At 64.2% G+C, this 57,671-nt stretch carries 51 protein-coding genes (2 of these 51 cut by a window edge); 24 read left to right on the top strand and 27 right to left on the bottom strand.

The genetic code is table 11. The features are described from left to right. Positions 1–297 carry the 3' portion of a DUF302 domain-containing protein gene (locus BM438_RS28875; RefSeq protein ID WP_093641408.1) on the top strand. The gene continues 105 nt to the left of window position 1, outside the view, so the window shows 297 of its 402 coding nt (coding positions 106–402); its start codon lies beyond the left edge, outside the window; its stop codon occupies positions 295–297. Positions 298–319: 22 nt separating this feature from the next. Here the strand turns inward: BM438_RS28875 and BM438_RS28870 are convergent, their stop codons facing one another. The 4 genes from BM438_RS28870 to BM438_RS28855 form a co-directional block, all read right to left on the bottom strand. Next, on the bottom strand, positions 320–613 hold the full coding sequence (locus tag BM438_RS28870) for a DUF1330 domain-containing protein (protein WP_054039434.1): 294 nt from the start codon (positions 611–613) through the stop codon (positions 320–322). Positions 614–799: 186 nt separating this feature from the next. Further along, positions 800–2,110: an MFS transporter gene (locus BM438_RS28865; protein WP_093641405.1), complete on the bottom strand. Its 1,311-nt coding sequence runs from the start codon at positions 2,108–2,110 to the stop codon at positions 800–802. A gap of 122 nt (positions 2,111–2,232) precedes the next feature. After that, positions 2,233–3,135 carry an HpcH/HpaI aldolase/citrate lyase family protein gene (locus BM438_RS28860; RefSeq protein ID WP_093641402.1) on the bottom strand — a complete coding sequence of 301 codons (903 nt, stop codon included), beginning with the start codon at positions 3,133–3,135 and terminating at the stop codon, positions 2,233–2,235. Next, complete coding sequence (locus tag BM438_RS28855; protein WP_093641399.1) at positions 3,132–4,364, bottom strand: Zn-dependent hydrolase; 1,233 nt, start codon at positions 4,362–4,364, stop codon at positions 3,132–3,134. The genes BM438_RS28860 and BM438_RS28855 overlap by 4 nt, the downstream gene beginning before the upstream one ends. A gap of 141 nt (positions 4,365–4,505) precedes the next feature. On the opposite strand from BM438_RS28855, the gene BM438_RS28850 reads away from it, so the two are divergent. Next, on the top strand, positions 4,506–5,471 hold the full coding sequence (locus BM438_RS28850; RefSeq protein WP_244179470.1) for a LysR family transcriptional regulator: 966 nt from the start codon (positions 4,506–4,508) through the stop codon (positions 5,469–5,471). Here BM438_RS28850 and BM438_RS28845 read toward each other — a convergent pair. The 4 genes from BM438_RS28845 to BM438_RS28830 all read right to left on the bottom strand — a co-directional run bounded on the left by BM438_RS28845 (position 5,468) and on the right by BM438_RS28830 (position 9,352). Then, entirely contained in the window at positions 5,468–6,394 is a 927-nt protein-coding gene (locus BM438_RS28845; protein ID WP_167378474.1) for a 2-hydroxyacid dehydrogenase, read from the bottom strand. The two genes, BM438_RS28850 and BM438_RS28845, sit on opposite strands and share 4 nt — an antisense overlap. Before the next feature lie 22 nt (positions 6,395–6,416). Then, the gene (locus BM438_RS28840; RefSeq protein WP_093641393.1) at positions 6,417–7,193 is read right to left on the bottom strand and encodes a class II aldolase/adducin family protein; all 777 of its coding nucleotides are present in this window, start codon (positions 7,191–7,193) and stop codon (positions 6,417–6,419) included. Positions 7,194–7,330: 137 nt separating this feature from the next. Further along, positions 7,331–7,888, bottom strand: coding sequence for an RraA family protein (locus BM438_RS28835; protein ID WP_244179469.1), 558 nt, complete (start codon positions 7,886–7,888; stop codon positions 7,331–7,333). A 105-nt stretch (positions 7,889–7,993) separates the two neighbouring features. Next, positions 7,994–9,352, bottom strand: coding sequence for an MFS transporter (locus BM438_RS28830; RefSeq protein WP_093641390.1), 1,359 nt, complete (start codon positions 9,350–9,352; stop codon positions 7,994–7,996). Positions 9,353–9,650: 298 nt separating this feature from the next. On the opposite strand from BM438_RS28830, the gene BM438_RS28825 reads away from it, so the two are divergent. The 8 genes from BM438_RS28825 (at position 9,651) to BM438_RS28790 (ending at position 17,668) form a co-directional block, all read left to right on the top strand. After that, the gene (locus tag BM438_RS28825) at positions 9,651–9,992 is read left to right on the top strand and encodes a PadR family transcriptional regulator (RefSeq protein WP_054039365.1); all 342 of its coding nucleotides are present in this window, start codon (positions 9,651–9,653) and stop codon (positions 9,990–9,992) included. Further along, a complete protein-coding gene (locus tag BM438_RS28820) occupies positions 9,989–11,149 on the top strand; it encodes an HAAS signaling domain-containing protein (RefSeq protein WP_093641388.1) in 1,161 nt (386 codons plus the stop codon). Before BM438_RS28825 ends, BM438_RS28820 begins: the two co-directional genes overlap by 4 nt. A 56-nt stretch (positions 11,150–11,205) precedes the next feature. Next, positions 11,206–12,003, top strand: coding sequence for a BPSS1780 family membrane protein (locus BM438_RS28815; RefSeq protein WP_093641385.1), 798 nt, complete (start codon positions 11,206–11,208; stop codon positions 12,001–12,003). Between the two features lie 123 nt (positions 12,004–12,126). Then, positions 12,127–13,122, top strand: coding sequence for an ABC transporter substrate-binding protein (locus BM438_RS28810; RefSeq protein WP_093641382.1), 996 nt, complete (start codon positions 12,127–12,129; stop codon positions 13,120–13,122). 232 nt (positions 13,123–13,354) lie between these two features. Next, positions 13,355–14,074: a FadR/GntR family transcriptional regulator gene (locus BM438_RS28805; RefSeq protein WP_093641380.1), complete on the top strand. Its 720-nt coding sequence runs from the start codon at positions 13,355–13,357 to the stop codon at positions 14,072–14,074. 90 nt (positions 14,075–14,164) lie between these two features. Beyond that, positions 14,165–14,932 (top strand): SDR family oxidoreductase, encoded by a 768-nt coding sequence (locus tag BM438_RS28800; RefSeq protein ID WP_093641377.1) that lies wholly within the window; start codon positions 14,165–14,167, stop codon positions 14,930–14,932. 80 nt (positions 14,933–15,012) lie between these two features. Beyond that, positions 15,013–16,305, top strand: a complete 1,293-nt coding sequence (locus BM438_RS28795) for an MFS transporter (protein WP_093641374.1) — start codon at positions 15,013–15,015, stop codon at positions 16,303–16,305. A 115-nt stretch (positions 16,306–16,420) separates the two neighbouring features. Further along, on the top strand, positions 16,421–17,668 hold the full coding sequence (locus tag BM438_RS28790; RefSeq protein ID WP_093641372.1) for an enolase C-terminal domain-like protein: 1,248 nt from the start codon (positions 16,421–16,423) through the stop codon (positions 17,666–17,668). Positions 17,669–17,678: 10 nt separating this feature from the next. Here the strand turns inward: BM438_RS28790 and BM438_RS28785 are convergent, their stop codons facing one another. The 5 genes from BM438_RS28785 to BM438_RS28765 form a co-directional block, all read right to left on the bottom strand. Beyond that, positions 17,679–18,251 (bottom strand): chromate transporter, encoded by a 573-nt coding sequence (locus BM438_RS28785; protein ID WP_093641369.1) that lies wholly within the window; start codon positions 18,249–18,251, stop codon positions 17,679–17,681. A gap of 2 nt (positions 18,252–18,253) precedes the next feature. Beyond that, positions 18,254–18,820, bottom strand: a complete 567-nt coding sequence (locus BM438_RS28780) for a chromate transporter (RefSeq protein ID WP_093641366.1) — start codon at positions 18,818–18,820, stop codon at positions 18,254–18,256. Between the two features lie 171 nt (positions 18,821–18,991). Then, the gene (locus BM438_RS28775; RefSeq protein WP_093641363.1) at positions 18,992–22,279 is read right to left on the bottom strand and encodes a hypothetical protein; all 3,288 of its coding nucleotides are present in this window, start codon (positions 22,277–22,279) and stop codon (positions 18,992–18,994) included. Between the two features lie 81 nt (positions 22,280–22,360). Continuing rightward, positions 22,361–25,492, bottom strand: a complete 3,132-nt coding sequence (locus tag BM438_RS28770) for an ATP-binding protein (RefSeq protein ID WP_143131764.1) — start codon at positions 25,490–25,492, stop codon at positions 22,361–22,363. Between the two features lie 194 nt (positions 25,493–25,686). Continuing rightward, positions 25,687–26,310 (bottom strand): GNAT family N-acetyltransferase, encoded by a 624-nt coding sequence (locus tag BM438_RS28765; RefSeq protein ID WP_093641357.1) that lies wholly within the window; start codon positions 26,308–26,310, stop codon positions 25,687–25,689. Between the two features lie 322 nt (positions 26,311–26,632). Here BM438_RS28765 and BM438_RS28760 point away from each other — a divergent pair, with 322 nt between their 5' ends. Continuing rightward, complete coding sequence (locus tag BM438_RS28760; protein ID WP_093641354.1) at positions 26,633–27,097, top strand: hypothetical protein; 465 nt, start codon at positions 26,633–26,635, stop codon at positions 27,095–27,097. A gap of 21 nt (positions 27,098–27,118) precedes the next feature. On the opposite strand, the gene BM438_RS28755 is transcribed toward BM438_RS28760, so the two are convergent. The 11 genes from BM438_RS28755 to sctU all read right to left on the bottom strand — a co-directional run bounded on the left by BM438_RS28755 (position 27,119) and on the right by sctU (position 37,308). After that, positions 27,119–27,574, bottom strand: coding sequence for a CesT family type III secretion system chaperone (locus BM438_RS28755; RefSeq protein WP_093641351.1), 456 nt, complete (start codon positions 27,572–27,574; stop codon positions 27,119–27,121). Positions 27,575–27,748: 174 nt separating this feature from the next. Next, on the bottom strand, positions 27,749–27,916 hold the full coding sequence (locus tag BM438_RS45635; protein WP_167378473.1) for a hypothetical protein: 168 nt from the start codon (positions 27,914–27,916) through the stop codon (positions 27,749–27,751). A 160-nt stretch (positions 27,917–28,076) separates the two neighbouring features. Further along, positions 28,077–28,325, bottom strand: coding sequence for a type III secretion protein (locus BM438_RS28750; protein WP_093641347.1), 249 nt, complete (start codon positions 28,323–28,325; stop codon positions 28,077–28,079). A 41-nt stretch (positions 28,326–28,366) separates the two neighbouring features. Further along, positions 28,367–29,674: a hypothetical protein gene (locus BM438_RS28745; protein ID WP_093641344.1), complete on the bottom strand. Its 1,308-nt coding sequence runs from the start codon at positions 29,672–29,674 to the stop codon at positions 28,367–28,369. Between the two features lie 153 nt (positions 29,675–29,827). Next, complete coding sequence (locus tag BM438_RS28740) at positions 29,828–30,865, bottom strand: hypothetical protein (protein ID WP_093641341.1); 1,038 nt, start codon at positions 30,863–30,865, stop codon at positions 29,828–29,830. A 38-nt stretch (positions 30,866–30,903) separates the two neighbouring features. Further along, entirely contained in the window at positions 30,904–31,167 is a 264-nt protein-coding gene (sctS, locus tag BM438_RS28735; protein ID WP_035546645.1) for a type III secretion system export apparatus subunit SctS, read from the bottom strand. Between the two features lie 36 nt (positions 31,168–31,203). Further along, positions 31,204–31,854: a type III secretion system export apparatus subunit SctR gene (gene sctR, locus BM438_RS28730; RefSeq protein WP_093641338.1), complete on the bottom strand. Its 651-nt coding sequence runs from the start codon at positions 31,852–31,854 to the stop codon at positions 31,204–31,206. Beyond that, a complete protein-coding gene (gene sctQ, locus BM438_RS28725; protein ID WP_234486557.1) occupies positions 31,838–33,301 on the bottom strand; it encodes a type III secretion system cytoplasmic ring protein SctQ in 1,464 nt (487 codons plus the stop codon). Before sctQ ends, sctR begins: the two co-directional genes overlap by 17 nt. A 14-nt stretch (positions 33,302–33,315) precedes the next feature. Further along, the gene (sctP, locus tag BM438_RS28720) at positions 33,316–34,050 is read right to left on the bottom strand and encodes a type III secretion system protein SctP (RefSeq protein WP_093641335.1); all 735 of its coding nucleotides are present in this window, start codon (positions 34,048–34,050) and stop codon (positions 33,316–33,318) included. Between the two features lie 10 nt (positions 34,051–34,060). Continuing rightward, the gene (sctV, locus tag BM438_RS28715) at positions 34,061–36,091 is read right to left on the bottom strand and encodes a type III secretion system export apparatus subunit SctV (RefSeq protein WP_372449993.1); all 2,031 of its coding nucleotides are present in this window, start codon (positions 36,089–36,091) and stop codon (positions 34,061–34,063) included. 86 nt (positions 36,092–36,177) lie between these two features. Then, complete coding sequence (sctU, locus tag BM438_RS28710) at positions 36,178–37,308, bottom strand: type III secretion system export apparatus subunit SctU (RefSeq protein WP_093641329.1); 1,131 nt, start codon at positions 37,306–37,308, stop codon at positions 36,178–36,180. Between the two features lie 303 nt (positions 37,309–37,611). On the opposite strand from sctU, the gene BM438_RS28705 reads away from it, so the two are divergent. The 10 genes from BM438_RS28705 (at position 37,612) to sctC (ending at position 47,407) form a co-directional block, all read left to right on the top strand. Further along, positions 37,612–38,220 carry an HrpB1 family type III secretion system apparatus protein gene (locus tag BM438_RS28705; RefSeq protein ID WP_093641326.1) on the top strand — a complete coding sequence of 203 codons (609 nt, stop codon included), beginning with the start codon at positions 37,612–37,614 and terminating at the stop codon, positions 38,218–38,220. A gap of 25 nt (positions 38,221–38,245) precedes the next feature. Further along, the gene (locus BM438_RS28700) at positions 38,246–38,644 is read left to right on the top strand and encodes a type III secretion protein HrpB2 (protein WP_093641324.1); all 399 of its coding nucleotides are present in this window, start codon (positions 38,246–38,248) and stop codon (positions 38,642–38,644) included. A 77-nt stretch (positions 38,645–38,721) separates the two neighbouring features. Then, entirely contained in the window at positions 38,722–39,549 is an 828-nt protein-coding gene (gene sctJ / locus BM438_RS28695) for a type III secretion system inner membrane ring lipoprotein SctJ (protein WP_093641321.1), read from the top strand. An 18-nt stretch (positions 39,550–39,567) separates the two neighbouring features. Beyond that, positions 39,568–40,353, top strand: coding sequence for a type III secretion protein HrpB4 (locus tag BM438_RS28690; RefSeq protein ID WP_093641318.1), 786 nt, complete (start codon positions 39,568–39,570; stop codon positions 40,351–40,353). Further along, positions 40,338–41,159 (top strand): type III secretion system stator protein SctL, encoded by an 822-nt coding sequence (gene sctL / locus BM438_RS28685; protein WP_093641315.1) that lies wholly within the window; start codon positions 40,338–40,340, stop codon positions 41,157–41,159. The genes BM438_RS28690 and sctL overlap by 16 nt, the downstream gene beginning before the upstream one ends. Next, complete coding sequence (gene sctN / locus BM438_RS28680; RefSeq protein ID WP_093641312.1) at positions 41,156–42,505, top strand: type III secretion system ATPase SctN; 1,350 nt, start codon at positions 41,156–41,158, stop codon at positions 42,503–42,505. Before sctL ends, sctN begins: the two co-directional genes overlap by 4 nt. Before the next feature lie 20 nt (positions 42,506–42,525). Then, positions 42,526–43,032: a type III secretion protein HrpB7 gene (locus BM438_RS28675; protein WP_167378472.1), complete on the top strand. Its 507-nt coding sequence runs from the start codon at positions 42,526–42,528 to the stop codon at positions 43,030–43,032. Next, positions 43,029–43,883 (top strand): type III secretion system export apparatus subunit SctT, encoded by an 855-nt coding sequence (gene sctT, locus BM438_RS28670; RefSeq protein ID WP_093641306.1) that lies wholly within the window; start codon positions 43,029–43,031, stop codon positions 43,881–43,883. Before BM438_RS28675 ends, sctT begins: the two co-directional genes overlap by 4 nt. Before the next feature lie 188 nt (positions 43,884–44,071). After that, positions 44,072–45,547: a helix-turn-helix transcriptional regulator gene (locus tag BM438_RS28665; protein ID WP_093641303.1), complete on the top strand. Its 1,476-nt coding sequence runs from the start codon at positions 44,072–44,074 to the stop codon at positions 45,545–45,547. A 75-nt stretch (positions 45,548–45,622) separates the two neighbouring features. Beyond that, positions 45,623–47,407 carry a type III secretion system outer membrane ring subunit SctC gene (sctC, locus tag BM438_RS28660; protein WP_093641300.1) on the top strand — a complete coding sequence of 595 codons (1,785 nt, stop codon included), beginning with the start codon at positions 45,623–45,625 and terminating at the stop codon, positions 47,405–47,407. Positions 47,408–47,465: 58 nt separating this feature from the next. On the opposite strand, the gene BM438_RS28655 is transcribed toward sctC, so the two are convergent. Next, a complete protein-coding gene (locus BM438_RS28655; protein WP_244179468.1) occupies positions 47,466–48,524 on the bottom strand; it encodes a response regulator transcription factor in 1,059 nt (352 codons plus the stop codon). 493 nt (positions 48,525–49,017) lie between these two features. On the opposite strand from BM438_RS28655, the gene BM438_RS28650 reads away from it, so the two are divergent. The 3 genes from BM438_RS28650 to BM438_RS28640 are packed head-to-tail and all read left to right on the top strand — an operon-like array spanning position 49,018 to position 53,557. Continuing rightward, entirely contained in the window at positions 49,018–50,115 is a 1,098-nt protein-coding gene (locus BM438_RS28650; RefSeq protein WP_093641564.1) for an aromatic ring-hydroxylating dioxygenase subunit alpha, read from the top strand. Then, entirely contained in the window at positions 50,115–52,196 is a 2,082-nt protein-coding gene (menD, locus tag BM438_RS28645; RefSeq protein WP_093641297.1) for a 2-succinyl-5-enolpyruvyl-6-hydroxy-3-cyclohexene-1-carboxylic-acid synthase, read from the top strand. The genes BM438_RS28650 and menD overlap by 1 nt, the downstream gene beginning before the upstream one ends. Beyond that, positions 52,196–53,557 (top strand): polysaccharide pyruvyl transferase family protein, encoded by a 1,362-nt coding sequence (locus BM438_RS28640; RefSeq protein ID WP_093641294.1) that lies wholly within the window; start codon positions 52,196–52,198, stop codon positions 53,555–53,557. Before menD ends, BM438_RS28640 begins: the two co-directional genes overlap by 1 nt. 17 nt (positions 53,558–53,574) lie before the next feature. Here the strand turns inward: BM438_RS28640 and BM438_RS28635 are convergent, their stop codons facing one another. Both BM438_RS28635 and BM438_RS28630 read right to left on the bottom strand, forming a co-directional pair. After that, positions 53,575–56,790, bottom strand: coding sequence for a hypothetical protein (locus BM438_RS28635; RefSeq protein WP_093641291.1), 3,216 nt, complete (start codon positions 56,788–56,790; stop codon positions 53,575–53,577). A 169-nt stretch (positions 56,791–56,959) separates the two neighbouring features. After that, positions 56,960–57,671 carry the 3' portion of an LLM class flavin-dependent oxidoreductase gene (locus BM438_RS28630; protein WP_093641288.1) on the bottom strand. Its footprint extends 377 nt past the window's final position, so only the last 712 of its 1,089 coding nucleotides appear in the window; the start codon falls outside the window, past its right edge; it ends in the stop codon at positions 56,960–56,962.

The following is a 57,671-nucleotide window of genomic DNA, read 5'->3' as shown; positions in this document are numbered from 1 at the left end:
ATCCTGTTCGCGCGCATCGATTTCGCGGCGGATGCACAGCGCGCGGGGCTTGCGATGCCGCCGTCACAGTTGCTTGTGTTCGGTAATCCGCGGGCGGGGACGCCGCTGATGCAGGCCGTGCCGAGCGTGGCGCTCGATCTGCCTCTCAAGGTGCTGGTGTGGCAGGACGGCGATGGCAGGGTGTGGCTCTCGTATAACGCAACGAGCTATCTGCAGGCGCGGCATGGTGCGCCTGCAGAGTTGATGAAAGCTATCGACGGCATCGGCGCGCTCGTGCAGGCCGCCGCGGCCGGCTGAGCGCACGCATCGTTTCGCGTCGTTACTCGGCGCCGCGAACGATACGCAGATCGCGTTCGACACCGTCGCCCAGTGCTTCAAGCGCTTTCTTGTAGGCGTCGCTCTCATAGGCGGCAACGGCCTGCTCGTAGGTCGGAAACTCGATCACGACGGTCCGCTCTTTCAAACCTTGCTCGTGTGCTTCTTCGGCGACGCCGCGCACGATAAATTTGCCGCCGGCGGCTGCTACCGCGGGCGCTGCCAGTTGTGCATACGCGGCCAGTTTCGACGGGTCTTTCGTCGCGCGGTATGCGGTCACCCAATATCCCTTGCTCATGTGAATCTCCTGGTTTTGCGGCGTGAAAGTAGTGGTCGCGTTGCAAAGCAACGACGCGGGAATTATGTCACTTCGAGCATTCCCGCGTGCGCTTCACGAGCGCGCACGTGTTCGGCCGGTTTGCGTCCATCCGCGCCGCCGCAATTACCAATCGACATAGTTTCCCCCGATCACCCCCGGCCAGCCTTAATTAGCAAGCACCGCCGCAGATCCCTCCGCGCGTATCCCCTTGCGATAACGTCCGAGCCCCACGATTCCAACCAGCGACACCGCCGAAAGCACGCTGAAGAAAATCGCCAGCGGCAGCCACTCGCCCTTGTAGTTCTGCGCGAGCATCGTACCGATCAGAGGCGTCGTCCCACCGGCGATCGTCGCGCACAGTTGATAGGCGATCGAAATGCCGGAGTACCGAACTTGCGTGGGAAATGCCGGCGTCATGAAACCGGCGATGACCGCATAGACAGCGGACAGCACCACCACCGCGAGCGAGATACCCGTCACGATCGCGACCGGATTTTGTGTCTGGACGAGCAGAAACATCGGGTAAGGCGTGAGCATGGATAGCAGGGCAGCACAGGTCAGAAAGCGGGTCTCTCCGAACCGTTGAGCCAACAGCGCCGAAACCGGCTGGGACGCCAACTGGATGAGGGTGACCACAAACAGGCAATCGAGAATGAACGATTTCGACATGCCGAGATATCCGGTGACATACGAAATCATGAACGTATTGGTGAAGAAGAACCCGGCGGAGCCGATTGTCGTGGCCATCGCCGCCATGACGATCGGATACCACGCGGTGCGCAGCACTTCCTTGACTGGCGATTTCAGCACCTCGCGATTCTTGCGAAGCTGCTCGAACTCGGGCGACTCCTTAACACCGAGACGGATAGCCATGCCGATCAACAGCAGCACGAAGCTGGCCAGAAACGGCAGGCGCCAACCCCAGGCAACGAAGCTTGCGTGATCGAGCGAGGTGACGAGCCGGAACGATACGAGTGAAAGAATCAGTCCGGCCGGGCTGCCCATCTGCGGAAAGGACGCGAAGAACGTCTTGCGGCCGGTTGGCGCGTGCTCGCTCGCCATCAGTACCGCGCCGCCCCATTCGCCGCCCACGGCGATACCCTGGAGAATCCGCAACAGCACGAGCGAAATAGGTGCCCAGATGCCGATGCTGGCATAGCCGGGCAGCAGGCCGATGCCGGTGGTGGCGATCCCCATCAGGAACATGGTCAGCAGCAGCATCTTCTTGCGGCCCAGCTTGTCGCCGAGATGCCCGAACACCGCGCCGCTCAATGGGCGTGCAATGAAGCCCACAAAGAACGTGCCGAACGAAGCCATCGTACTGAGGAAATGATTGCTGCTCGGGAAGAACACCTCGCCGAGCACGAGCGCGGCGGCCGTCGCATAGGTGTAGTAGTCGTAAAACTCGACGGCCGTGCCGATAAAAGCCGCGGTGGCGGCGCGCACAGGCTGATGGGTCTGTTCAGAAGGGGACATGGGGAATCCTGTTGTTGAACGCGCAGCGTTGGCTTGACCGCTGTCTTTATCGGTCGCCGAAATACGCCCGCCAAATTCGGATTTTTAATCTTCAGTATCAAAGCGGCTAATGCTTGGCCCGCTTATGCGTTGCCGCTTTCCTCAACGGCGCGGAGCAGCGCGTCACGCGCGATCAGCCGTTGCGCATTGTTGCGCTCCGGGTAGTCGATCCATACCGATCCGATAGGGGATGGATTCGCCTGCTGTGCTGCGTGTGCGTCGACGAGCGCGAGCGCTGCCCGCACGTCTTCGGCCGACGGCGTCAGCGCGCGGTGAATCGCGGGCACGTGTTCGGGAAACACGACGCTCTTCGATGCGAATCCGAGTTGCGTGGAGAGGTCCAGGTCCTGCCCAAGCACCTGCGCCGACCGGTACGTACAAGGAAGATCGATCGGCACGCAGCCGGCGGCAATACACTCGATCAGAAAGCGGCTGCGTGCGTAAAGCAGTTCGTGACCGCCCGGCGTGCGGCGCGCGCCGAGATTCGCCGCCAGGTCTTCGACCGCCAGCATGCAGCACTTCATCCGTGCACCCACCTGAAGTAGCGCTCCCAGATTGACCAGACCCTTTGCGGATTCGATAACTGGAACCACCTCCGTCGAGCCCGCCGGAATGCCCAGCTTGCGCTCGATGACGGCCAGCGCATCGTCGAGCGCGGCCAGTTGAGCCGCGCTCTCCGCGTGTGGCAGAAAAATCGCCCGTGGGGTGCCGGACATGACGCCTTCGAGATCGGCATGGCCGTCATGCTCCAGTTTGTTGATCCGTACCGAGCCGACCGTGCCGGCGCGAGCCGCCTCGCGCAATAGCGTGACGATGCGCTCGCGTGCCTGCGGCCGGTCTTGCGGCGAAGTCATCTCTTCGAGATCGGCGACGATTGCATCTGCACCGCTTTGCAGCGCGACCGCGTGGGCTTCGGCATGGTTGCCGGGTACAAAGAGCCATGTGCGCCGGATGCCGGGTGGACGAGGCGTTTGATGCGCGTTCATACGGCCTGCCCAGCGCGGGCCAGCATCGCGTGAAGCAGCACATCCGTGCCACGCGTGACGTCTGCCGGCAAAGCGTCTTCGGCTTCGTTATGGCTCAGGCCATCGACGCAGGGGATGAAAATCATCGCGGTCGGACAGTGTTTCGCGAGATGGATCGCGTCATGTCCGGCACCGCTGACGATACGTTGATGTGGATAGTCGAGCGTCTCTACTGCGTTGCTGACAGCCGCAATGCAGTGAGGATCGAACGGCGTAGCAGGACTGACCCAATGCTGCCCCACTTCGACAGTCAGGCGCCGTCTTCTGGCGACGGCATCGAAGCGCTCGCGCAGCGCGGCTTCCATTTTTTCGATCATCGCATCGTCGGGATGGCGCAGATCCACCGTGAACGACAGGTCCGCCGCGATCGTATTGCGCGACGCATTGCGTATGTGCAGTTCGCCGATGGTGGCGAGACCCTGTGGAAAGAAATCTGCCGCGATGCTCTCCAGTTCCGCCGCCATTTCCGCGCTCGCGAATAGCGCATCGCGGCGGTACTGCATCGGGGTCGTGCCTGCGTGCGCGGCCTGGCCACGCACGCGCACATCGAGCCAGCGAATCGCCTGGCCGCCCGTGACGACGCCGATCGGCACGCCGCTTTCCTCGAGCACCGGACCCTGTTCGATATGCGCTTCGAAGTAGGCGTCGAAGACGATGCCGGGCACGGCGCGCGTGCCGGCATAGCCGGTTGCTTGCAATGCCTGCTCGACCGATGTCCCTGCAGCGTCGCACGTGTTCAACGCCTGGGCGAGCGGCATGACGCCTGTGAAGGCTGCTGAACCGAGCATGGCCGGCGTGAAGCGCGCGCCTTCCTCGTTGGTCCACACGACGATTTCGATGGGCTTGTCGGTTTGAATGTTCGCATCGTTCAGCGTGCGGACGACTTCGAGCGCGGCGAGCACGCCATAGACCCCGTCGAAGCGGCCGCCCTCGGGCTGGGTGTCGAGGTGGCTCCCGCTTGCTACGGGCGCGGCGTCGTTCCGTTTGCCGGCGCGTCGCGCGAAAAGATTGCCGACCTGGTCGACGGATAACGTCAGCCCCGCGTCGACACACCACTGCGAGAAAAGCGCCCGGCCTGCCGCGTCCTGTTCGGTCAATGCGAGGCGCCGCACGCCACCGCCTGCCGTGGCGCCCACAGCGGCCATGTTCATCAGGCTCGTCCAGAGCCGCTCACCATTGAGCTTTAGCATCACACACTCCTGAAGTCGCGGCGTACTGACCGCGTCGGGTTCGTCGTGATGCCTTTATCCGTAATCAAAAATGATAAGTCTAATTTCTAATTCTAATCCTAAGTATAATTTTGGCGGATGATGAAACCAGTGAGGCTCATCGTGAGCAAAGACCGCCCGGACACTTATCTGAACGACCGCCTTGACTGGAACCTGCTGCGTACTTTTCTTGCCATTGCGAAAGAAGGCAGCGTGAGTCGTGCAGCGACGAAGCTGCACCTGACGCAGCCCGCCGTGAGCCAGGCGCTGCGCCGGTTGGAGGAGCAGTTGGGGCTGCGCCTCGTGGATCGCCACGGTCCGCGTATCGAGGTCACGCAGGCCGGTATCGAAGTGAAGCAGATTGCCGAAGACGTGTACGGCACGATCTCGCGGCTGTCGCTGGCCGAGGTGGATCGCGAACACGATATCTCCGGCATGGTGCGCGTGAGTACCGTCAGCGGAATCGATTTTCCGGCCTACGACACGTTTCTCGCCGAGTTCCATCGCACGTATCCGCGTATCGAGCTCGAAAGCCAGGAAATGCGCAGCGCCGATGTGGTGAACAGTCTCCAGCAAAAGTCCGCAACACTCGGACTGACGCCGCGGCGCGCGTTACCCAAACGAGTCGACAGCCGCGTGTTTCTGCGTCAACGGTATGCACTTTTCTGCGGACGTCATCATCCGCTCTTTGGGCGCGACGATCTTCGGGTCGCCGATCTCGCCGGCGAGAAGTTCGTCTCCTTCACGGGCGACAAAGTAGGCGACCACCTGTCGCCACTCACGTTCTTTCGTGACGAGATGGGCTTCACGGGGCGCGTGGTCGGCTCATCGTCGAGCATGACCGAGGTGAGGCGCTTCATTTTTGCGGGCTTCGGCATCGGCTGCCTGCCGGAACACGTCGTGCGCGACGATATCGCTCAAGGCCGCCTTCAGCGGCTGCCGCCGGATGAAGGCGTGGCTGACCTCGATATCTATATGCTGTGGTCACAGGACCGCAAGCTGAGCGCCGCTGAGGCTGCGTTTATCGACGCGCTGAATGTGTTCATCGACGGTCAGGCGGAAGGTGCCGGCCTCGAGCCTCACGCCTAGTAGCCGCGAGTCACGTCAACCACGTTGTGCAGCGGTTCGCCGCGGATCAGCCTGCGTGCGTTGTGCGCCACCTGCGTGGCGATCGTGTCCGAGCTTGCCACCGACGCCATATGCGGCGTCACGATCAGATTGGGCGCGCGCCATAAATGATCTTCGGGGGGTAACGGCTCGGTCGGAAACACGTCGACGATTGCACCGCCAATCTGCCCACTCGTCAGCGCCGCGATCAGGTCCGCAGGCACCAGATGTTCACCACGACCGACGTGAATCAGCTTTGCGCCAGGCCGCAAGTGCTCGAACGTGTTCGCGTTGAGAATCCAGCGGGTTTCGTGCGTGAGCGGCAGGAGACACACGAGGATGTCTGTCCCCTGAAGGAATGGCTTGAATTCCTGCGGACCGGCGAAGGTCGTCACGCCCGGCAGTTCGCGGGGCTTGCGCGCCCAGCCGCGTACTGCAAAGCCGAAGCGCCGCAAATCCGTCGCGACGCGGCTGCCGATTTCTCCCAGTCCCATGATGCCGACGGCGCATTCGGAAGCATCGCGCTGATCGTCGCGGAACCAGCGGTTAAGACGCTGATTGGCCAGCACACGGTCGAGTTGACGATGAAAGTGCAGCACCCCCCACGTGACGAATTCGCTCATTCCGCGTGCGTGTTGCGGATCGACGACCCGGCACAGCGGCACGGCGGGCAGGGCAGGGTCGGACAGAATGTTGTCCACACCCGCAGCGATGCTATGCACGAGCCGTAGTTTTGGCAACTCCGCCAGCGCGCCGGCCGGCGGGTTCCAGCACACGGCGATATCGGCATCGCCGCTGGACCGCTCGCCGTGCATCACGACATCGAATTCAGGGGCGGCGCGCAGAATCGGCTGCACCAGGTGTGACATGTCGAAGTCACGGCTCATCAGAACTAATTTGGTCATTGCATCGAATCGGAGAACGGGCCTAGTTGCGGTAGTCGGATTTCGGGTCGTCGATCAACCGTAACGCCGCGCGCCACGCCAACTCGGAAATTCCCGCGGAGTCGTCGCGAGCGAACTGGCTCGCGGTCAACTCGCACACTTCGCGCGGCGGGATGCGCAGCGCGCTGCCACCGGCCAGCGCCTGGATTTGCGCCTGACAGGCTCGCTCGAGGAAATAGATTTCGTGGAACGCTTCGGCTGCCGTGGAGCCGGCCGCAAGCAAGCCATGATTGCGCAGGATCATCGCCTTGCAGGAACCGAGGTCGCGCACCAGACGCTCGCGCTCGCCGAGTTCGAGCGCGATGCCCTCGTAATCGTGGTAAGCGAGCTTGCCGTAGAACTTCAACGCATGCTGACTGATCGGCAGCAGTCCCTGCTCCTGTGCCGATACGGCTGTTCCGGCGGCGGTGTGCGTATGGATCACGAAATGCAGATCGTCGCGTGCCGCGTGGATGGCCGAATGAATCGTGAATCCCGCGGCGTTCACACGAAACAACGCAGGGTCGCTGTGCGCCCGCTCATCGATGACATTGCCGAGATGATCGATCTTCACGAGGTCCGACGCGCGCATTTCGTGAAACAGCACGCCGTAGCGGTTGATCAAAAAGGCCGCCGGCTCGCCCGGCGAGTTGGGCAGGCGCGCCGTGATGTGCGTGTCGATCATGTCGGTCATGCGGAAGTGAGCGGCTAGCCGGTAGAGCGCCGCCAGTTCCTCCCGTACCTGCTGTTCGGTACCGATCGGCGTCAGTTTGTCGCTCATGTGATCGGATGTGGGCGTGGATTGCATTTCAGAAGACTCCCAGGTTCTCACGTGCTGTAGTGCGCGTAGTGTTCGTTAGCGCGTCAGTGTCCGTCAACTTCATTGTTCTAATGCAGATTATTAGCCGCGTGAATACTTTACGGCATGACGCACTGCAGGACCTCCTGAAGCGGCGCTTTGTCATTGAGGCGAGCCAGTATCGCGGGCTCCGCTCGGTCGGAAGCCTGCGCCATATCGATCACGGCGGCGAGGGCCGGTGCTTCGGCGAACAGTACACCGTTGTCGTCGGCCAGCACGATGTCGCCTGGGCGCACCACGACCCCGCCGCATATCACCGGCTCGTTAAACAGGCTCGACATCGTGTCGCGCTTTTTGGTCGTGAGCAACGACGTTCCGCGCGCGAACACCGGCAGCCCCGTGCTGCGTAATTCGAGGAGATCGGTCACCACGCCGTCGACGATAACACCCCTCGCGCCGGCGTTGAGCGCGGCGCATGCCGTGACCGCTCCGACCGGTGCATGCGTATGGTTGCCGCTCATGTCGATCACCAGCACGTCACCGGGTTTGAGTTGCGAGAGGGCGCGGTTCACGGGAATGGCGTCGGGCGACAGCAGCTTGAGCGTTACCGCGCGCCCGATCACCTTCACGTTGGGGACCATCGCGCGAAGATGATGGTCCGCGAAGCCGTCTTCCATGAAGTGCCCTAGCGTCGGGAAACTGACGGATTCGAGGCTGCGCAGTAAGGATGAGTCTGGCGTGGCTTGCATCAGAGCGGCATTTTCCGTTTTCATTTCAGGCCTTCACGAAAGGCTCGCGGTGGCGGCATTGGTGCGCGCCGCAGACGAGATATCGCGGCGAAGCGTTTCCGCGAGCAGCACGAGCGCGAGTACCGAAACAGCAGCCGAGCCCATCATGTACCACGCCACCGACGAACCGCGGCCTGTCGCGGACAACAGCGCGGTGGTGACAATGGGCGTGGCCGCACTGCCGAGCAGTCCGGACAACATATAGCTCACCGATAGACCGGAGTAGCGAACCTCGGTGCCGAACAACTCCGCGAGGAAGGTGGCGATGGGTCCATAGTTTGCGGCGAAGGCGGTCATCATCAGCAGATAGCCGAGCAGCGCGAACGGAAACTCGCGCGTATCCAGCAGCCAGAAAAGCGGAAAAGCGAGCAGGGCCTCGGCGACGATGCCGCCGATGATCACCGGCTTGCGGCCCACGACGTCGGATAGCTTGCCGAAGGCCGGCAACAACACGATGCAAAGCGCGCAGGCAATCAGCGCGATGGAAAGCATCGCGTTACGTGAGAAGCCCAGCGTCTGCGTTCCGTAGGTCAACCCGAAAGCGACGATCAGGTTGAACGAGGTGCCCGTCGACATCGTCGCGATGCCGCCGAGCAGAACCTGCTTCCAGTATCGGGTGAGGACTTCGGCGATCGGCAGCTTGACCTGCGCGTCAGCTTCCTTGATCTTGCGGAACGACGGGGTTTCCGATGTGTTCAGACGGATATAAAGCCCGACCCCCACGAGCAATGCGCTCGCAAGGAACGGAATGCGCCAACCCCAGGAGAGCAGTGCGTCGTTTGACAGCGTGGCGTTGCAGACCAGAAACGCCAGATTGGCGATCAGGGTGCCGGCCGGCACGCCGATCTGCACCCACGAGCCATACAGTCCACGCTTGCCGGCCGGTGCGTGTTCCACCGCCATCAGCACGGCGCCGCCCCATTCGCCGCCGAGCGCGAGTCCCTGAATGACACGCAAGGTGAGCAGCAGAATGGGCGCCCAGATGCCAATCGACGCGTAGTTCGGCAGCAGCCCAATCGAGAACGTCGCGATGCCCATGATGATGAGCGAGACCAGCAGCATCGCCTTGCGCCCGAGGCGGTCGCCGAAATGGCCGAACAGGGCGGCCCCGACAATACGCGCGAGGTAGGCGGAGGCGAACGTGCCGAACGCCAGCAAGGTGCCGACCAACGGGACAAAGCCGGGAAAGAACACCTTGTTGAAGACGAGTGCCGAGGCGGTGGCGAAAACGAACAGGTCATACCATTCGACGGTCGTGCCGATCACACTCGCCACCGCGATCTTTTTCATGTTGGCCGGGGTGCCATCTCCTGGCAGTGGCGCTGGCGTGTCCGCAGGGCGATAGGACGTCATGGGTTTCTCCTTGAGGCATGGCGGTTTCAGTGGATGAACGCAGCCATTGCGCGCATGGCCTGGTGCCTTTATCGGAAGCCAAAAACAATAAGTAAAAGTCTCATTTCTAATCCTTTGTATTAATGGAGCGAATGATCGGACGGTCGCTCCGGTGAGCGGGGGTGTCCTGTGCATAAAACAGTACCTTGCATTAAACAATACTGGGTGCTAGAGTTCGTTCGTCATCTCGCGGATCGGTGTGTTCGGCACCAGTGCATAGCAAGGTACCGTGCTATGCACACTAATGTAATGGAATTGAATGAAAACGCAGCTCAAGAAGGGAACGCTCGATATGTGCGTGTTAGCTGTCCTCGCCGGCGGCGACAGCTATGCGTACGAGCTCGTCTCGACGCTCTCCGAAACCATGGAGATCAGCGAGGGCACGATCTACCCGCTGATGCGCCGGCTGCAGGCCGAGGCGTGGGTGTCGACGTATTTCGTGGAATCCAGTTCGGGGCCGCCGCGCAAGTACTACTCGCTGACGGCGGCGGGCCGCAACAGTCTGGCGGAAATGCAAAGCGAATGGCGCAGTTTTGTCGATGAAGTCAACGGTGTGCTGGCCTTGTCCCGTACGCCCTCAGGAACAGGGGAAAAGCAATGACGCAGGACGCATTCATCCAGCAATTGCGCCACGAACTGCGGAGTTTGCCGAAGCAGGTGGTCGACGAAATCGTCGCCGACTATCGCGAGTACTTCGGTGACGCACTCGCAGCGGGCCGCAGTGAGGCGGAAGTGGTTGCAGCGCTCGGCGACCCGGTCAAGCTCGCACGCGAACTGAAGGCGCAGGCGAATTTCCGTCAGTGGGAAACGCGGCGCTCGTTCGGCAACCTGATGCGGGTGGTCGTTTCGATCGCGGGGCTTGGTCTGCTGCAATTGTTCCTGCTGATTCCGTTCATGTTCTATCTGCTGATGCTGACGATCGGCTACGCGGTTTCAGGCGCGCTGACGATTGCCGGGCTCGTGACGGTGGTTGCGCTCGGGAGTCATCACCTGTTCGGGTGGCCAGCGTTCCATTCGGTGCCGTTCACTTTCGAAAGCAGCGACGTGAAAACGGGTCAGCAGGCGAGCGCCAACGGAAACGACGACGATGATGACGACGACGCGGATGACGCCCCCAAACAGGGCGACCCGCGCCTCGCAACCGCCAATATGAAGGTGTTCCGGGTGGACGGCGACCGTTTCGTGCTGCGGCCAGATGCAGCCACACGGATTTCGGTTGTGACGCTGGCCGGTCCGATCGACATCAAGAACGACGACGGCAAACTCAAGATCAGTTCCGTCGGCGGCGCGCGCGATCTGTTCAAGGTCGACCCGGACGGCACATGGTCGATCGCAGCCACCGACATCGTAGCGCTCGATCTTAAGGATGGCGAAGGAGACAAGGTATCGGTCGCGCGCATCGGAACCGGTGCGAAGGCGCTGGCGTGGGACATCAGGAACCACGGCGACCACGTGTCCTTCGTGCAGGGCGCGGACGGCAGCGGCAAGCGTCTGGCGGTCAACAGCGGCTCGGATTCGGTCGTGATCGATCGCGACCACATTTCGATCAAGGACGGTTCGGACAACGTCGTGATCGTCGGGCCGCATGGCTCGGGCATCGGCGCAATGATTTACGGATTTGCGATGCTGGTTGCCGGCATCGTCGGTTTGTGGCTGTGTTTGTGGTTGACGCGCATCACATGGCGCGCTTTGGTCCGCTATGTTCAGCGGCAACTCGATCTGATTACTGCTCGACTCGACGAAGGGCAATCCGCCTGAAGTGCGGCGCAGGTTGACTGACGTCTCTATCCTCATTCGATGAAAAGGAAACGGTCATGAACATGCATTATTCAGGCGGTACGGCAGTCCCGGCACACCGGCAACCTGCTTCGGGGCTGCGCTATCCAGATGGTCGCGTGGTCAGCGTCGAGAATGTTGCCGGCTGGCTCGCAGAAGGGGTTCGTATCGCTCGCGCGAATCCGGTGCTGTGGCTCGTGGCGATTCTCGGCTGCGCCGATTTCGTCACGCTGTTTGAACTGGCGCCACCGTTGCGCGTGCTGGCGGTGCTCGTCGGGCCGGTCCTCGCCGCTGGTTTGGTGCTGATGCAGGAACGTGCGAGCAATGCACGCCCTTGGTCGATCCGCGAGACGATCGAAGCCGTCAACGTGCATCGCAATGCGTTGATCATGATCGGGCAGTGTGGCGCTGCCGTTGCCTATGCGGGGCACCTGATCGCGTTTGTGGCGTTTCATGTGTCGATGAAGACATCTGTTGCACCGAATGGCGTGCATGATCTGACGATCGTGTACGGTGCACATAACGGCACGGGCAATGCGCTGGAGCCGGTGCTCAATATGCTGGCCTATGCGCTTGCGGCATCGCTCGTATGGTTCGCGCCGGCGCTGGTTGTTCTGAACAACGTTTCGCCTCTGAACGCGATGGCAGCGAGTGTGCGTGCCGTGGCGCGTAACTGGCGCGTCGCTTTGGTGTTCGGCATCGCCATTGCCGCCGACATGTGGCTTGCCACCTTCGCGCCGCTTCTTTTGCGCGGCTTGCTGGTGACACCGCTGGTCAGCGCGCTGATCGTTCTGTCGATGTACGGCGCGTATCGCGGCATATTCGAGAAGTCGTAAGTGACGGGTTCGCGCTGGGGTGAAAAAGATAGCTGCCCGGTCAAGATAACGATATCGGAATTGAATCATTCTCACGAAGCGTCCTGATCGCTACGCTTGCAGAAATCTTGCAAGCGAGGGCATATGGCCGCTTCTGTTTCTACGTCTTTTTCCACGCGGCGGCGCACGCTGAAGCTGCTCGGCGCGGTGCCGGCGCTTGCCGCAACCGGCGCGTTTCATTCACTCAACGTGCAGGCCGCCGATCTGGCATCGACCACGATCGTGCTCGGCGACCAGGCCGGCGGCACACGAGCGCTCGCCGAAGCCGCCAAGGTGCTCGACGGCACGCCGTACGCATTTCGCTGGGCCAACTTCCAGGGTGCTGCGCCACTCTTCGAAGCGCAACGCGCGGGCGCCGTCGATCTTGCCCCCGCGGGTGACTTGCCTGTGCTTGCCGCGGCTGTTGGCGATCCGACCTTGAAGATCGTCGCGACGCGTGTGGGTTCGGGCGCGCAACTCGGCATTCTGGTTGCGCCCAATTCACCGATTCGAACCGTGGCGGATCTGAAGGGGCGCACCGTGTTCGTGTCGTCGGCGCGCGGCAGCATTTCGCAATTCCAGTTGTATGGTGCGCTCGCCGAAGCCGGACTTTCGAAGGACGACGTCAAGGTCCGGTTCATCCTGCCGGTCGATGCGTTTGCTGCGTTCGCGTCCGGATCGATCGACGTGTGGGCGACGTTCGATCCGTACTACGGTATCGCTGTTCAACGTGGCGCACGTATTTTGCGCGACGGTTCTGGGATCAATAGTGGTCTCGGCTTCATTACTGCATCGGGCGCCGCACTTGCTGATACACGCAAACGCGCGGCTATAGCAGACGTTCTGCTTCGGCTGCAACGCGCGGGTGATTGGGCGCTCGCGAACCCCGATGCCTACGCGCAGATCTACTCGACCTTGACGCGCTCGCCGCTCGACGCCGCGAAGCAGATCACGCAGCGCGCGGCATTGAAACAGCACTTCGTGACCGACGCGGATATCGCCGCGCTCCAGAAGGTTGCTGATAGCGCGGATCGCGACGCTATCTTGCCGCGCCGCATCGATGTCCGCGCGATTGCCGAGACGCATATCGCGAAGGTTTGACGCGAACGGTGGCGCGCCTCGCGGCGCGCTGCTCCGCGCCCAGCGGCGCGCGTTCGCCCGGCGTCTTCCGTCTCCGGCGGCGCCTGCCATCGCCGGCAACCCCTTCCACGCCGGCAATTCCCTGCACCCCGACACCTCCCCTTCCAACCCGCACCCCGGGTGAACCCGAATTGCCACACGGCCTCGTCGCGCCTATCTTTCTACATCATACGTATGACATAGAGAGCAAATCGTGGCGACTTTGCACAGGCAGGTCCTGAATCAGATGGGCGAACAGATTTGTTCAGGCAAATTCATGCCCGGTGACATTCTTCCCGCCGAGCCGGTGCTTGCCGAACAGATGCAGGTGAGCCGCATCACCATCCGCGAGACGATGAAGTCGCTCTCCGCCAAGGGCATGCTGCAGGTGCGCCGCCGCTACGGCACGGTCGTGCTGCCGCGTGCGCAATGGCAGTTGTTCGACCCGGACGTGATCATGTGGCGCGCGCGTGCAAGCTCCGTCGAGCCCGGCCTCATCGAAGACCTGATGGAACTGCGCCTGATCATCGAGCCGAACGCGGCCAGGCTCGCCGCGAAACGCGCGACTGACGAAGACCGCATCGCGGTCCGGCGCGCTTTCAAGGCAATGGAACGCGCGGTCGCCGGCCACGGCGAGTACGTTCCCGCCGACCTGGCGTTTCACGGCGCCATCCTCACTGCTTGCCACAACCAGTTCGTCCAGCAGATGCAGAACGCGCTGTCGGCGATCCTGCGCACCAGTTTCGAACTCAGCTCTGAAATCGCCGGCGGTCCGGCCCGTTCGCTGCCGATGCACGAGGCGCTGTGCGTCGCGATTGAGAAGGGGGATCCCGTGGCGGCGGAAGAGGCCGTACTCACGCTCATCAGGCGCGCCGAGCAGGACTTCGAGGACCGCGCCGCGCTGGACCGAACCGCTAACGATCAACCCGCGTAGCAATCGCCATAACCCATTTCATCGCGACCCTCGTCGGGATCGCGAGGGGCGCACTCGCGCCTCGTTTCTGAACATCGAGAGGACACACGTATGACACAACTATTCGATCTGAGCGGCCGCACGGCACTCGTTACCGGCTCGGCGCGCGGCATCGGATTCGCGCTTGCCGAGGGACTGGCGGCCGCCGGTGCGAACGTCATCCTGAACGGCACGCGCGCCGACACGGTGGCCGAAGCGGTCGCCCGTCTGAGCGACAAGGGTTTCAATGCGCAAGGCCGCGCCTTCGACGTGACCGACGAAAGCGCCGTTGCCGAAGCATTCGCGCAGTGGGACAAGGACGGCGTGCCAGTCGATATCGTTGTCAACAATGCCGGCATCCAGTTTCGCAAGCCGCTCGTCGAACTCGAACTGAGCGACTGGCAGCGCGTAATCGACACCAATCTGACGAGCGCCTTCATCGTCGCGAAGCAGGCTGCACGCCGCATGATCGCGCGCGGCACGGGCGGCAAGATCATCAACATCGGCTCGCTCACGAGCGAAGCCGGGCGCGCGACGGTCGGCGCCTATACGGCGGCGAAGGGCGGCATCAAGATGCTGACCCGCGCCATGAGCGCCGAGTGGGCGGCCTCGGACATTCAGGCGAACGCGATCGGCCCGGGTTACATCCTGACGGACATGAACAAGCCGCTGATCGAGAACGCCGCTTTCGACGCATGGGTCAAGAGCAGCAATCCCTCGCAACGCTGGGGCAAGCCGGAGGAACTCGTCGGTACGGCGGTATATCTGGCCTCACCCGCGTCGAGCTATGTGAACGGCCAGATCATCTACGTCGATGGTGGCTGGCTAGCCGTTCTTTAAATGCAGGTTCGCGCGGGTAGAGCAAAACAAACAGCCAATCGCGCCAGGTCGTTCATGCGCCGCACTGATCCGGAGACATCATGGAAAGCGTCAAACCCGTAGCAACTCAAAGATGGTGGTATCTGATGCCCATCATCTTCATCACGTATAGCCTCGCCTATCTCGACCGCGCGAACTACGGCTTCGCCGCCGCGGCCGGAATCGACAAGGATCTCGGCATCACGCACGGCACCTCGTCGCTGATCGGCTCGCTGTTCTTTCTCGGCTACTGCCTGTTTCAGGTACCCGGTGCGATTTACGCACAGCGCAACAGCGTCAAGAAACTGATTTTCTTCAGCCTGATTCTGTGGGGGCTGTGCGCGGCGGCGACCGGCATGGTCAGCAATATTCCGATGTTGATGGTGCTGCGCTTCACGCTCGGCGTCGTGGAGGCGGCCGTGATGCCGTCGATGCTGATGTACATCAGCCGGTGGTTCACGCGTAGCGAACGCTCGCGCGCCAATACTTTCCTGATTCTCGGCAATCCGGTGACGGTGCTGTGGATGTCGGTGGTGTCGGGTTATCTGGTTCGCAGCTTCGGCTGGCGCGAGATGTTTGTCCTCGAGGGCATGCCCGCCATCGCATGGGCGGTGGTCTGGTGGTTCACGGTGAAAGACCGTCCGGCCGACGCCCCCTGGATGAGCGACGCCGAAAAGACTGAACTCGATGCGCGCCTGAAGGCCGAGCAGGCCCATATCGCGCCGGTGCGCAACTACAAGGCGGCGTTCCGTTCGTCGATTGTGATGAAGTTTTGCGCGATACATGCGCTGTGGAGCATCGGCGTATACGGCTTCATCATGTGGCTGCCGTCGATTCTCAAAGCCGCCTCGACGATCGACATCGTCTCGGTCGGCTGGCTTGCCGCGGTGCCCTATCTCGCCGCAATCATCCTGATGCTGCTCGCGTCGTGGCTCTCGGACAAGACGCGCAATCGCAAGCTGTTCGTCTGGCCGCTACTGCTCGTCGGGACCATTGCGTTCGTCGCTTCCTACCTGATCGGCGGCTCGCACTTCTGGATCTCGTTCGCGCTGCTGGTCGTTGCAGGTGCAGCGATGTACGCGCCGTACGGCCCGTTCTTCGCACTCGTGCCGGAACTGATTCCGAGCAACGTGCTGGGCGGCGCGATCGGTCTCATCAACGCATGCGGCGCGCTGGGGGCGTTCCTCGGTTCGTGGGTGGTGGGCTATCTGAACGGCGCGACCGGCAGCCCGGCGGCTTCGTACATTTTCATGGCGACCGGCCTGCTGCTTTCGGTGATCCTGATGATGACCGTGCCCGCGAATGCCGACGAGCACGCCAAGCGTGATGCTTCGTTGTCGCTGCATCGTACGTAACGCCCGGGGAATCTCTCGTGCAGGTCCGTGTTTCCCCACACCTCGGACGTCACGTTTTGGCGAAGAAGCGCGCAATTCGACTTCGTTTGATTGATTCGATTTTGGCAGACAGAACATGGCAACCCTGATTACCGATGTAAAGGTCATCCTGACCGCGCCGGAAGGCATCAACCTGATCGTCGTGAAGATCGAGACTAACCAGCCCGGTCTGGTCGGTCTCGGATGCGCGACGTTCGCCTACCGGCACGTGGCGGTGAAGTGCCTCATCGAGGAATACCTGCGGCCGTTGCTGATCGGTCGTGACGCCGAGGCGATCGAGGAACTGTGGCAACTGATGCATCAGAACGCGTACTGGCGCAATGGCGCGATCGAGAACAACGCAATCTCCGGTGTGGATATGGCGCTGTGGGACATCAAGGGCAAGATGGCGAACATGCCGCTCTATCAACTGTTCGGCGGCAAGTGCCGCGAAGGCGTACCGATCTATCGCCATGCGGATGGTCGCGATCTGAACGAGTTGTGCGAGAGCATCCAGAAGTATCGCGAGCAGGGCATCACGCATATTCGTTGCCAGAGCGGCGGCTATGGCGGAGGTAGCTTCGGCAAGGCGCCAGCGAGTGCACCCGAAGGCGCCGCGGATGGCGTGTATCTCGACAGCAGAAAGTACATGCGGGAGACGCTCAAACTGTTCGACGGCATTCGCAGCAAGGTCGGTTTCGACGTCGAGTTGTGCCATGACGTGCATGAACGCCTGAAGCCGGTGGAGGCGATCCGTTTTGCGTGCGAGCTGGAACAGTACGAACTGTTCTTTCTCGAAGACGCGGTTGCGCTCGAGGAAGGCGAATGGATGCGTCAGCTACGCGCCAAAACGACTACGCCATTGGCGCAGGGCGAGCTGTTCAACAACCCGTACGAATGGCGGTTTCTGATCACCGAGCGTCTGATCGACTTCATCCGTGTGCATCTCAGCCAGATCGGCGGCATCACGGCGGGACGCAAGTTGCAGATATTTGCCGAGCAGTTCGGAGTAAGGACCGCATGGCACGGTCCGGGCGATATGTCGCCGTTAGCGCATGCGGCGAACATCCATATCGATCTCGCCGCGCGCAATTTCGGCGTGCAGGAGTGGTCGGGAACTGAGCCGCCGAACTTCGTGATCCAGGACCTTAAGGGGCCGAGAGAGGCCTTGCTCGATGTCTTCCCGGGGCTGCCGGAATTCAGGAACGGACACGTTTATGCCAATGACAAACCGGGCCTGGGCGTGGACATCGACGAAACCGAGGCCGCGAAATACCCGTGCGAAAACACCGTGACGACGTGGACGCAAACCCGCCTGAAGGACGGCACGCTGCAGACGCCGTGACGGAATTGCACTAGCTCCCCATGTGCACCTGAAGCAGCGACGGAAGGCTGGCGCCAAGCTCGTACATACCGAGCAGCATCAACGCGCCACAAAGCAACAGAAGCAGTGGATTGATTCGCGTGCTGAGCAGCGTCCCCACTGACATGAGGGCAATCGCTTGCGCCGGATGCCCGCCGTCGAGCGATTTCAACAGAACCCATCCCGCGGCGAGAATCATCCCGGAGGCGACGGGGCGCAGCCCACGTTCGAGCGCCAGTTGCCATGCCGCGCCCTTATATCGCGTCCAGATGTGGGTCACGCCGTAGATCAGGATGCCGGTCGGGGCGAGCAATGCCAGCGTGGCCACCACGGCGCCCCAGAACCCGGCAATCTGCCAGCCGATCAGAGTGGCCAGCAGCGACCCGGGTCCGGGCGCCATGCGCGAAATGGCAAAGTCGACTCCAAACTGGGCATGCGTCAGCCATCCATGCACGTCGACTACCTGCCGTTGGATATCCGCAATGATGGCCTGGCCGCCGCCTATCGTCACCAGTGACAGGGGCGCGAAAACGGCCGCAAGCTGTAGGAGAACGCGATTCGACATAATCAGGCTCTGCGCAGTTTGATGTATTCGGCCAGCACGCTCAGGCCTCCCGCGCCGATCACGACCCACACCAGCGGCAGGCGCAATATGCCGACCGCGACGAAGGTACCCGCGAGGAACAGCAGCGGCAGGAGCCTGCGTGGCACCCGGCGCGCGGTTGTCACGCCCATCGACAACGACAGGCCGGTGGCCGCTGCTGCCGCGCCCGCAAGCAGGATGTGAGCGATCGGGAACTGCAGCAGATGGCCGAGAACCGTGCCGAGAACAATGATGAAAATGGCAGGCGGGATGATGATGCCGGCAACCGCCAGCAGCGCGCCGCGCCAGCCGAGCAGACGGTGGCCGATCCAGATCGCCATGTTCTTGACGTTGATGCCCGGCAGCGCCTGAGAAATGGCCAGGCCGTTCAAAAAGTCTTCTTCACTGATCCAGTCGCGATCCTGGACGAATTCACGCAGGAGCCAGCCGCTCAGGCCGCCGCCGAAGCTGGTGAGCCCAATACGGCTGAATATAAGGAAGAGCCCGGTGAGGGTGGGAGGTCGACTCGTGTTGGCTAGTTGTTGGGACATCGAATCTTCCAGTCAGATTGACGTATGACGGGCGAAATATTTGCTCGTGGCGAGCGTGCCTGGTCATATGCGACTGGAAAATTATATCAACCGGAGGTTCTTTCCCCGGGCGCTTTTAAACTGATGGTCGCAACCGGGGATCGGGAGCAAGGTTGGCGCGCTTGCGGCACCTCAACGATCCAGCTGATCCACCAGCGCAAACGGAATACTCTCCGCAAACAACTCCCTGTCTCCCGTCGCGCTCGTCTGCGTATTCAACTGCAGCGCGAAATTCAAGCCAGGACTCTGCGTGCTGGTTGTGCGCTCCTTGACCTTCAGTTCAATCGGCATCCACGAGGCAGGCTCGTTCAGAATGCCATTCACCTTTTCATCGATCTTCGCGCGCCCGGCAGCAGCCTCGCCGGGCGGTAGTTGCTTCGACATCGCCGCGAGCATATCGAGCTGTTTCGCCGCGCTACGCTTCAAACGGTAACGGTGGAAGTAAGTCTGGTTTGGCCGCCGGTTCGCCTTCACATCGCCGAGGTGCCGGTCGAGCCGTTGTTCCGCGAGCGTGCGTGCCGGTGGTAGCTGCGGCTCGGGCCTGCCGTTCAGCCGCGCTTCCTGCCGTTCGCCTTCCTGTTCTGCATTTACCTGCTCGGTGAACAGATCGACCCACTGGTCACGGCTCGCATCGAGTGCGCGCGTGTAGGTTTCGGCACTCGAATACTCCGTATCGAGCAGACATGCGCGATGCACCAGCGCGCCGTCTTCGCGCACCAGCTGTACTTTGGCTAGGTGGCTGTCGTCGTTGAACGTCATGGTCGCGGACGGCGCGTCGAGCGAGACGAGCCCTACGCCCACGCTCGACTCTTTCGCGCCGACCGGCTGCGTCGCACTGACGGTGCCGCTCAGCCGCCCGATCAGACGCGAGCCGGCGCCGACGCGATGTTGCTCGATTTGCATGCGTCCACTTTGCTCATTCGAATCAAGCGTCTGTTTCGCGGTTTTCTCATAACCGATGCCGATGTTGGCGCCCGCGCGAAACGGCGAGCCGATCTTCGGCACGCTTACGGAAAGGCCGACATCGGCAGAGGCCCCGCGTTTGACGGTGCGCGCCACAGTGTCGGTCCAGCTGATCGACACATCGGGATCATCGAAATAATGTTCGGCGAGCCGGTTCCAGGTGCCGCGTGAACCGCCCGAGTTGGCGCCGTGCGCCTCAGTTGTTTCGTCGAAGACATGATCGATGATGCCTTCGAGTTTTTCGCGCATCGCGCTATCTTCATAGCCGGTGCCGTTCGGATTGACGCGGCGTGCCACGCGCAGTGACACGCCGCTCGGCTCGGACAACTCCTGCGAGTGCAGCACGGCCTGGGTGGTCAGCCCGGCGCGCAACTGGGTCAGCCCGACGTCCATGTCGTAGCCGACCAGTACGCCGACCCCCGCATGCCGCACCTGCGTTTTTGCGGTGCCGACGAACATCTCGACGCCGTGCGTGCCGCGGCTCAATTCGACCACGGCTTCACGGCTTTTCGACGCGCGCAGATCGAGGCGCGGCGCGATTGGCACGCCGCCGGTATGCAGCACCTTGCTGAGATTCGCAGACAACCCGCGCGTGCTGACACCGATACGGCGGCCGTCGGTAAGACGCAGGCGTGAACTCGATTGCAGATCGTGTGCGACGTCCTTGAGCGTTTGCCGGACCGTGTCGGCAGTGTCCGCGGTGGCGGCCGGCGCGGGCGGGCGCGCTTTGTCCTTCAGGTCGGAGACATGGGTCCAGAACGGCGAATCGGCGGGCACCTTCGCGACCTTGCCCCACGAGGCGAGCCGTTCCAGATTGAACGGCTGTTTCGCGATCGACTTGAACGGCTTGCTGCGCGCGAGCGCGTGCGGATCGGCGGCGGCCCAGCGCGCGGTTTCGGTTTGCAGGCGCGCGAGCGTTGCAGGCGAACCGACGTCGCGTGGTTGCAGCTCGGCGCACAACTGCTGCGCGCGCTCGGTGACCTTGTGCAACTGTTCCGCATCGAGCTTGCCATTCGGAAAGCCGCCTGATTCGAGCCAGACATGCAGCGCCGCGAGTTCGGCGATCGACTGCTCCGGGCGGGCATGCGAAAGCGCGGCGGCGGGGCGCATCTCGGGCCGCTCGGAGAGCGGCGCCAACGACCCGCGCATGGCCTCCTCGAGCTTTCCCTGCTCAGTGCCGACGGTCTTGCGCGGCACGCCTTGCGTGCCGAAGCGCAGCGCCGACAACGGCGAGCTGCGTTTGCCGGCGAGCCGCGGCAAGAACGTCTTCCAACGGTTTTCGCCGACGCGGTCGATCGTCTTCGCTGAGAATTTGTTAAGACGTTCGCGTGCCTGCGACAAGTCGCTGCCGCGTCCGTCTTCCCGAAAATTCTGGCGCCATGCGAAAAACGCGCCCTTCTGATCGGCGTTGAGTGCGCCACGACCCTGTGTGGTCAGTGTCGACGCCGCGTCGTACGCCTGCCACGCTAGCGGGGTTTCATGCAGCGGCGTGCCGGCCGCGGGTGCTGAACGCGCGGCGACGGCGGCCGGCGCGGGATCTTGCGCCGGGCCTGCACCGTGGAGCGGCGGATCGAGCGCATCGGCGGCTTGCAGCATCATCCGCTGGGCGAGCTGCGTCGACGCATCGCCGGGCGGCGGCTGGCCGTGATGGCGCAATTGGTTGAGCGCGTCGAAACCGGCGTCGGTGCGCGCCAGCGTGCGGGCGACTTGCCATGCGCCGGCTTCGGCGGGCGTCGTCGAGCGGGCCGTGTGCATCTGCGCGAAGTCGAGCTGTTCGAGTGCGTCGAGCACTTCGTTGGCACTGTGCGCGTCGCCGATATTGGCGCCGTGTAGCGCCTGGGCGACCAGGGCGCCGCGATGGGTGTCGGTGGCGGCGTCGGGGCCGCTCAGCGCCGCCAGCCGATGCGAAAGCTCGCCCTGCGCGAGCAGGTTGCCTTGAGGGCCAGGCAATTGGCGACCCACATAGTCGCGCAGCGCGGCCTCGCCGGCCATCGCGTCGAGCGGAATCGTCGATGCTTCGTTTTCATGTTCTGCGGCGAGTCTGCCCGCCGAGGATGACGAAGCGGACGAAGACTGCGCCGTCTTGCCAAGCGCCTGCCGGACTTGCCGCTCAGTCTTCGCCAACGGCGTTCCCGCGGCGTTGGACGCCACCACCGGCTTCGCAGGATAGCGCTCGCCATTCGCGGTGAAATCGGCCGGCGCAAATGGCTTGCCGTGCTGACTCGTTTGCGAGAGCGCCGTGCTGATATCGAACTTGCTCGCGCGCAGCCGTGCGCCGGTGCGCGACAGCTTGTTACCGAGCCTGCCCAGCAGCGTTTCGTCGACCAGCGGCCGGGCTTGTGGCGCCCCCGTGGGTTGCACGGCGGGCGCACCGGCAGGCTGATGACCGGCCGCTTCAGTCCCTTCGGCCTCGGGCGTGTGAATCGGGTGCTGCGGTACTGCATGGATGTCGGACATGGCGCGTGACGTTCAACGAGCGGCAGTTGAAGTCACGGTATGGAGCGCATATGACAGTCCCAGGCAGGGTGCGAAGCGAGGTCATCGCACGCGAAGCAGCCCCGCGGAAGCCGATGCGTCGAGCGCTTCGAGATCGACGGTGATGCGCAATTCGAGCCGTCGTGCGCCGTGCTGGCGGGCGCGCTGCAGCGCGTCTTCAAGCAGCGGCCGCACCGCTCGCGGATCTTCGCCGCTGCGCTGACGCAGCGTCGCAATCAGACGCAGCAACTCCGGCACATACCAGAGCTCGCCGGTGCGTTCGCTGCGGCTCACCGCTTCGCGCAGCGTCGCGCCGAGCGCGGCCGCGAATTCCGGTTCGTCCTGCAGCGCGATGCGCGGCAGCAGCGTGGCGATGAAGGCGATATCGGGCACATTGACGCGTTCGCGCGCCATCCGCTTCATCGCGCCGGTAATCAGCCGCCGCGCGGCTTCCTGATCGCCGCGCCGCGCGTCGAGCCAAAGTTGAAAGTCGAGGCCGAGACGCAGCCAGCGTTTCACGCCCGCCGCTCGCGCTCGCGTCACCATCGCCGCCGCGCAGGATTCGGTGAGCGGAATGTCGTCGTCGAGTGCGGCAAGTGCGCAGGCGAGGCCGAGCGCGATGCAGCCGGCGAGCGGTTCGCTTTCGTCGGCGGGATCGCGGATCGTGACGCGCAGCGGCGCGGCCATATGCGGTTGACCGACCAGCCACAGCGCCACGGCGTGAATCGCCCGCGTCACGAGATGCAGCGACAGCCCATAGCTGGTGGCGACCGCATTGGCCTCGCGACTGACGTCTTCGTCGATCTCGTCGGCCGCTTCGTCGTTGAGTCCGACGACCGGCGCGAGCAGGCGGATCGCGGTATCGAACTCGCCCGCATACGCCTTGACGATGCCTTCGATGCGCCGCGCGTTGATGCTGACCGCCTGGCTGTGCGCCACCGGCGCGATTTCGCTGAACTCGTTGGAGAGGCGCCGGCAATGCTCGACCTCGCCGGCGTCGAGCGCGCACATCACGAGGCAGAACAGCGCACGCAGACGATACGGCGTGTCGGCGCAGATATTGGCGAGCTCGTAGGTGCGCTGCCAGCTCTCCACGATCTCGTTCGACGTGCTGCGCTTGAGCATCAACGCGCGCGCAAGCACGGCACGCAAGCGCATCTCGTCGCGGATACGGCGCATCGAGACACTGTCCACGCGCGCCAGCACGGCGCGCACCCAGCCGATGTATTCGTCGACGAGCGCGAGCGCCCCCCACATCGGCGCCGTGTTGTCGAGCAACTCGGTGCACAGTTCCACCTTGTCGACCGAGACGGCCCATTCGAGCGCAGCGCGCAGCGCGTCGATATCGTGGCGGCTGTGCGCCGTGGCCACAGCGACGCCCGCGCCGAAACGGCGCGCCATATCGCGGGCGACGAACTGGGCGTGATGCAGATCGGCCTCGGCGCTTTCTCGGTTGCGCTCCAGCGCGTCGAGCGCGAAGCGGCGCACGGCGGGCGGCAAGCGCAGCCGCAAGGCGCCGTCGCAGTCGACCGCATTCACGAGGCCCGCATCCATCAGCGTATGAAGCTGGCGTTCCAGCTGGCGCGGGTCGGGCGGTCCGAAGCCGTAGTCGCTGCCGAACGCGCCGAGCATTTCGCAGGCAGCGTCGTGCGAGAACGCGGTGGCAAAAATGCCGAGCCGGCGCAGCATGGTGCGGGTCGGCGCCTCGAGCGCCGCATACGAGAGGTCGAGCATGACGTGGACGATCGCCGCGCGCGGCAGCACGATGCGCCGGCCGCCGCTGCGATGCGTCATCACGGTATCGAGTTCGCGCGCGAATGCGACGATCGCGTCTTCCGGCGGCACACCCGCGCGCACCTGGCCGGCGATGGTCGCCGCGGCGAGTTCGAGCGCGAACGGCACACCGTCGACACGCCGGCAAATCAGCGCGGCCGCCGCAAAGGTGGTCGGCGCGATGCTGTCCACTTCGGGCAGCGGCGCATGCAAAGCGGCTGGCTTCAGACAGTGCGCGAGCCGGGTGAAGAGCAGGCGCAGCGCGTCGTAGTCGAGCGTGGCGGGCGTGCCGTCGATCTGCTCGGGCGGCGCGCGCAACGCGGCCACCGGCACGGCCGTTTCGCCGCCGATGAAAAGCGGCGACTCGCACGTGGCGATCACATGCAAGCCGCCTGTATTCGCCACCAGCGTATCGATGAACTCGGCCGCGGCTTCGCTCAGATGATCGCAGTGATCGACGATCAGCAGCATGCGGCGCTCGCCGATCTGCATGGCCAGATTGGCCGCCATCGCCAACTCGTTATCCGGCTCGAGGCCGATGGCCGCGCCGATCGCGTTGGCGATGCGGTCGGGCTGGGCGAGCGAGGCCAGCGCCGCGCAAAAATCGCCGTCTGGAAAATGCGGCGCGAGGTGGCTGGCGGCTTCGATCGCGAGTCGCGTTTTACCGACGCCGGATGCGCCGGTCAGCGTGACGATGCGGCGTGTGGGCACCAGTGCAAGCAATTCGGACAGTTCGGCATGACGGCCGATGAACGGCGACGGGTCGATGATCTGTGAGCGCAGCGACGTGACGGCGCTGGTCGGCATCAACGCCGGAAAAGCCGAGGTGGCCGGCACGGCGGCCGCGGCGAGGCTCGATACGGCTGTGACTGAGGTCAGCGTCGCGGACGGCGCGGCTTTGGAATACGCGGTGCGCGGCGAGGCCGGAGCGGCGCCGCGCCACGTTGCGCTATAGGACGAGCCGTACGACGAACCGAACGTGAGTCCGACCGTGGTCGGCGGGCTGGCTGCGGCTGTTGCCGCGAACGAGGTGGCGAGCGAGGCGGCTATGCTGCCGGCGTTCGCCACCGGGAAATCAAGCCCGGCGTCGGGGGTGTCGAGCACGCGGACTTCGCCCGCAAAGCGGTAGCCGCGGCCGGCCACGGTGACGATCAGGTCGCGGTCGTCGTCGAGCGCGCGGCGAATCGCGGAGATCTGCGCCTGCACCGTGTTCGCATCGACATTGCTGCCCGGCCAGACGATCTCGCGCAACTCGGTGGTCGACACAACGCGGCCACGCGCCTCGAGCAGGGCAGCGAGCATCGCGAAGGGGCGCGCGCCGAGTTCGATGACGGCGCCGTCGGAAATCAGCAGGCCCACCTCGCGCGCGAGCCAGAATCGCGAAAAGGCGATCACCTGACCGGTGAGCCGCGGTAGCGACATGATGGGTCTCCGGCGTAGTTGTGTTTCGGTCCACCGGCGAGGGGTACTCGCGAGGCACGCGTAACGAATGGCCGCGATGCGGTATTCGTCTGACCTTTGCATTATCGCCTGAGAAGTGAACAATTGCTTGTCTTGCGGACACTTCTTCGTTCCGGCTTGGGCCTTCTGCTGGGCGGTTGGACGGTTCGGCGGCTTCAGGCGTCCGCGAGACTCCACTGCATCGTGTTGCGCAGCCAGGCCGCACCCTCGCTGGCCGGCTCCGGCGGGACCGGTGCGGGTCGCGTCAAAGCGTAGAGAAAGCTGTCGTCGGCGGCGAGGCCGCGGTTCGGACGCGGCTCGTGATTCGTGAGCTGCGCTTCCTGGACGAAGCCGAGGCGCTCCATCGAACTGTGCGCGGCGCCATCCACGGCGCAGCAGGCGAAGACGCGGTACACGCCCGGCTGCTCGATCAGCCAGTCGATCAATTCCTGCAGCGCGAGTACGCCAGCCCGGCGGCGTCGAGCGCCGCCATGCCGGCTGATGATCACGCCGATCTCCACGCGCGGCAGCGTCGGCTTCAATTCGATCAATGCGGTCAGCCGGCCGGTCTCCTTGCATTCGAGCGTGTAGCGAATCAGGCTGCCGTCGTCCCAGCCGCGCAGCGCTTCGTCGACGAATTCGGTGGTTTGCGCCACGCCGGTATGGCGCAGCACCGGCAGGTCGCGCATCGTGTCGGCGTCGCCGAGCATCTGGTCGAACAGGGCGGGCGCATCGGCAAGGGTGAGCGGACGCAGCCGCAGATAAGGCGTTTCCATGCTGTCGAGCGGGATGAAGCGCATGACTCGGACTCCGAATGAGCGACGAACTCATGCAGTGTGCCGCCTGCGTGTGACTCACGCACGACGGTCCGCGAACCGGCGTAAGGGGGTGCGAAGACCGGGCCGCGGACGGCCGGCGCGACGCCGGCGTGCGGCTGACCGTGCGCGCGGCTACGTGATTCGCCCCATCGCGCCCTGCATCCGGCTTCGCTTCGTCGCACACTATTTCGCGCTGTTACCGCGGGCCTCGTACGCCTGTTGTAAGGTCGAGCAGGATGCCTGTTCGACGTCCCGTCTTGCGCTTCGTCACCGCAGCGCGCATTTCCTTCAGGAGCCTCGCACCATGCCGGATTCCCCGTCGATTTCACGCCCGAGCAGCACGCTACCACTATCCGACATCAGCACGCCGTCGTCGCCTGCCACCGGCGGCCGCAAGCCCGTCGACGGGGCGGCGCACGCCAGTCAGCAAGCGGACGCGAATCTCAGCCAGCTCGCCGCCAACGGCAGCGGCGAGGCAACCGGCAAGCGCAAGGGCGCGTCGTTCTCGGCCAACACCTCGTCGGCGAGCAGGCCTGTGGTGCCTCAGCAAAGCGCGGGAGGCATGCCGGGCGGCGTGCCGGGGCGTCCCGGCCGGTTCGGCGGGCTGACGCAAGGCGCGGCCACCGTCGCGAACGATGCGACCGGCATGGCGTCGGCTGGCTTGAACGTACTGGGCGGCGTGATGCAACTCGAGCAGGCGGCAGTCAACCAGATCGCGGAGTTGCTGAAGCAGGGCGCGCACAATGTCGAAGAGGCGTCGAAGGGGTAATGCGGATGAGGTGATGCGGGCTTAGGCCCGCAGCCAGAAGTACTCCCCCGAAGCGATGCCTTCAAACATCTCGTCGTTCGATTCGACGATGTTTTGCCGCCAGTAGCGGCCATGCTCCGCGTAGTGCGCGAGCAGATCGGCGAGCCCTTCGCCGTTGAGACCGTCGGCGAACGGCAAGCGCAGCACCAGCACCACGCCGCCCGTGTCCGTATCGAGCCCCAGTTGCGCCTGATCCTGTGCATAGATCAGCAGGTTGGCTTCGAGCATGAGCCGGAACACGACGAGCGTGCGCCCGGCCGTCACCGTGCCGAAATGAAAATTCGCATACATCGCGTCGAGGTCGCGCTCGAAATAGTCGAGCCGCACGTCGAAGCCTTCGACCTCGATCGACCGCGTGCGCAGCACATGGTCCGCGTCGCCGAGACCGACGGTCGCGCACAGATCCACGATCAGGCTGGTGTAACGCTCGCTGCTCATCCTCGTACCTTGCTTGGGCGATGCACGCTGTAATCGGCGCGGTGCGGATGCGACCCGCGCCATGCATCCGGCGAATGCTGAGAATGCTGCAAGAAACACGGCCGGGTCCCACGCAAAACAGGACCGGCCGTGTGCGGACCGCCGCCGATGGCGAGCGGCCCGCGTCTGCGATGCTTAGCTACCGCGCGAAGCATCCTTGACGTTGCTTGCACCGCTCTTCGCAATGTTCGCCACCGACGAATACATGCTTTGCTCAACTTGCATCTGGGCTGACATCATCGTCATCTGGTCCATTTCCTGCGTGAGACCAGCCATCATTCCGCCTGCGCTTCCTACGGACATAAGAACCTCCAGTGACTATGGGTAGAGAGTGAGTGGCCTATATCGAGACCTGCCGCCGCGCCGGCTGCTCATAAGAACAGGCCGCCGCAGCAAGCGCGTTGCCCGCGAGCCCGGTGCGTGACACGCCGCCAGGCTCGCGGTGAGCCACCGCGCCGCCGTATCAGGCGTGCGCGCCGGCTTGTTTTTCCTGCAGCCGCGCGATCACGCGCGACGCAGCGAGAAAGCCGCGATACAGCTTTGCCAGATTGTTGCGATCGAGGTCGGTTGCGCCCTGCGTGTCGCTGATCCGCTGCGCGGTTGCGTCGAGCGCCTGACGGATCGCGTCCACTTTCGGCGCACCGGCCGGATCGGCGAGCGTCTTCTGCAGGTCGTTGAATTCGCTGGCGTGGGTTTCGAGCTGCTCGTACATGTCGATCTCCTGATTGAACGGGGCGGTGTGCCGGTAGTGGGTCAGCTGGACGGACCGCGCGGCTGCGCGGTCGGCAGTGTGGCGGGGTTGGGCAGCGGCACGACGCCGGCTGCGCTGCGGGTGACGGTGTCGTTGTCGACGATCGAGGCGTTTGCCGGGTTCGATGGGTTTGCCGTGTTTGCTGTATGGGCGACGTTGGGGTTGCCTTTCGCCGTGGCGTTTGCATTCGCTGTCGCGGTGGCGTTGGATTGAGTGGCGGCGTTGGCGTTGGCAACGGTTGAGCCGCTTGCGCCGCCGGCTCCCGAAGCCGCATTCGCCGCGGCTGCCGCATCGCTGTCCGACGCTGGCGGATCGATCGCGTAGATATGTTTGACGCCGTCCGGCGTTTGCGCGTAGCGGACGTCGTCGGAGGAAATCATTTCGGAATACGACGCCGCGCTCGGGTTGGCCGCGGCAATGCTGGTGTTTTCCGCGGCTTCCACGACCACGTTTTTCACGTTCGAATCCAGATCGGCCCGCACGCGCGCCAGCGCGGCGTCGAGATCCGCGCGGCTGCTGACGGCACCTGTTATCGCGAAGTTGCCGTCGCCGAGATAGCGCACGTGAGCGCCCGCAACGCCGAGCGAATCCTCGATGCTGCGCGCGTCGTTCTGTGCGACGTCGTAATTGCGCGAGATGCCGGTCGTCGAAATCCGCGCGAGCAGGTTGCGCACGGCGTCGTCGTCGGCGGGGCTCGTGACCATGCCGGTCACCACCACGGTATTGCCCACTGCGTGCGCCTGCAAACCGCTCACGTGGGCCGCGGCCAACGCTTCGCTGACGCGCTGCGCGCGGTCGTCGGCATTACGCGGCAGGGCGGCGCGGCTCATCTGCGTGGTCGTCAGCAGCGAACCGGCGACGATCACGATGCCGAGCGCGAAGCACGCCACCACGGCGCCGACATAACGGCGGCGCTTCTTGCGTTCGGCTGCGAAGCGCGCTTCGGCGGGACGCGTCAGGAGCATCGACAGCAGGTCGAGGTCGGACGGCCACACGGCGTCGTCCGCGCCGACGCACAGGATCATGTCGTCGAATTGCATCGGCACGAAGTCCACCAGCAACACCACTTCTTCCGCGACGGCGGGCTGTGCCAGCTGCCCGTCTGCCGTGTCCACTGTCTGCACGGCCGCAGCCGCGACGCGCTGCGCGCTGACCACGCCGCTCGCGTCGACGTGCAGCAGCGCGTCCGCACCCCGCCAGTCGGTGAGGCGGATGTCGGCATCGTCGTCGGCGCCGACGCGATGCGTGCCCGGCGTGAGCTGCAATTGCGCTCCCGCGTGAACGCCCGTCAGTATCCGCAGCAGTTTCATCGTGCTCGCACAGGGTGGGTGGGAGGAGAACCGGGGCGCGCGCGGTGCACGGCGCGACCGGCCCGATCGACCCTAATGTAGCCGCCCGCTATGGCATGGTCCGGAGCGGATGCGAAGGCGCCGCATGGGATGCGAAGCCGCGCGGCAAACCGCCTAGCGGCCGCCGCCAGGAAAGGCCCGGCGCGGGCCTGGCGGGGGCGCCGGCGCGCCGGGTGCGGCTGCATGGGCGCTTCTTTCAGGGGCAGACTCGGTTGCGCCAGATGTACCCAACGCGCCCGCGGTCCCCGGTGCCTCGGAAGAGCCCGAAACCGCCGACCGCCCGAGCGTGCCGCTGCGCATCACGCACAACGTGTCGATCGACCGGTTGAGCTGCGCCGCATTGGACGGTTTGTCGGCATGCAGCCAAAGCAACGGAAACAGCAGGTTGAAACGCTGCACTCGCTCCGGCGGCGGCAAGCGCGTCACGCCTTGGGCGGTCGACCCGCCCGTACGCTCACGCAACGCAGCTACGCCGGATCCCGCACCTGGCTGCGACGCGGCAATGCTGCCGATCCGCTGCTGCACGCCAAGCAGATCGATCGCCTGTTCCAGCACGCGCGCGTCGATCGGCATCTGCGGATTGGCGGCCAATTGCTCGCGCAGGTTCAGCATGTCCGTGCGCCACGCATCGCGCACCGCTGCGGCGCGCGCGCCTTCCTGCCCCGGCTGTGCATACTGTGCGGCGATCGCGTCGAGACGGCCCGGCGGTGGAGGCGGCACGGCGTTGCGATCGCCGCGCGCCTTGATCGACGGCGCCGCGCCGGAATCATGTTCATCGCTATGATCGCCCTGCGAATGGCCACCGCCGCCACGCCCGCCGCCGTCGCGGTTGACCTTATGGCCCTCGGCACGATGCGCTTCGGCGTCGTCCGGGCCGTCGTCGTCGAGCCCCCCGGCATTACTGCGCTGCTTCTTCGCGGCGCGACGTTTGCGTGCCAACTGATCGGCCATTCGCTTCGCACGCACCGAGCTCACCGACGGACCACGCTGCGCGTCGTTGCCGTAAGTGAAATTGGTGGTGCCGCGATACAGCGCCGCGAATTGCGCGCCGTTGCGAGCGCCTTGCGCGTTGGCCGCTTTCTGCTGCGCCTGGGCGACGTGTTGCGCCTGGGTCGCCGCCGTATCGCTGCCCTGATGAGAGATGCGGCTCATGTCGATCGCCTCGCAGGTCGGTCAGGCAGTGCGCCGCTTTACAGCGGCACGGCTGCCTGCATCATTTCGTTGGCGAAGTGCAGAATCGCCGCGCACGAGAGCGGCGCGGCGACCACGATCACCACTGTCACCGCGATCAGCTTGACCGCGTGCGAGAGCGTCTGGTCCTGCATCGACGTAATGGCCTGCAGGAACGACACGCCGAGCCCGACCACCGCCGCGACGATCACCGCCGGCAGCGATACGGTCAGACACAGCAGCATGCCCTCGGTGGTGAAGCGGATCAGCGAATCGATTTCCATGTGAGTTTCCCTGGGCGGTCGTTCCGACTACGCGCGCTATTTGTAGGACATCACGAGACCGTGGATCAACGTCGACCAGCCATCCATCACGACAAACAGCAGCAGCTTGAACGGAATCGCGACGTTGGTCGGCGTGACCTGGTTCAGGCCCATCGCGAGCAGCACGTTCGCGATGATCAGATCGATCACGATGAACGCGATGTACAGCAGAAAGCCGATCTTGAACGCGTCGGTCATTTCCGTCAGCGTGAACGCGGGCGCCAGCACGATCAGATCGTCTTCCTTGATCTGCGAGGCTTCTTCCTTCGGCCACACCACGGAAGCCGAGCGCAGGAAGAAGCGCTTTTCGCGCTCGTTGGTGTGCTTGACGAGGAACGCGCGGAACGGCTCGCGCGCCGCGCCGAATGCCTGAATCAACGCTTGCGAAGGCTGGGCGGCGAGCTGTTGCCCTTCGAGCGATTTCGCGGCGAGCATGCCGATCGGCGCCATCACGTAGATGGACACCAGAATCGCGATGCCGTTGAGCACCATGTTCGGCGGTACCTGCTGCACGCCGAGCGCATTGCGCAAGAGGCCCAGCACTACGACGATTTTCGCGTAAGACGTGACGACCATGGCAACGAAGGGCAGCAGGCTGATCGCGACGACGACCAGCAGCAGCCCGGTGATATCACTGAATTGGACCATGCCTGTGCGCCATGCGAATGATGCGGATGCCGAGATGCTCGCCGACCGTCACCAGCTCGCCATAGCCGATGGTCTGTCCGTGTGCGACGAGCCGCAATTGCGCGTCTGCCACGGGTACGGGCAGTTCGAGCACGTAACCGGGGCCGAGCGCCGACAACTGGGCGAGCGGTAGTGCCACCGTGTCGATCTCGAACTGCACCGGCAGCTCGAGTTCGCCGATCCGGATCGGGTCGGCGGGGTCGTCGATGGCGAGCCCGGCGTCGGCGCTCGCCGGGTCCAGCTCTTCTGACATGTTCGGCTCCTTGACGATGACGAGCGACTGCCCGTCGAGTTCCACAGCGGCGCACACACGGGTGAGCCCGGGGGTTCCCCACGCGGCGACGGCACGTGGCCGCGCGTGAGGCGAAGAGGGATCGTTCGAGGCATCGAGCAGCGTTGCATCGAGCGAAGGGAAGGCGGCGCGCAGCAGCACGTCGCCGGGTTCCAGCGCGTGCAGTGTGTCGACGGGTAAGCGCTTGACGCCGAGGATCAGGCTGCCGGGGACGGTGAGGTCGAAGGCGGTTTCTGGTGTGCGATCGGGCGACGCCGATGATGCGGTTGAAGCGGCTGCTGCGTGTGATGAAACCGACGCAGGCGCGGGTTCCGTACGTAACAACCGGTCGAGCAGGTCATAGCACGCGGGATCGGCGCTGAGCGCGGCCTGATAGCGGCGTTCACCGAGCACGAACGAGAGTGCGACGACAGGTGCGTCGGCATTAGCCTCGTTCAGCCGCCCGCGGCGAACAGCGGCGACACGTGGGCCTTTGAAACCTGCGCGGATCAATCGCTCGAATAGTGGTTCCAGCACGACGCCGGCAACAGCCTGACGTAACGCGACGTCGGCGGGAGGCTTCGTGGTGAGCGCGTCGCTGTCCGGCCACGCCGCGATCGAGAGGGCCGGATAGTCGCGCAGATCGAGAGCAACGCGCATGGCGACGGTCGAATTGCCATCCGCCGAAGCGAGCGTTAGTTCGATGACGCCCGGGTCCGCGTAAGCCGCATCAACGCTGTGTGCATCGATCAAGGCGGCGTGCCATTCGGTGACGCCGAGCGTCGCATGCAGATAACCGGCGACCCGCGCATCGCAGACCGTGCGCGTCACGCGCGCGGCGGCGCGGCCGATAGCTGGTAGACGCAGCGGCGCGATCGGCGTAACGGGTGTTTCGACCACAGCCGCATCGTGTGCCGGATTCCTTATCGTTGCGATCGGCATTGCAGCTGCACCGTGCTGCTGCTGCTGCGCGCTACGAGCAACGTCGCTCGACCGATGCGTCGATTCCACCGCGGCGGCACGCTCGCGCGCCGTATCGCCCGATATAGGGCCCACGCCCGAGGTCCGCTCGCGCGCGGCGTGCGGATCGGTCGCGGCTTCGTCTTCGGTTGTCGGCTCGTCGAGCGGATAGGTCATGCGCAGGGAATCCGTCACCACACAGTGAGTTCGATTTCGCGGGCTTCACCCCACGCGCGCAGCAAGGTATCGAGTTCTCGCTCGAGCAGTGCGCTGTGTTCCAAGAGTAGTTGCCTCGTTGCCGTATCCGGCGTGTCGAACCGAAGCTGCAGACTGAAACGCGAAAGCGTCAGATACAGCGTGGTCTGCGGCAGCAGTTTCTGATCGAGAGGCAACTGCACTTCCCAGTTGCCGGCTTCTGCAATCGAAGGATCGCCGCAGAACGCGCCGATCTCACGCGCAAGCGAGCCGAGCAGTTGCACGAAGCGTTGCTGCTGCCGGTAGACGGCAGTCACGACCGGCGCTGCGGCATCGGCGACGCGCGCGCCGATCGCAAGACGTTCGGGCGATGGCGTGCTGTCCGCGTTTGCCGAAGGATTCGCGTCAGCGCCGGACGCGGTGCTCGCGGACGCGTCAGAGCCCGCATCGCTCCCGCTGCGTTCGAACGGGCGCGGTGCAGACGGAGCAGGTGCATCAGCAGTGTCTTCGGCGGCATCCGCTTCGTCTCCACCTTGCGAACCTGCATGCGCATCGGTGTTCGCATTGCTATTGAGCCGATGCAACGTACGACGCCGTCCGAGCAGCGACGCGTAATCGAAGCCGCGCCCACCTGATCCGCGCGAGGCTGTACGCGCGTCGATTTCGTCGGCCGTTTCGCTGTCCGCTTCGCCGGGAATGACACGCACGTGGCGCGAAACGATGTGCGTCATCGTCACGGCCTCAGATCGACACACGGCCGAGCGGCCGCAATTCAACGTGCTCGCCGAGTTCCTGATACGAATACACCGCAAGCCAGCCGAGCCGCGCCTCGATCATGCGCCGCACGTAACGGCGAATATCCATCGACGTCACCAGCGCCACCCCCTCGCGCGGCACAGCGCCGACGAAGGACTGGATCTTGTCGATCAGCAACGTGGCTTCGTCGGGCGGCAAGGCGAGGAAGTTGCCGGTCGGCGTCTGCTTGATCGATTGACGGATATGCTGTTCGACCGGCATGTCGAACAGCACCGCCGACAAGGTCCGCTCGCCGCTCGCGGCCCGATGCGCGAGAAAGCGCGAGAGGTCGCCGCGCACGTACTCGGTGAGCATCAGCATGTCTTTTTCTTTCGGTCCCCACGCGATCAGACTTTCCATGATCGTGCGGACATTGCGGATCGAAATCTGCTCTTCGAGCAGACGGCGCAGCACGTCGGCGATCCGTTGCGGCGGCAGCACTTTCTGCACTTCGGCGACGAGGCCCGGATAGTCGCTCCCCAACTGATCGAGAATCCATTGCACTTCCTGAATGCCGAGAAAGAGGGGTGCGTGCCGCCGCATCAGTGCGACCGACGCATGCGCGATCGCCTGTTCCGCACGCCACACCGGTGTTTTCGGCGGCACCGCACGCTCTTCGAGCCAGCGCGTCGGCGCGCCGCTCGTGTCGATTGGCGGACCGGCTTCGCATTGCGCAATGAGCGCGTCCATGGCCTGACTTTCTTCGCTCGTCAGCGTGACAGGTGCAGCCGAATGCGCGAGACGGCTGGCTTCGGGCAACATCACTTTGCCGGCCGGTAGTTCGATCGTCAGTTGCGGCACATCGTGCACGAGGATCTGGCAAGTGGATGAAGGCAGCGCGGCATAGGTCCACATCGTGATACCCGGAAACGGCAGGCCGAGTTCTTCCTGCAAGCGCGCGCGTTCGGTTTCGAACGACTTGTCGAGCGCGGGCATGGTCAGCCGGGCGACCAGATCCGGCGCAATACGAACGCCGAGCGGGCAGGTGAACTGCGGTGCGCGCGCCAGAATCGCGGGCACGTCGGTCTTCGAACCCGAGCGTTGCATGGCGTGCAGCGATTCGCGTTCGTGATTTTGCTGCTGGGGCTTCTTTGCGTTCAGACGCCATGCGGTGAACGCGAGCGTGCCGGCGAGCAGCAGGAAGAGCGCGGCCGGAAACCCAGGCACCGCGGCGAAGCCAAGCAGCAACACGGCCGCGAAATACAGCGCGCGCGAACTGGAACCGAGCTGGCGACCGATCTCGTCGCCGAGCGAGCCGGGCTTGGCTTGCCGTTCATCCGCGACGCGCGTGATCATCACACCGGCCGCCACCGACAACAACAGCGACGGAATCTGCGACACCATCGCATCGCCGACCGACAGAATCGAAAAGCGGTTCGCCGCTTCGCCCGCGCTCATGTTGTGATACGCGACACCCACCGCGATACCCGCGACGATATTGATCATCGTGATGATCAAGCCCGCAATCGCGTCGCCTTTGACGAACTTCATCGCCCCGTCCATGCCGCCGTGCAACTGGCTTTCGACAGCGAGCGTCGCGCGTTTGCGGCGCGCTTCTTCGGCGGTCAGCAAATTGGCGCGCAGGTCGGCGTCGATACTCATCTGCTTGCCTGGCAGCGCGTCGAGCGTGAAGCGCGCGCCGACTTCGGCGACCCGTTCCGAACCTTTCGCGATCACGATGAACTGCACGGTGGTGATAATGACGAACACCACCAGCCCGACCACCAGATTGCCGCCCACCACCAGTTCGCCGAAGCTCTCGATGATATGGCCGGCTTCCGCATGCAGCAGAATCGACTTGGTCGACGCGATGTTCAGCGAGAGCCGGTACAGCGTGGTGAACAGCAGCAGCGACGGAAACGCGGACAGCGACACCACGTCGGGCACGTACATCGTCACCATTAGCAAGGTCACGCTGATCGTGATGTTCACGCCGAGCAGAATGTCGATCAGCGTCGGCGGTAACGGCAGGATCATAAGCGAAATAATCGCGACGATCAGCGCGACGATGCCGATTTCACCACCGGCGGGAAGTTTCAACGTCTTCAGCATGGTGGGTCTCGTCAGTGGAGGGCGGGCGGCGGGCCGGAGGGATGCATGGGCGTACTATCGGCGTGTGTATCGACGTCGGCAGCCATATCGCCCTCCACGCGCCGCACGCCGATTGCATCGACCCAGCGCAGAATCGCCGCGACCGTCTCGAACAACTCTTCGGGAATCGGCTGATCGACGCCGACCTTGTACAGCGCACGCGCAACCGGCGGATTACCGATGATCGGCACGCCCGCATCGCGGGCCGCGCGCCGCAGCTCGGCGGCGCTCTCGTCCATGCCTTTGGCGATCACGCGCGGCAGCGGGTGTTCATCCGGCGCATAGCGCACCGCGACCGAATAGTGGGTGGGATTGACCACCATCATGTTGGCCATGCCGACTTTCGATTGCGGTGGCGCGTTCAGCATTTCGCGCGCGAGACGTCGCCGCTCGCCCTTGATGCGTGGATCGCCTTCCTGATTCTTGTGCTCGCGTTTGACCTCGTCCTTCGACATCTTCATCTTCTTGAGGAACATGAAGCTTTGCAGCTTGACGTCCGCGGCGCCGACCAGCACGAACACTGCCGCGGCCACCATGAAAAGCTTCAGCAGCAGGTCCCAGAACATCCGTACGAGTTCCGGCAGCGGCTGATACAACGAGCCGACGATCAGCGGAAACAGCCACTTGATGGTCTGCCACATCACGCAGAACACGATCGCCGCCTTGACGATCATCTTTGCGCACTCGATCAGCGTGCGAACCGAGAAAATTCGCTTGAGGCCTGCCATCGGGCTGACGGCCTTCGGATCGGGCGTGATCGGCTTGGTGGCGATCTGCATGCCGACCTGGCCGATTGAACCCGCGATCGCGGCGAGCGCCGCGATGCATACGCACGGCACGATCGCCGACAACGCAAGGCCGCCGATCTTGTAGAACTGCGTCTGCATATTGGTCAGCGAATGGTCGCCGTTGACGAAGCCCGTGGCGATCAGCACCGCTTCGCGCATCGCGTCGCTAAAGTGGCTCGCGCCCGCCATCAGCAACAACACCACCGCCGACATCGAGATCGAATCGGTCAAATCGCTGCTGCGGGACACCTGACCGTCCTTGCGCGCGTCCCGCAGCTTTTTCTGGGTTGGCTCTTCGGTCTTTTCGTCGCTCATGTCGGCTCGGTCGCGATGGGAGGAGGGGCGTGGGCGGGCGGGGCACGCGGCGCGTTCACGAAGCGTGCCTGAGGCGAGGGCCGCATATCCCGCCTGACGATAGCGCCCGCGCTGAGCCCCCGTGCCGGGTGAGGCGAAGCGGGCGCGCGCATTACGAAGCGGACACCCGGCTTCGCATCCCATGCGCTCACTTCGCGTCCAACGGTCTGCCGCCGCGCGCCGGTTGCTATGTTTGCGTCATCCTTCCCGACCGGCTGCGAACGGCACGGTCGACCTCAACGCTTCTGTCAGGAGCCCATCGCCATGACCGTCAGCACGCCGGAATACATGAATTGCAGCCCCGATGTCGTCGGCGGTCTGATCGAAACCGTTTCGACCGCGTTGCTCAGCAACTTCCCGAAGGTGTCCGCCGACCCGTACGACATCGAACTCGTGCTCGATGCGCTGCGCGTGCTGCGTCCGCGCGTCGCCGAAATCGACACGCTCGACGGCATCCTGCATATGGTGCGCGGCCACTGGGACGACGCCATCCACGTGCTGCGCCAGGTCGGCGAGAACGCGCCGCGCTTCGGCTACGCCAAGGCGCTGCTCGCCTTCTGCCTGTCCGCGAAGGGCGACCCGGACTGGAAGCAAAGCGCGACCGAAGCCATGGAAAACAATCCGACGCGCGACACGCAGTCGCTGGTGCGCGCGCTCGAAGCCCGCGAGGACCTGTTGAACGCGATGAAGGTGAAGCGCGCCGGCGGCCAGTTCGTCACGCCGAAATCGTTGGAGGCGCTGGCGGAGTTCGATGCGGAAACCGCTGAGGGCGCTGAGGCCGATGTTCAGCCCGCCGCGGCTGCGCCCGCGCCGGCTACAGCAGCCACGCCGGCTACAACCGATTACGCGCACCAGTCGTTCCTGCGAGCCTGATTTCCATCCGTTTCCGGAGCCGCACATGACCGTCAATGCCACCACGACCGCCTTGCAAGCCTCGCTCGAGCAGATGTCGCAAGGCGCGGGCGCCGCGCCGGCCGCGCAGACCACGCCTGAAATGGCCGACAAGTTCCAGTCGCTGATGCAGAAGTCGCCGATGAGCGCGCCCGCCACGCCGCAGCAGGATGGCACCGCGGTTGCCTCGAAGCTGGTCGCCTCGCAGGACGCCGAGCTGCAGCACACCGTCAACGACGCGCTGCAACTCGCCGAGCAGGCGCCGAACATGACGATGAACGAGATGAGCGCGGGCACGATTCGCATGACGCTCGAACTTGCCAGCACGCAGCTCGATCTGGAAGCGAAGATGGGCGTGGTGGATTCGTCGAAGTCGGCGATCGAAACGTTGATGAAGAACCAGTAACGCGCTTGCGCACGCCACCCTGAACGTGGCGCTGCGCCTTCGCGAACCTTGTGCATACGATGCGAGACGCCGCCACCATGTTCGACCGATTGCCGATCCGCCGCCGCGCCGCACCGTTACTCTGCGTACTCGCGTTATGCGTGACGCTGAGCGGCTGCAAGAAAGAGCTGTACGGCAACCTGTCCGAGCAGGACGTCAACGAGATGGTGGTCGCGCTGCTGGAACGCGGCGTGGATGCGTCGAAAGATACGTCGGACGCGGGCAAGACCTGGTCGCTCGACGTCGACGACGCGCAGATGGTGCGCGCCATGGAAGTGCTCCGCGCGCGCGGTTTGCCGCACAACAAGTTCGACGACCTCGGCGCTTTGTTCAAGAAGGACGGCCTGGTTTCGACGCCGACCGAAGAACGTGTGCGGTTTATCTACGGCACGTCGCAGGAGTTGTCGTCGACCTTATCGAAGATCGACGGCGTGCTGGTCGCGCGTGTGCAGATCGTGTTGCCGAACAACGACCCGTTGGCGCAGACCATCAAGCCCTCGTCGGCGGCGGTGTTCATCAAGTACCGGCGCGACTCGGATATCGGCGCGCTGGTGCCGCAGATCAAGACGCTCGTCATGCATAGCGTGGAAGGGCTCACCTACGATCAGGTCAGCGTAACCGCGGTTGCGGCGGACCCGGTCGAATACTCGCAACTGCCGCAGAGCAATAGCATGCCGGTGTGGCTGATGGGCGTGTTGGCCGGTGTGGTCGTGCTGGCCGCCACAGCGCTCCTGGTGTTGGCGCGCCGTGGCGTACTGGCGGGACGGCCGGGCGGCGAGGCGGGTGGCACTGGAACGGGCGAGCCCGCGAGCGGCCGCTTCGCTGGATTGCTGGCGCGTTTGCGCCGTCTGCGCCCCGCGAACTGATCCGGCGACGCGGCTACGATGAACGCGCCGACCGATTTGCCTTTCATGCGGGTGGCCGCGGCGCTCGATTCGTATCGCCGCAACCTCGCTACTGCAGCGCAGTGGGCCGATCCGTCGTGGAGCGCCGCGTTGCTCGGCGCGAACGCGGCGCAGTTGGAACATTGGCGTGGCGCGCTCGAGCGTGCCGGTGCAGCGGCGGTCCAAGCCTGTTCTCAGGCTCTCGCTGATGCTGTCGGTGTCAAGCCGCCTTCGTTCGCTTCGCTCACTCAAGCCGCGCTGAAACCGACGCCTGCGGGTACCGTACAGCCGAATGCCGTGCTGCTCGATGTGCTGCCGGTCCAGCACGCACTGCAGGTGCTGCGCATGCGTGCGCTGTCGTTCCGGCGCGCCGAGGTGCGTCGTCTGATCGACAAACGCACGCGATCGCAACTGTCGGAATGGACGGGTGTGGGCATCGACCGTCTCACGCAGGACGCCCATCTCGCCGATGCGCCCGATATCGCGCGTTTGGCCGCACGCGCCGCGATGCCGCCGTTGACGGCGCTGGATGCCGGGACGCTGGCGGTAGAAGGCTGCGCGCTGCTGTTGCGCGATCTGGGCGGCACGAACACAACGAGCGGCGCAAGCGGCGCGAACGAAAGCGCACGTGTGCCGTTTCCGCTGCTGAGGCTTGCATTGCCGCGCGTGCTGCCCACTCCCGCATGGCTCGCGTCCGTGCCTGAAGAGCTGGATGCTGCCGGCTCCGCACGCCTCTTCGCGCGTCTATCCGACCTGCTACCGGAGTTTGCATGGCTATTTGGTTGAAGCACGCGCGCTCCGCCTTTGGCGAAATCGATGCCAACGCTTCGTTCGCCCGAGTCGGCGCGGCTGCGGATGTGATTCCCCGCGCGACCTTCGGCGAGCTCGTTTCGATCGACGCAGCCTATGCGGCGCTCGCAGCCGAACGCGATGCGCTGCTCGCCGACGCGCGTGACGAGGCGGCGCGCATCGTCGATGCAGGCCATGCGCAGGCCGCCGGAATCGCCGAGCAGGCGCAGCGCGAATACGACACCGCCAGCGAACAGGGCTACCGCGACGGTTGCGATCGCGCGCTCGCCGACTGGATGCAGCGTCTCGCCGACGTCGCCGATGCGCAGAGCCAGTTGCAGATCCGTATGCGCGAGCGGCTCGCGCAGATCGTGGCGTCGGCGGTCGAACAGATCGTGCGCGTGGAGCGTCACGAGGCGTTGTTCGAACGGGCGCTCGCGACCGTCGACCGCATCGTGGAGGGCGCGACCTATTTGCGTGTCGCCGTTCACCCCGACGACTACGCCGAGGCCAAAGCCACCTTCGACCGGCTCGCCTCGCGCTGGCGCGATCTCGGCCAGCCGATTCCGCTCTCGGTGATCGCGGACAAACGGCTCGATCCCGGCAGTTGCGTTTGCGAGTCCGACTTCGGCACCGTCGATGCGAGCCTCGACACACAATTGCGCGCCATGCGCAGCGCCGTGTCGCGCGCGCTGAAACGCTCGGTCGAAGAGGCCGATGCGCACGACGAAGAACCGGCGTCAGCCGATGCCGACAACGACGCCGACGGCTACGACCCGCGCAATGACGAGGAAGCTGCATGAGCACGCCATGGCTCACCCGAACCGTCGATTTCGACCGGCTGACCGACGAGATCGAACGCGAGATTCTCGCCGTGCCGGGTGTGACTCGCACGGGCAAAGTACTGGAAGTGATCGGCACGCTGATCAAGGTGGCCGGTCTCGATCTGTCGCTCGGTGAGTTGTGCGAGTTGCGCGCGCCGAACGGCACCTTGCTTCAGCATGCCGAGGTGATCGGCTTCACGCGCGACGTCGCGCTGCTTTCGCCGTTCTCCCGCCTCGAAAACATTTCGCGCTCGACTCAGGTGATCGGCCTCGGCCGCTCGCTCGCGGTGAAAGTCGGTGACATGCTGCTGGGCCGCGTGATCGATAGTCTCGGCGAACCTGTGGATGGCGGTCCGCCGATTCATTCCGATACGCTACGACCGATTTTCGCTGCGCCGCCCGATCCGATGAGCCGCCGCATGATCGAGGCGCCGTTGCCGACCGGCGTGCGCGCCGTCGACGCGATGATGACGCTCGCCGAGGGCCAGCGTATGGGCATCTTTGCGCCGGCTGGCGTGGGTAAAAGTACCTTGCTCGGCATGTTCGCACGCGGGGCTTCGTGCGACGTCAACGTGATCGCTTTGATCGGCGAGCGCGGCCGCGAAGTGCGCGAGTTCGTTGAACTGATTCTCGGACCGGAAGGCATGGCGCGCTCGGTGGTGGTATGCGCGACGTCGGACCGTTCGTCGATGGAGCGCGCGAAAGCCGCCTACGTCGCGACCGCAATTGCCGAGTATTTCCGAGACCGTGGCCAGCGCGTACTGCTAATGATGGACTCGTTGACGCGTTTCGCGCGCGCCGGCCGTGAGATCGGTCTGGCGGCGGGCGAGCCGCCCGCAAGACGCGGCTTCCCGCCGTCCATCTTCGCCGAATTGCCGCGTTTGCTGGAACGCGCGGGCATGGGCGAAACCGGCTCGATCACCGCGCTCTACACCGTGCTCGCCGAAGACGATAGCGGCAGCGATCCGATCGCTGAAGAAGTGCGAGGCATTCTCGACGGCCACATGATTCTGTCGCGCGAGATCGCGGCGAAGAACCAGTACCCCGCGATTGACGTGCTCGGCAGTTTGTCGCGCGTAATGCCGCAAGTTGTGCCGGACGCCTACGTGCAGGCTGCGGCGCGGATTCGCGAATTGATGGCGAAGCATCGCGAGGTGGAGATGCTGTTGCAGATCGGCGAATATCAGCCCGGCACCAATCCGCTGGCCGATGAAGCCATCGCCAAGGCTGACGCGATCAAGGCGTTCCTGTCGCAACGCACCGGCGACTACGCTGCGCCGAACGAGACGGAAGCGCTGCTATACGACCTCAGCGGGCTCGGCTAATGGCGGCAGGATCGATGGGCATGCAACAACGGCGCATCGTCGCACTCGAGCGATCGTGTACGCGCCGCCGGCGTCTCGACGAAACTTTGCGCGTGACGCTTACCGCGCAGCGCAACGCGCAACTGCAACTCGAGGCCGCGCGCGATGCAAAGGCAGACCAGGTCGCGCACGAAGCCGGCGTGCTGCAGTTCTACCAGCATCGCATCGACGGCATGATGACGGGCACCGAGCCGTTCTCGCTCGACGACCTGAACAACTGCCGTTTGTACATCGGGGTGGTGAACGACCGGCTGCGCCTGCTCGAAGCGGAACTGGCGCAAGCCGAAGCCTCCGTGCAGGAAAATACTGCGGCGATCGCGCAGACGCAACGCGAGATCGCCCTGAATCAAGGCCGCATCGATCTGTGCGGCGAACGGATTCGCGATATCCGGCGCGTTCAGGAAAACGCGGCCAGCGATGCAAGCGACGAGGAGGCCGAAGAAACCGCGCTCGCGCGACGTTTTCAGGCGCGTGGAGCGCCCGCATGAACGATATCTTTTCCGCGCTACCGCAACTCGGCACGCTGCTGGTCGGTTACATCACGTTGATCGGCGTGTGCTCGCTGCGCCTGTTCATCGTAATGTTCATTTTCCCGCCGACTGCCGACGGTTTGCTGCAAGGTGTGGTGCGTAATGCAGTCGTGCTGCTGTTCAGCTCCTACGTGGCGTACGGTCAGCCCGTCGCCTTCATGCAATCGCTGCACGGCGTCATGCTGCTGGAAGTCGGTTTGCGCGAGGCGTTGATTGGACTCGTGATCGGTTTCGCGGCCTCGGTCGTGTTTTGGGTCGCAGAGGGCGCGGGCACCTATATCGACGATCTGACCGGCTACAACAACGTGCAGATCACCAATCCCACGCGCCAGGAGCAATCGACGCCGACTGCCACGCTGCTGGGGCAAATCGCCTCCGTCGCGTTCTGGGCGCTCGGCGGCATGACCTTTCTGCTCGGTACGCTATACGAGTCGTATCACTGGTGGCCGATCGTCTCGGCGGGGCCGAACGTGTCGAACATCATCGAATCGTTCGTCCTGACGCAGACCGACACGCTGATGCAAACCATCGCCAAGCTCGCCGCGCCGATGATGTTCATTCTGCTGCTGGTCGACTTCGCCTTTGGCTTTGCCGCGAAGTCCGCATCGAAGCTCGATCTGATGACGCTGAGCCAGCCGGTCAAAGGCGCGGTGACGGTGTTGATGCTGGCGCTGTTCGTCGGCATTTTCGTCGACCAGGTGCGCGATCAGGTGACCTTGCGCGGTCTTGAGGCGCAGTTTCGCGTGCTTAACGAAACGACGAAGGCGCCGAATACATCGAACTCTTCCAGTCCGCCAAACAAGCCTTGAGCTTGTGTTGAGAATGCCTTGTAGAAGGTCGCTGCGCGGCCGCGCCGATGCAAATCTCAAACCTTCTCAAATGCGCCGCAAATATCAGATTAATTGAAACTTCGTTTGGTGCGCCTCGCTACATTGACTCCACTCGACGCATCGCGCATGCCGCTTGCGACGCGTTCCCGCACTCAGAGGAGTCGTCCATGTTCTCGATGCTTTACTTCCCCGTGGTATCCGCGCTCGCAACGCCCGCACCCTGTGCTCACACCGCACTGTCCGGCCGATTTCTCGATACCTTGCTCGACGGCAAGCTGAACGCCGCGAGTCAGCTGGCGAGCCGCTGGGCCGACGAAGCCGGCAACGCCGAATTCGCGCCGCACGCACTGCAACTGCACGCCGATCTGCAACTGATGCTCGGCATCGAAGTCGAGGCCGAGGAGAACTACCGTCGCTCGCAAAAGCTGATCCGTTCGTCGAAGCACGCGATCCGCACCGCGTCATGCCGCAACGCCGCATGGCAGGCATTTTTCCGGCATCGGCTCGGCACGGCGCTAGCGTGCTTCTCGCGTGTCGCCGACGAGCCCGAAATCGAGCCGGCGCGCGCAGTGGAAGCGCACTTCGGCATTGTTTGCGTGCTCTACGAACTGGGCCGCACCAGCGAAGCGGCCGACGCGCTCGACGATCTTTTCGAACGGGTGGAACGCGATCTCGACGATGCAGCGGGCCACTGGCACGCGCTGCTCGCGACGCTGCGCTTCGACCTCGCCGTGCAGATGGAAGTGCGTAACGCGACGGCGCTGCGCGATCACGTTTACTGGCAATCGGGTTTGTCGAGCGAACGCGTGCCGCGGCCGGGCCAGGGGGCCGATGCGAGCGTCGACAGCCTTGCACGCGCCGTGTTCGGCGTGCGTTCGCCGTTGCTGCGCGCGCGCATCGACTATCTGCAGCAATTGCGTCTGGCCGCCTGCGCGGATCGAGATGCGATCGGCGAATTGCAGCGTCATTTGCAGTGGTCGCGCGAGCAGGGAATCGGTGACTATCAGCGCACGCTGCGCCTCGAAATTGCTCTCGCGACACTGGCCGGCGCGGCGCCGCATCTGGCCTGCTCGATTCTGGAGCCACTGCATCAGATCGGCCGCAACGGCACCACCGGCCACCGTCAGCTCGAATATCTCTACTGCAGCGCCAAAACGCGTCAAGCCGAAGGCCGCGCGCAGGAATCGCTGCAACTTTATAGCCGCTATGCGCTCGTCGCCATGCAATGTCTGCGCGAAGACTCACAGGTGCGCGCACCGTTCCTGCAGCGCAGCGCGAAAGCCTCGCCGCAACTCGACGATGTCGGCGCACGTCTGCCGGCCAAGTACCGCCGCGCATATAGCTACGTGCTCGACAATCTCGACAGGCGCGATCTTTCAGTGCGCGAAGTGGCCGCGGAGATCGGCGTAACCGAACGTGCGTTGCAAAGCGCCTTCAAGAATTTCCTCGGACTGTCGCCAACCGAATTGATCCGCCGTCAACGCATGGAGCGGATTCGCGCGGAACTCACCGACCGGTCGTATTCGAGCGATCGCGGCGTGCTGGGCGCGGCGAGCAAGTGGGGCGTGCAAAACCGCTCGACGCTCGTGAACGGTTATCGCAAGCAGTTTCATGAAGCGCCGTCCGAAACGCTTGAACGATAACGCCGCCGCTTTGTTGCCACTGCTGCGCGTTTCGGTATTCGCGGTTTTTTCCATCACCCTCACACAGTCGACTCCATGAAATCGAAGACGCTGTTCTGCGCCGCGTGGCTCGCGGCGTCCCTGACGTTGAGCGCGCTGCAACCTGCTAGCGCGGCTCCCGTGCGATGGCGCGGTACCTCGGTGCACATCGCCGTGGAAGGCAAAGATCTGAAAGACGTTCTGCGCGATTTCACCGCGAGCCAGGGCGTGGCCGCGTCGATCGCGGGCAACGTTCAGGGCGCGGTGACGGGCCGCTTCGATATGTCGCCGCAGCGCTTCCTCGACACGCTCGCTTCGACTTTCGGCTTTGTCTGGTTCTATGACGGCAGCGTGCTGTCGATCAGCAGCGCCAACGACGTCACGCATCAGGTGATCAAGCTCGATCACGCATCCGCTTCCGATCTGCGCGCCGCGCTGCATACGATGAGTGTCGACGACGCGCGCTTCCCGGTGGTATATGACGAAAGCGCGGGCACGGCGATCGTCAACGGGCCGCCGCAATATGTGCAGATGGTGAGCGAGATTGCCAGACGCCTCGACGAGAACGCGAGCCGCCGCAGCGGCTCCGTGATTCGCGTGTTCAAGCTGAAGCACGCCTGGGCCGCGGACCACAAGGTGCAGATCGACGGCAACACGATCACGGTGCCGGGCGTGGCCACCGTGCTGTCGAACATGTATCACGCGAAGCAGGAGAAGGGCGGTGGTCAATCGCAGACCTCGGTGTCGCCGAATATGCAACGCGTGCAGCCGATGAACGACGTGGGCGGCGGCAACAGCGGCGGCGCTCCGGTCATGAACCCGCCGTTGCCGCCCAATATGGCAGACGGGCAAGGCTCCGCGCTCGGCGGCCTGGTCGGCAACGCGCAGCTTTCTAACTACGGCAGCACGGGCAGTGTCGGCTACGCGAACGCGCCTGGCGCCTCGCAGGCGAGCCAGCCGAGCGGCGGCGATCTGAGCTTGCCGATCATGCAGCCTGACCCGACCACCAACTCGGTGCTGATCCGCGATACGCCGCAGCGCATCGACCAGTACGCGTCGCTGATCGATCAGCTCGATACACGGCCCAAGCTGATCGAAATCGAAGCGCACATCATCGAGATCGACGACGATGTGCTTGCGCAGATCGGCGTGGACTGGCGTGCCCACAACAGTCATCTCGACTTCCAGACCGGCACCGGAACGTATCAGCAGAACAGCTACGCGAACGGCCAGATCAATCCGAACTTCGGCACCACGACGCTTGCCGATGGCACCACGGTGGTTTCCGCGACGCCGGTGGGCGCCTCGATCACCGCCGTGCTCGGCGACGCGGGGCGTTACCTGATGGCGCGCGTCAATGCGATGCAGAGCACCTCGAAGGCAAAGATCGACGCGTCGCCGAAGGTCGCCACGCTCGATAACGTCGAGGCCGTGATGGACAACAAGACCAAGTTCTTCGTGCGTGTGTCCGGTTATACGTCGGCGGATCTGTATAGCGTGTCGACTGGCGTCTCGCTGCGCGTGCTGCCGATGGTCGTACAGGAAGACGGCCAGACGCGCATCAAACTCGAGGTGCATATCGAAGACGGTCAGCTGACCGGCCAGCAGGTCGACAACATTCCGGTGATCACCAGCAGTGAGATCAATACGCAGGCCTTTGTCGGCCAGGGCGAGAGCCTGTTGATCGCAGGCTACAGCGTGGATAACAACTCGAACGGCGTGACCGGTGTGCCGGGCCTGTCGAAAATTCCACTCATCGGCGCACTGTTCCGCAACAACAACGACTCGCGCTCGCATATGGAACGCGTCTTCCTGTTGTCGCCACGGGTGCTGGATCTGTAATCGAGGGCTGTGTTATGAAACGAGGGGCAGGCGCACGCAGCGCTCGCCCCTCTATGCTTTAGCGGCGCCGTCCGTTGCTCCCTAGCAGCGCGGCGGGAATCGAGAACGATGTCAATGCCGACGAAGAGTCGCTGCCCGGCGATTCAGCCCCGCGCGCCGTGAAGCCCGCTACCGGGTGCACGAAGTGCGCGGTGCCGCTGTGCCACATGGCTGCATACTGGCCCCACGGTTGTGCGCTGCGAGCGGCTTCGCTGTCTTTTGCATGAACGTCGAGCGCTCGAGAAGGGCGCGTTGTTTGCCCGACGCATTCTATATTCGCTTCATGGCGAGCGATGTTGACGACTTCAGTGATCGCCGTAATCGCATCCACGGTCTGCTCGACCTGGACTATCCCCGGCATGATGGCGTCGGCATCCGCCTTGCCATCGCACAACTCGACGCGATATCCGTGCGCATACATCGTGCGTAGCTGGACGCCTGACGCGCCGTTCAGCCCCAGCTTCTTGCGCAGTTTGTAGATGTGCTGTTCGAGCGTGCGGCCCACGATATCTTCCGTGCTGCTCCAGATCGCACCGGCAATCTGCCTGCGGCTCACGTATTCACCGGCGCGTGAGAACAGCAGCCATGCAATCGCGAATTCGCGCACCGTCAGGCGGATTTCGCGTTCGTCCACCAGCACCGTGCCGGTACGACGGTCCAGGCGATAAGGACCGAGTTCGGCCCGGTCTTCGGATTGCAACGGTGGCGGCGACTGGAACCGGCGCAACGCCTGGTAGGTGCGTACCTCTAGTTCGCCCTGATCGATCGGCGAGAGCACGACATCGTCGGCGCCAACTTCGAAGGCCCGTTCGATGCTGTCACGATCGGCAAATGCGCCGATCACGATCAACGGCGCGCGGCGGTCGCCATAGCAGGCACGGCGCGCGAACACTGCGCGCGTTGCATCGATGCCCGTTGCCGCGTCGACAAGGATGGCGTGATAGTCCTCCCGATAGATCGCCCGCGAGAGCGCGACGTCATCGAGGAAGCGGCAGCATTCGATCGTATCGTCGCGAAAGCATTGGCAAATCAGATTGAACAGACTGCTGCTGGTGGTCATCACGGCGAATTTCAACATGCCCTCCCGGGACTGATGCCTAAGGTTGCTTCCCAAACCGCATTGCGTGTCCCGAAAATTACGGCCCTTAAAATATCAGGGCTGTAACGAATTGTTTCATCGCATGACGCATTGAAATTGCATGAAAGATGGAGAATTTGTTTCGCATCGTTTCGATCCGGTCAATAACCAGACAGATCGCGGCTATTAGCCGGGAGATGCACTTCTAAACACGATTTCGGCAGCAATTACCGTCATGCATTCGGTAACGGGTAAAAGAGACCCGCATCGCCGGGAATCGCACGCGAAGCAAGGTTCGCAGTACCTTTCAGCGTTGCAAGCCGTATTTATTTTTGTTGAGAATCTGAAAAGCGCGTTTTAAGGAATGCGGCTTCGCATTTCCCTGAGCTTTGTTGAATCTGTGGGATGAGCGGCTATTTACACTCGCATGAGGTGGCCGCCAATGCGGCGCCGCGCATTTTTTTCTTGTGCCGATTCCATTGCGAGTGCGCTCATGTCCTTTCTGTTAAACGCGTGGTATGTCGCGGCTTTCGCCCACGAGGTCCGCGCCGACGTGCCGTTTTCGCGCACGCTGCTCGGGCGGCCTGTGGTGCTATATCGCGATGCGGAACAGCGCGCGATCGCGCTCGACGATCGCTGCGCGCATCGTTTCGCGCCGCTGTCGCAAGGCCGTATCGTCGACGGCGTGCTCGAATGTCCGTATCACGGTCTGCGCTTCAGTGCGAACGGACAGTGCGTGCACAATCCGCACGGCGACGGCCGGGTGCCGGCCGGCGCGAAGGTGCGTGCGTACCCTTCGCTCGAACGTTACGGCGCCATCTGGTTCTGGCCGGGCGACCCCGCGCGCGCCGATGCGGCCTTGCTGCCGTCGTTTCTGTTCGTCGATCCCGCCGCTAACGTCACACACGACGGTTACCTGCATACGCGCGCGCACTATCAGCTGAGCGCCGACAATCTGCTCGATCTGAGCCACTTCCAGTTTCTTCATCCCGATACGCTGGGCAGCGAGGCGATCGCGCGCGGCGACGTGCAGTCGGGCAGTCTCGACGACATTGTCTGGGTCCGCCGCAGCGCTTACGACGAAGCGTTGCAGCCGTTCGTCGCGCAAGGCTTCGGGATTCCGCCCGGTACGCGGGTGGATCGCTGGATGGACGTGCGCTGGACGCCGCCTGGATTGCTCTCGATCGTGGTCGGCGTGACCGCGGCGGGCATGCCGCGCGAAGCGGGGCTGATCGCGCCGTCCGCGCATTGGCTGACGCCGGAGACCGAACGCACGACGCATTACTTCTTCGCGTTCGGTTTGCCGAAGGAGATGGGCGACGCGGCGCGCGGCCTGGTGCGCTATGCCGTCGAAGGACTGATGAAGCCGTTCGAGTGCGAGGACCTGCCGATGCTCGAAGCGCAACAGAAGAATCTCGGCGACCACGACTTCTGGGCGATGCAGCCGGCGCTGCTGCCGATCGACGCCGGCGCGATTCGCGCACGACGCGTGATGGAGCGGTTGATTGCGGCGGAGCAGGGGGCGGCGCCCACTCCCGTGAGCACGATTGCGATTACGCCGGTGGCGGGTACGTCGCAAGCGGTGGCTTGATGGGCGCCGTTCCTCATGTTGCGGTGAGAGTTGATCAATTGCCTGGCGAAGTCACAGCAACGGACAGTGAGTTGCTGAACGAAACGGCTGTGACGGCGAGCGCTTTACGATACGAATCCGCCGCAACGGGCAGTGAATCGTTGAGCGAAGCCGGCGCGGCAAGCGGCGAATCGCTGAACGCGGTATGGGTGGAATTCATCGTCGAGATGTTAGGCGCAGCCGGTGTGCGTCGTGCTGTGCTGTGTCCCGGTGGCCGCGCGAGCGCCATGTGCCTCGCGTTCGACGGACATCCGCACATTGCCGTCGAGATGGTCAGCACCGATGAGCGCAGCGGCGCCTTCGTCGCGCTCGGGATCGCGAAGGCAAGCGGCGAACCGGTCGCGATCGTCACGACGTCCGGCTCGGCGGTAGCGAATGTCTTGCCCGCTCTGACCGAAGCGGACGCGTCCGACGTGCCGCTCGTCGTACTGACGTGCGACCGGCCACGTGCGCTGCGCGGCACCGGCTTTGGACAGATGGCGGATCATCTCGGCGTGACTCGCGCGTTCGTGCGCGCGCAGGCGGACCTGAAAGATCCTGAAGATGCAGTGCAGGCTCTGGAGCAAGCCCGTCATACGCTCGCGGCAGCGCTTGTTGCGATGTCCAGGGGAGTGCCGGACGGCGATGACAGCTTGTCGCGCGCCGATGTGCATCCATCGTCACAGCGGCCGACGCGTGGTCCGGTGCATATCAACGTCCCGCTTGCCGGTGTCTACGATGCAGTTGAGACGCAGCCGGTTTCGTTCGAGACGGTCCGCGCGGCACGGGCTCAACTAGCGCCGCACGATCACGTCGCGTCCCCAGTACCTGAAGCGTCGCCCGCGCGTATCGTCGAACGCGTCATGGCGCGCGTGCTTGCGAAGCGCGGTAGCGTTCCGCTCAGTAACGGCCTCAACGGGTTGATCGTGGTCGGCCCTGAACCGGGCGTGCCACTCGAAGCGATTTTCGCGCTGGCCGCGGCGAGTGGCTTTCCCGTGCTAGCCGACGCGGGCAGTGGGCTGCGATCGGGGCCGTCGGCGTTGACGCCGCAAGCGGCCGCGCGCGGCGCGGCGGGCGCATTGATCGTCAACGCATTCGATGTATTCGGCGGTGCCGCACGGCTCGCATCGGCGCGCGCGGAACTGATCGTGCGCTTCGGCCTCGCGCCGGTTATGCCGGTGCTGCACGCGTACCTCGAAGCACACGCCGACGTGCCGACGATCAAGATCGCGCCTTGCCGTGTGGCGCATGACTATCTGCATCCGGCTCTGGATCCACGCGACGTGCTGGTTGCGCCGTCATCGGCGATGCTGCAAGAGATTGCCGCAGCGCTGGCCGAAGCAGTGCAGCGGCGTACACATGCCGACGCCAGTCCCAACGCACCCACGCCGCCTCGCCCGACCGTCGCCTTTTCCTGGCGCGACCGCTGGGCAAGCGTCGCCGGTTACGGCGCACGCGAGCGGCGCGCTTGCGTCGCATCGCTCGCCTGGGGCGAAGTGTCGGCGGTTCATTGCGTGCTGGCGGCGCCCGGCTTTGCCTTCGTTCATCTCGGCAATTCCATGTCGATGCGTCACGCCGATATCGGCTACGACGTACGCGCCGCGCGCCAGGACATCTATGTGAATCGCGGCGTGAGCGGCATCGACGGCACGATGGCGACGTTCATCGGCGAAGCGCTCGCGCGCCGCGATGCGGGTCTGCTGCTGCTCGGCGATCAGGCGTTGATCCACGACCTTTCCTCACTGGCGAGCGCGCAACGTGTGTGTACGCCAGCCTGCATCTGTGTGGTCGACAACGGCGGCGGCGCGATCTTCGACTTTTTGCCGATCGCCCGCGCACCGGCCTATCGGCGCACGATCCGCAATCCCTACAAACTAGATATCGGCGCGCTCGCGCAGGCGTTCGGGCTCGCGCATCGCCGTGTCGAGACGCGCGACGCGTTGGACGAGGCGCTCGCCGAAGCACGCGATCACGCCGGCGTGACGATCATCGAAGTGGCGGTGGAACCGTATTCCGGCGCGCTGCAAATGCAGCAACTCGCGCAAGCTTTGGGAGCGACGTGATGGATTGGGATATTGTCGAGAGCCCGTTGCAGCGTTCGCTGGCCGCGTTGAATCGCTATGCAAGCGCACCCGCGCCTGACGAGGTCTTTCTCGACGACATGCAGCAACGCATCAACGGGGCACGGCGTGCGCCTGGCCGCTGCGATCCAGGCGCGAATCGTGACGCGCCGCGTGTGTTGCTGCTTGGCTATAGCGGCGCGGGCAACACCGGCGCCGATCTGCGCACGATTGAGACGATCGCCCAGTTGCGTCGCCTGCTCGCGCCGCGCGAGCCGCGTATCACGCTGTTTGCGCTCGGAGACTGCTTCGATCATCCGCTGCTTGCCGGCACGCCGCGGCTCACGCCTTCGCTGCCTTATCTGCCCGATGCGCTCGACGCCGCCGTGCGCGATGCCGATCTCGTGCTGAACGTGGAAGGCTCGACCTATACGTCGAAGTTTTCCGACTCGTTGGCGGGCGTGCTGATCGGCGGGATTGCGCTTGCGCATGCGCATCGGCGGCCGGCGGTTGCTTACGGTGTCGATAGCGGCACGATGAGCACTGCGCTCACGCGCTTTGTCGAACGCAATGCGCAAGCCGGCGAAGTCATTTGCCGCAATGACGCTGCGCGTGTACAACTTGCTTCGCTCGGCGTTAGCGCACAAGTGGGCGCCGATACCGCTTGGACTTATCGGGCGCCCGCTGACGCAAGCAACGCGGCGCTCAGTTCACGGCGCGTCGCGCTATGCCCGAACAATCCGTTCTGGTGGCCAGTGCATGCCGACGCCGCGCGGGCGCGTGAACTCGACGCACGCGGCGAGGCATCATCGCTGCGCTATGGTCCTTTGCATTTTCACAGTTGGAACACGGCGCGCGCCGAGGCCTATCACGCCTATCTCGATCGCTTCGTGCAGATCGCTGTCGGCTTGAGGGAGCAGGGTTACACGCCGGTGCTGGTTGGCATGGAGCAACTCGATAGCGGCGCCTGCGCCGATCTGGCGGCCCATGTGCCATTCCCAATCGACATCGTCGCGCGCGGCCCGCATACGCTCGACGAAGTAGCCGCCACGGTCGCGCATGCAGCATGCGTGGTGACAACGCGCTATCACGCGGCAGTACTCGCGATCTCGCATGGCGTGCCGGTGTTCGGGCTCTCGATGGACACGCGCATCGAACGTCTCCTGAGCGAGGTGGGTTGCGAGTCATGGAGCGCGGCATGCGATGGCGACGACGGCGCACACGCCGCGCTCGCAGCCATCGCATCGCTGCAGAACGACGGTGTGCGCGGCGCATTGGTTGCCACATACGACGACTATGCGCGCTTGCAACGCGCCCGTTTCGACGCGATGGGTGAGCGGGTGCGCGCCGTGCTCGAAGGCTAGGCGCGCTCAGTTCACGGTCAAGGCACCGACAACGAACTGAGTTCCCGCTGCGCGCTGACCTGCTTGACCGCCTGCGCCGTGCCGACATACGAGAGCCCCGACGTGCGCGACGCCGAATTCGACTCGTAGCTGTACAGCACATGATTCGTCCAGCTTGTCGGCGATTCGAGCAAGCGCGCGATTTCGCCGCGAATCCGCAGCATTTCCCTCTGCTCGTCCTGGGTTGGCGTGCGTCCGCCCTGCTCGAACATCCGCAGCGTGCCGCGATACGCGTTGATTTCGGCAGCCGCTTCCGGCACGATGCGCTGCCGCTCGCCATAGTATTGATTGCCGCGCGTCGCGTTGAGCTTGACCTTGGTCTGGTACGTGTTCAATGCGTTCTGGCCGCCGTTTACCGAATGCGCCCATGCATCATTGCGGCTGTCGATGTATTGCAGGTAATTGCCGACGCTGGTGAATTCGGTGTCGCGATAGGTGCGCTCGGGCACGATGTCGCCGCTCTCTTCATAGAGCCGCAGCGTCGAGCCGGTGCCCGTTTGCAGCAAGGTCGTGCCGAAGCCGACCAGCGGTGCGCTCGAAAACGACAGTGAATTGAATGGCCCGGCGTTGCCGATCGGCACGGGCGGCGGGCTCGATACCAGCGTGGCGCTGCCATTGACTGCGAACCGATGACCGCTGCTCGATTTGTCGACATTGCGCGCGCCGCTCTGATCGGTCGAGTGAGCCTTGCTCGAACCGAACACGGCCTCGCCCGTTACGAGCGGCCCGAACTTGACGTTGGCCGGGGTCACATAACGCGCGCCGCCCGTCACCGCGAGCGAGCCGTAATTCGAACGGCTCTTGTTGTCGACCCAGCCGATCGACACATCCGGATCGGCAAAGAACCTGTCCGCCATGCCATTCCACATTTCGTCCTTTGTGCGCGGCAGTTGTCCGCCGGGACCGGAGCCGCCGAGCGTGCGCACCACGTCGGTCATCTTGCCGCGCCAGGCCTCAGGGTCGTTGTTGCCGGTCTGGTCGAACGGCGTGCGGATTACCACGCCGCGCGGATTGCTGGTGTCGCGGCCGCCAATCACGGACCCGTAGCCGCTCGCCATCGCCTTGCCGCCAGCGAGTGACCAGCCAATGAAGCCGCCGACGCCCAGGTGCGCGGACTTGCGGTTGTCGGTGCCGATAAACATTTCGCCGTGATGCGAGGTGGAGCCGACTTCGAGCAGCGCGTGACGGCCTTTCAGATAGCGCACGTCCGGCGCTACCGAGGCGCTCGGCGCGCCGACGAGGCCGAGCGCGGTTGCGATGTTCTCGGAGATGTTCGCGTCGAGCCCGTAGACGCCGCCACTCGACATCTGCACGCTCCACGTCTTCGGCACGTTTTCGACCAGATGGCACAACGAATCGATGTTGCCTTGCGGCGTGGCCGGCGTCGCCACCGGATCCTGACGGATCGCCTGCATGCGGTCGAGATTCTGGCCAAGCGTGCGGTTGGTCGCGCCGATCGGCGCATTCATATCCGCGCCCGACTCGGTTGCCCAGGCGCGCAGCGTCTCGGCGTTCATCTTCGGCAGATCGCGGAACGCCGGGCTGTTGCGCACCGTGTCCTTATCGACGTTCAGCGCGCCAGCAACGTCGCGCGCAATCTGATTGCGTTGCAGACGGCCGAATTTCGTGTCGTCGCGCAACCAGCCCTTGGCGCCGATATTCCCCTTCCAGTTGCGTAGCGCGGCGGCGCGCACAGCGGCGTTCATCGTCGCGTTGTCCGGCGCCTGGCCGCGCTGCCGGTGCGGCGCGTTCACCACCTGCGTGTTTAGCGCGTCGACCACCGTGTCGATGGATTGCAGCGTGCTGAAGTCCTTGTCCGGATGATCCATCAGACCGCCGGCGGTGCCCATGCCGAGCGCCGAGATCGGATCCTTCTCGTGGCCGAAGCTTTGCTTGACGCCGCTGCGAAATCGCTGCGCCGTGCGATTCATCCACGAGCCGGTGCGTGCCGACGTCGCGTTGCGCTGCGCATGCTTGACCACCGAGTACATACGATTCTGCACCTGGCCGACATCAGCTTCGGCGATGCCGTTGCGATGCGCGAGGTAGGCTGATCGAAGATGCGTTTGCGGTTGCGCGCGCGGACTCTCGAGCAATGCGTTGCCGCACAGCATCGCCTTGGCGGTCTGCGTATGCGGCGTCAGCGCGAGGCTGATCGCGGCCTGCTGCTGGCTTTGCGCGACCTGGGTGTTGGCGTCGCGTTCGGCGGCCGGCAGCATGGCGTTGGCCGATGCCGCGAGTTCGGGCAGCGTGCCGGGTTTTTCCATGCCGTTCGGCCATGCCGACAACAGCGTGTCGGCGGCGCGCCAGGTTTGCCAGTCGGCTTCCGCGTGAACCTTGCGGTCGCGGTCGGTCGGCGCCTGGATGTTGCCTCCCATCGGCGGCGCCGCTTCGACGTTGCGCAGCGCGTGAAACGCGGCTCGCGAGCGCGCCATCGCGCAGCGTGTCGCGAACGCGTCGCGCGTCTGCTGCGGAGTGGGATTCTGGATCGTGCCTTGCAGCACGCCGAGCACGTCGCTTGCGCGTTGCACGTTGCCGCCAGTCGCTTCGGCGAGCGCGTGACCGAGATAGCGCGACTTCGCGAGCGGCGGGTCGCCGCGCTGACCTTGCGGAATCGCGTCGCGGATATTGGCCAGCAGCGTGTCGCGCTCGGTTGCGAACTGCGTACCCGCTTCAGCCGGAAAGCTCTCGGCAAGATGCGCGTCGGCCCTGGCCGGGTCGCGCAGTTCGGTGCTTGCTTGCGACAAGGCTCGCTCGTTCTTGCCGACCGCAGTCTTCACGTTGGTGTTGTTGTGCGAATTGACGCCAAGCGGTGTGCTCGCGTTGGCCTTCGGCGTGTGCATCTGCCCAGGGCTCGGCTGGATATCCGGCGCGGGCCGCGATGCGCGCACGGTGGTCCGTGCGTGGAACGGCGTTAAGGTGCTGTTCGCACCGCTGCCGGTCAGGTCGTTGAGGGGCGAGCCTTGCGGCATCGGGTCGCTATGCGTCTGCCCTGGTCCAAGCGGCGTCTGCACTGGCGCGCTGGGCAGATGGTTGCGCAATGCGCGCAGCTTGTCGAGCGGGCCGCCAACCACTCTCGTTTCAGGCAGCGGTACATTGTTCTGCGGCTGATTCGCCTGCGGGGCCGCAGGCTGCTGCTGTTGCTGAACGGGCGGTGCGCCGCGTGAGAAAGGGTTGCGAATCCCGAATGGCACGAGCGGTCTCCCATGTGAGGACGGTCGCGTCGGCAACTCGCCGACGATGACGAATTTTCATCGCCACGTCACATTGCAGTGCTGGAAGTCCGAAGTGAGGGCCGAGGATGCGAACGTGGCAGATGCAAACGTCGTGCGAAGGAACGCGTGTCATGCGCGCTGAATGCGTTCACCACGCCAAGGTGGATTCCCATTGCGGGCGCGATGCCGGCGCTTGCTGGGTGGTCGCTGCAAGCGCACCGTTCGCGAATGCGGGCATCACGTCGCGTGCGAACCGGCGCATCGACTCCATCGCCATGTCGTGTGGCATCGAGCCGAACCAGAAGCTCGCACTGAAGTAGTCGCAACCGAGGCCGGCTTGAATGCGGCGCAGTTGGTGAATACATTCGTCGGCGGTGCCGATCACGAGGAAATCGTTACGTAGCGCGTCGTCGGACGGTTCGTCGGGTAGCGGCTGGTCCGGCACGATGCCGTCGACCACGTCGCCCATGTCGTGACGCAGCCGCAGCGTCGCGCGTCCGTTCCAGCGCGCATGTTCGACGGCCTCGCGGGCCTGAGCTTCGTTCTGCGCGACGAACACCGGCCGCTGCGTGCCGATGCGTACAGTCGAGAGTGCAGGGGCAAGGTCCGGATAATGGCGCCTTACGTCGGTCAGCTTCGAAATGGGTTCGAGCACGCCGGTGAAGAGATTTGCGCGCCGTCGCACCGCCTGTTCGACCGACGCTCGCCGGCTCGAATTGACGACGAGCCATACCGGCATCGCGCGTTGCAGCGGTTGCGGGACGAGGCCGGTGCGGGGAATGTTGAAGTACTCGCCCTGGTGCGAGAACACGGGTTCGCGTAGTGCTTGCAAGAGCACGTCGATCGCTTCGTCGTCGCGG

Source organism: Paraburkholderia aspalathi, assembly GCF_900116445.1.
Taxonomy (GTDB): Bacteria; Pseudomonadota; Gammaproteobacteria; order Burkholderiales; family Burkholderiaceae; genus Paraburkholderia; species Paraburkholderia aspalathi.
This window is presented reverse-complemented; position numbering and strand designations above follow the sequence as displayed.

Coding starts and splice junctions, on each gene's coding strand:
- BM438_RS28765 (WP_093641357.1), bottom strand. CDS start 26,310: ATGCGCTTCATCCCGCTCGACAGCATGGAAACGCCTTATCTGCGGCTG.
- BM438_RS28870 (WP_054039434.1), bottom strand. CDS start 613: ATGAGCAAGGGATATTGGGTGACCGCATACCGCGCGACGAAAGACCCG.
- BM438_RS28845 (WP_167378474.1), bottom strand. CDS start 6,394: ATGACCAAATTAGTTCTGATGAGCCGTGACTTCGACATGTCACACCTG.
- BM438_RS28860 (WP_093641402.1), bottom strand. CDS start 3,135: ATGAACGCGCATCAAACGCCTCGTCCACCCGGCATCCGGCGCACATGG.
- menD (WP_093641297.1), top strand. CDS start 50,115: ATGGGCGCCGTTCCTCATGTTGCGGTGAGAGTTGATCAATTGCCTGGC.
- BM438_RS28675 (WP_167378472.1), top strand. CDS start 42,526: ATGCAACAACGGCGCATCGTCGCACTCGAGCGATCGTGTACGCGCCGC.
- sctU (WP_093641329.1), bottom strand. CDS start 37,308: ATGAGCGACGAAAAGACCGAAGAGCCAACCCAGAAAAAGCTGCGGGAC.
- BM438_RS28655 (WP_244179468.1), bottom strand. CDS start 48,524: ATGTTGAAATTCGCCGTGATGACCACCAGCAGCAGTCTGTTCAATCTG.
- sctR (WP_093641338.1), bottom strand. CDS start 31,854: ATGGTCCAATTCAGTGATATCACCGGGCTGCTGCTGGTCGTCGTCGCG.
- sctN (WP_093641312.1), top strand. CDS start 41,156: ATGAGCACGCCATGGCTCACCCGAACCGTCGATTTCGACCGGCTGACC.
- BM438_RS28785 (WP_093641369.1), bottom strand. CDS start 18,251: ATGTCGAATCGCGTTCTCCTACAGCTTGCGGCCGTTTTCGCGCCCCTG.
- sctV (WP_372449993.1), bottom strand. CDS start 36,091: ATGATCCTGCCGTTACCGCCGACGCTGATCGACATTCTGCTCGGCGTG.
- BM438_RS28810 (WP_093641382.1), top strand. CDS start 12,127: ATGGCCGCTTCTGTTTCTACGTCTTTTTCCACGCGGCGGCGCACGCTG.
- BM438_RS28800 (WP_093641377.1), top strand. CDS start 14,165: ATGACACAACTATTCGATCTGAGCGGCCGCACGGCACTCGTTACCGGC.
- BM438_RS28815 (WP_093641385.1), top strand. CDS start 11,206: ATGAACATGCATTATTCAGGCGGTACGGCAGTCCCGGCACACCGGCAA.
- BM438_RS28795 (WP_093641374.1), top strand. CDS start 15,013: ATGGAAAGCGTCAAACCCGTAGCAACTCAAAGATGGTGGTATCTGATG.
- BM438_RS28830 (WP_093641390.1), bottom strand. CDS start 9,352: ATGACGTCCTATCGCCCTGCGGACACGCCAGCGCCACTGCCAGGAGAT.
- BM438_RS28755 (WP_093641351.1), bottom strand. CDS start 27,574: ATGAGCAGCGAGCGTTACACCAGCCTGATCGTGGATCTGTGCGCGACC.
- BM438_RS28690 (WP_093641318.1), top strand. CDS start 39,568: ATGAACGCGCCGACCGATTTGCCTTTCATGCGGGTGGCCGCGGCGCTC.
- sctS (WP_035546645.1), bottom strand. CDS start 31,167: ATGGAAATCGATTCGCTGATCCGCTTCACCACCGAGGGCATGCTGCTG.
- BM438_RS45635 (WP_167378473.1), bottom strand. CDS start 27,916: ATGTCCGTAGGAAGCGCAGGCGGAATGATGGCTGGTCTCACGCAGGAA.
- BM438_RS28760 (WP_093641354.1), top strand. CDS start 26,633: ATGCCGGATTCCCCGTCGATTTCACGCCCGAGCAGCACGCTACCACTA.
- BM438_RS28820 (WP_093641388.1), top strand. CDS start 9,989: ATGACGCAGGACGCATTCATCCAGCAATTGCGCCACGAACTGCGGAGT.
- sctT (WP_093641306.1), top strand. CDS start 43,029: ATGAACGATATCTTTTCCGCGCTACCGCAACTCGGCACGCTGCTGGTC.
- BM438_RS28705 (WP_093641326.1), top strand. CDS start 37,612: ATGACCGTCAGCACGCCGGAATACATGAATTGCAGCCCCGATGTCGTC.
- BM438_RS28745 (WP_093641344.1), bottom strand. CDS start 29,674: ATGAAACTGCTGCGGATACTGACGGGCGTTCACGCGGGAGCGCAATTG.
- BM438_RS28780 (WP_093641366.1), bottom strand. CDS start 18,820: ATGTCCCAACAACTAGCCAACACGAGTCGACCTCCCACCCTCACCGGG.
- BM438_RS28865 (WP_093641405.1), bottom strand. CDS start 2,110: ATGTCCCCTTCTGAACAGACCCATCAGCCTGTGCGCGCCGCCACCGCG.
- BM438_RS28700 (WP_093641324.1), top strand. CDS start 38,246: ATGACCGTCAATGCCACCACGACCGCCTTGCAAGCCTCGCTCGAGCAG.
- BM438_RS28665 (WP_093641303.1), top strand. CDS start 44,072: ATGTTCTCGATGCTTTACTTCCCCGTGGTATCCGCGCTCGCAACGCCC.
- BM438_RS28770 (WP_143131764.1), bottom strand. CDS start 25,492: ATGTCGCTACCGCGGCTCACCGGTCAGGTGATCGCCTTTTCGCGATTC.
- BM438_RS28825 (WP_054039365.1), top strand. CDS start 9,651: ATGAAAACGCAGCTCAAGAAGGGAACGCTCGATATGTGCGTGTTAGCT.
- BM438_RS28650 (WP_093641564.1), top strand. CDS start 49,018: ATGTCCTTTCTGTTAAACGCGTGGTATGTCGCGGCTTTCGCCCACGAG.
- BM438_RS28775 (WP_093641363.1), bottom strand. CDS start 22,279: ATGTCCGACATCCATGCAGTACCGCAGCACCCGATTCACACGCCCGAG.
- BM438_RS28855 (WP_093641399.1), bottom strand. CDS start 4,364: ATGCTAAAGCTCAATGGTGAGCGGCTCTGGACGAGCCTGATGAACATG.
- BM438_RS28640 (WP_093641294.1), top strand. CDS start 52,196: ATGGATTGGGATATTGTCGAGAGCCCGTTGCAGCGTTCGCTGGCCGCG.
- BM438_RS28840 (WP_093641393.1), bottom strand. CDS start 7,193: ATGAGCGACAAACTGACGCCGATCGGTACCGAACAGCAGGTACGGGAG.
- BM438_RS28750 (WP_093641347.1), bottom strand. CDS start 28,325: ATGTACGAGCAGCTCGAAACCCACGCCAGCGAATTCAACGACCTGCAG.
- sctQ (WP_234486557.1), bottom strand. CDS start 33,301: ATGACCTATCCGCTCGACGAGCCGACAACCGAAGACGAAGCCGCGACC.
- sctL (WP_093641315.1), top strand. CDS start 40,338: ATGGCTATTTGGTTGAAGCACGCGCGCTCCGCCTTTGGCGAAATCGAT.
- BM438_RS28740 (WP_093641341.1), bottom strand. CDS start 30,865: ATGAGCCGCATCTCTCATCAGGGCAGCGATACGGCGGCGACCCAGGCG.
- sctJ (WP_093641321.1), top strand. CDS start 38,722: ATGTTCGACCGATTGCCGATCCGCCGCCGCGCCGCACCGTTACTCTGC.
- sctP (WP_093641335.1), bottom strand. CDS start 34,050: ATGACGCACATCGTTTCGCGCCACGTGCGTGTCATTCCCGGCGAAGCG.
- BM438_RS28835 (WP_244179469.1), bottom strand. CDS start 7,888: ATGGAAGACGGCTTCGCGGACCATCATCTTCGCGCGATGGTCCCCAAC.
- sctC (WP_093641300.1), top strand. CDS start 45,623: ATGAAATCGAAGACGCTGTTCTGCGCCGCGTGGCTCGCGGCGTCCCTG.
- BM438_RS28790 (WP_093641372.1), top strand. CDS start 16,421: ATGGCAACCCTGATTACCGATGTAAAGGTCATCCTGACCGCGCCGGAA.